General features: G+C 61.6%; 41 protein-coding genes and 1 pseudogene (2 of these 42 running past the window's edge). 20 read left to right on the top strand and 22 right to left on the bottom strand.

Annotated elements, in window-relative coordinates; genetic code table 11:
• The 9 genes from HKK57_RS15560 to HKK57_RS15520 all read left to right on the top strand — a co-directional run.
• A protein-coding gene (locus HKK57_RS15560) for a DeoR/GlpR family transcriptional regulator (RefSeq protein ID WP_029295172.1) crosses the window boundary here: on the top strand, positions 1–450 show its 3' portion. It extends 306 nt beyond the left edge of the window; 450 of the gene's 756 nt are visible here — the last part of the coding sequence; its start codon lies off the left edge, out of view; its stop codon occupies positions 448–450.
• 292 nt (positions 451–742) lie between these two features.
• Positions 743–2,281, top strand: coding sequence for a glycerol-3-phosphate dehydrogenase (gene glpD / locus HKK57_RS15555; RefSeq protein WP_070994779.1), 1,539 nt, complete (start codon positions 743–745; stop codon positions 2,279–2,281).
• Positions 2,282–2,598: 317 nt separating this feature from the next.
• Complete coding sequence (locus tag HKK57_RS15550) at positions 2,599–3,531, top strand: glutamate/aspartate ABC transporter substrate-binding protein (protein ID WP_169390387.1); 933 nt, start codon at positions 2,599–2,601, stop codon at positions 3,529–3,531.
• Positions 3,532–3,723: 192 nt separating this feature from the next.
• Positions 3,724–4,470, top strand: coding sequence for an amino acid ABC transporter permease (locus HKK57_RS15545; protein WP_029295164.1), 747 nt, complete (start codon positions 3,724–3,726; stop codon positions 4,468–4,470).
• Complete coding sequence (locus HKK57_RS15540) at positions 4,470–5,141, top strand: amino acid ABC transporter permease (RefSeq protein WP_029295163.1); 672 nt, start codon at positions 4,470–4,472, stop codon at positions 5,139–5,141. The genes HKK57_RS15545 and HKK57_RS15540 overlap by 1 nt, the downstream gene beginning before the upstream one ends.
• Positions 5,138–5,872 (top strand): amino acid ABC transporter ATP-binding protein, encoded by a 735-nt coding sequence (locus HKK57_RS15535; protein ID WP_029295161.1) that lies wholly within the window; start codon positions 5,138–5,140, stop codon positions 5,870–5,872. The genes HKK57_RS15540 and HKK57_RS15535 overlap by 4 nt, the downstream gene beginning before the upstream one ends.
• Before the next feature lie 162 nt (positions 5,873–6,034).
• Positions 6,035–7,936, top strand: a complete 1,902-nt coding sequence (locus HKK57_RS15530; RefSeq protein WP_104910836.1) for a sensor histidine kinase — start codon at positions 6,035–6,037, stop codon at positions 7,934–7,936.
• Entirely contained in the window at positions 7,933–9,273 is a 1,341-nt protein-coding gene (locus tag HKK57_RS15525) for a sigma-54-dependent transcriptional regulator (protein WP_169390386.1), read from the top strand. Before HKK57_RS15530 ends, HKK57_RS15525 begins: the two co-directional genes overlap by 4 nt.
• A gap of 10 nt (positions 9,274–9,283) precedes the next feature.
• Positions 9,284–9,622, top strand: a complete 339-nt coding sequence (locus HKK57_RS15520) for a GlpM family protein (RefSeq protein WP_029295158.1) — start codon at positions 9,284–9,286, stop codon at positions 9,620–9,622.
• A 119-nt stretch (positions 9,623–9,741) separates the two neighbouring features.
• Here the strand turns inward: HKK57_RS15520 and HKK57_RS15515 are convergent, their stop codons facing one another.
• From HKK57_RS15515 to HKK57_RS15490, 6 genes are all read right to left on the bottom strand, one after another.
• Positions 9,742–11,139: a sigma-54-dependent transcriptional regulator gene (locus HKK57_RS15515; protein ID WP_029295157.1), complete on the bottom strand. Its 1,398-nt coding sequence runs from the start codon at positions 11,137–11,139 to the stop codon at positions 9,742–9,744.
• Entirely contained in the window at positions 11,129–12,907 is a 1,779-nt protein-coding gene (locus tag HKK57_RS15510) for a sensor histidine kinase (protein ID WP_169390385.1), read from the bottom strand. The genes HKK57_RS15515 and HKK57_RS15510 overlap by 11 nt, the downstream gene beginning before the upstream one ends.
• The gene (locus HKK57_RS15505; RefSeq protein ID WP_133715293.1) at positions 12,904–14,031 is read right to left on the bottom strand and encodes a GNAT family N-acetyltransferase; all 1,128 of its coding nucleotides are present in this window, start codon (positions 14,029–14,031) and stop codon (positions 12,904–12,906) included. The genes HKK57_RS15510 and HKK57_RS15505 overlap by 4 nt, the downstream gene beginning before the upstream one ends.
• A gap of 190 nt (positions 14,032–14,221) precedes the next feature.
• A complete protein-coding gene (locus HKK57_RS15500; RefSeq protein WP_169390384.1) occupies positions 14,222–15,076 on the bottom strand; it encodes an alpha/beta hydrolase in 855 nt (284 codons plus the stop codon).
• Complete coding sequence (locus tag HKK57_RS15495; RefSeq protein WP_029295153.1) at positions 15,073–16,467, bottom strand: aspartate aminotransferase family protein; 1,395 nt, start codon at positions 16,465–16,467, stop codon at positions 15,073–15,075. Before HKK57_RS15495 ends, HKK57_RS15500 begins: the two co-directional genes overlap by 4 nt.
• The gene (locus HKK57_RS15490) at positions 16,460–17,158 is read right to left on the bottom strand and encodes an MtnX-like HAD-IB family phosphatase (protein WP_029295151.1); all 699 of its coding nucleotides are present in this window, start codon (positions 17,156–17,158) and stop codon (positions 16,460–16,462) included. The genes HKK57_RS15495 and HKK57_RS15490 overlap by 8 nt, the downstream gene beginning before the upstream one ends.
• Positions 17,159–17,388: 230 nt before the next feature.
• On the opposite strand from HKK57_RS15490, the gene HKK57_RS15485 reads away from it, so the two are divergent.
• The gene (locus HKK57_RS15485) at positions 17,389–18,153 is read left to right on the top strand and encodes a MipA/OmpV family protein (RefSeq protein ID WP_029295149.1); all 765 of its coding nucleotides are present in this window, start codon (positions 17,389–17,391) and stop codon (positions 18,151–18,153) included.
• Positions 18,154–18,324: 171 nt separating this feature from the next.
• On the opposite strand, the gene HKK57_RS15480 is transcribed toward HKK57_RS15485, so the two are convergent.
• The 5 genes from HKK57_RS15480 to HKK57_RS15460 form a co-directional block, all read right to left on the bottom strand.
• Entirely contained in the window at positions 18,325–18,738 is a 414-nt protein-coding gene (locus HKK57_RS15480) for an EamA family transporter (protein WP_029297410.1), read from the bottom strand.
• Positions 18,735–19,115: an EamA family transporter gene (locus tag HKK57_RS15475; RefSeq protein WP_065944150.1), complete on the bottom strand. Its 381-nt coding sequence runs from the start codon at positions 19,113–19,115 to the stop codon at positions 18,735–18,737. Before HKK57_RS15475 ends, HKK57_RS15480 begins: the two co-directional genes overlap by 4 nt.
• Positions 19,112–20,032: an arginase gene (locus HKK57_RS15470; protein ID WP_169390383.1), complete on the bottom strand. Its 921-nt coding sequence runs from the start codon at positions 20,030–20,032 to the stop codon at positions 19,112–19,114. The genes HKK57_RS15475 and HKK57_RS15470 overlap by 4 nt, the downstream gene beginning before the upstream one ends.
• Before the next feature lie 206 nt (positions 20,033–20,238).
• The gene (locus HKK57_RS15465) at positions 20,239–20,892 is read right to left on the bottom strand and encodes a DsbA family oxidoreductase (protein ID WP_169390382.1); all 654 of its coding nucleotides are present in this window, start codon (positions 20,890–20,892) and stop codon (positions 20,239–20,241) included.
• Positions 20,893–20,953: 61 nt separating this feature from the next.
• Positions 20,954–21,973, bottom strand: a complete 1,020-nt coding sequence (locus tag HKK57_RS15460) for an alpha/beta fold hydrolase (protein WP_029297417.1) — start codon at positions 21,971–21,973, stop codon at positions 20,954–20,956.
• Positions 21,974–22,155: 182 nt separating this feature from the next.
• On the opposite strand from HKK57_RS15460, the gene metR reads away from it, so the two are divergent.
• A complete protein-coding gene (gene metR / locus HKK57_RS15455; protein WP_032859924.1) occupies positions 22,156–23,073 on the top strand; it encodes a transcriptional regulator MetR in 918 nt (305 codons plus the stop codon).
• A 4-nt stretch (positions 23,074–23,077) separates the two neighbouring features.
• Here metR and HKK57_RS15450 read toward each other — a convergent pair whose 3' ends face one another.
• The 4 genes from HKK57_RS15450 to HKK57_RS15435 form a co-directional block, all read right to left on the bottom strand.
• Complete coding sequence (locus HKK57_RS15450) at positions 23,078–23,716, bottom strand: LysE family translocator (RefSeq protein WP_029297421.1); 639 nt, start codon at positions 23,714–23,716, stop codon at positions 23,078–23,080.
• Between the two features lie 25 nt (positions 23,717–23,741).
• Entirely contained in the window at positions 23,742–24,155 is a 414-nt protein-coding gene (locus HKK57_RS15445) for an NUDIX hydrolase (RefSeq protein WP_154906672.1), read from the bottom strand.
• A 78-nt stretch (positions 24,156–24,233) separates the two neighbouring features.
• Positions 24,234–25,565, bottom strand: coding sequence for an HD domain-containing phosphohydrolase (locus HKK57_RS15440; protein ID WP_029297425.1), 1,332 nt, complete (start codon positions 25,563–25,565; stop codon positions 24,234–24,236).
• Between the two features lie 150 nt (positions 25,566–25,715).
• Positions 25,716–25,988, bottom strand: coding sequence for a type B 50S ribosomal protein L31 (locus HKK57_RS15435; protein WP_029297428.1), 273 nt, complete (start codon positions 25,986–25,988; stop codon positions 25,716–25,718).
• Positions 25,989–26,255: 267 nt separating this feature from the next.
• Here HKK57_RS15435 and HKK57_RS15430 point away from each other — a divergent pair, with 267 nt between their 5' ends.
• From HKK57_RS15430 to HKK57_RS15420, 3 genes are all read left to right on the top strand, one after another.
• Complete coding sequence (locus HKK57_RS15430; RefSeq protein WP_029297430.1) at positions 26,256–27,875, top strand: FMN-binding glutamate synthase family protein; 1,620 nt, start codon at positions 26,256–26,258, stop codon at positions 27,873–27,875.
• 224 nt (positions 27,876–28,099) lie between these two features.
• Positions 28,100–29,233 (top strand): OpgC family protein, encoded by a 1,134-nt coding sequence (locus tag HKK57_RS15425; RefSeq protein ID WP_169390381.1) that lies wholly within the window; start codon positions 28,100–28,102, stop codon positions 29,231–29,233.
• A gap of 70 nt (positions 29,234–29,303) precedes the next feature.
• Positions 29,304–35,786: an NEL-type E3 ubiquitin ligase domain-containing protein gene (locus HKK57_RS15420; protein WP_169390380.1), complete on the top strand. Its 6,483-nt coding sequence runs from the start codon at positions 29,304–29,306 to the stop codon at positions 35,784–35,786.
• Between the two features lie 36 nt (positions 35,787–35,822).
• On the opposite strand, the gene HKK57_RS15415 is transcribed toward HKK57_RS15420, so the two are convergent.
• Entirely contained in the window at positions 35,823–37,241 is a 1,419-nt protein-coding gene (locus tag HKK57_RS15415) for an amino acid permease (RefSeq protein ID WP_029297436.1), read from the bottom strand.
• A 739-nt stretch (positions 37,242–37,980) separates the two neighbouring features.
• Here HKK57_RS15415 and HKK57_RS15410 point away from each other — a divergent pair.
• The 3 genes from HKK57_RS15410 to HKK57_RS15400 all read left to right on the top strand — a co-directional run bounded on the left by HKK57_RS15410 (position 37,981) and on the right by HKK57_RS15400 (position 47,593).
• Positions 37,981–38,439 (top strand): REP-associated tyrosine transposase, encoded by a 459-nt coding sequence (locus tag HKK57_RS15410; protein WP_169390379.1) that lies wholly within the window; start codon positions 37,981–37,983, stop codon positions 38,437–38,439.
• Between the two features lie 796 nt (positions 38,440–39,235).
• A complete protein-coding gene (locus HKK57_RS15405; RefSeq protein WP_169390378.1) occupies positions 39,236–42,394 on the top strand; it encodes a transglycosylase domain-containing protein in 3,159 nt (1,052 codons plus the stop codon).
• 108 nt (positions 42,395–42,502) lie between these two features.
• On the top strand, positions 42,503–47,593 hold the full coding sequence (locus tag HKK57_RS15400; RefSeq protein ID WP_169390377.1) for an NEL-type E3 ubiquitin ligase domain-containing protein: 5,091 nt from the start codon (positions 42,503–42,505) through the stop codon (positions 47,591–47,593).
• Positions 47,594–48,932: 1,339 nt separating this feature from the next.
• Here the strand turns inward: HKK57_RS15400 and HKK57_RS15395 are convergent.
• The 4 genes and pseudogenes from HKK57_RS15395 to HKK57_RS15380 all read right to left on the bottom strand — a co-directional run bounded on the left by HKK57_RS15395 (position 48,933) and on the right by HKK57_RS15380 (position 54,083).
• The gene (locus HKK57_RS15395) at positions 48,933–49,415 is read right to left on the bottom strand and encodes a CS1 type fimbrial major subunit (protein ID WP_029297441.1); all 483 of its coding nucleotides are present in this window, start codon (positions 49,413–49,415) and stop codon (positions 48,933–48,935) included.
• Positions 49,416–49,420: 5 nt separating this feature from the next.
• Positions 49,421–50,182, bottom strand: coding sequence for a molecular chaperone (locus HKK57_RS15390; protein ID WP_154906668.1), 762 nt, complete (start codon positions 50,180–50,182; stop codon positions 49,421–49,423).
• Between the two features lie 1,139 nt (positions 50,183–51,321).
• Positions 51,322–53,466: pseudogene (locus HKK57_RS15385) on the bottom strand (TcfC E-set like domain-containing protein); the annotation flags it as partial.
• A gap of 119 nt (positions 53,467–53,585) precedes the next feature.
• The gene (locus HKK57_RS15380; protein ID WP_169390375.1) at positions 53,586–54,083 is read right to left on the bottom strand and encodes a CS1 type fimbrial major subunit; all 498 of its coding nucleotides are present in this window, start codon (positions 54,081–54,083) and stop codon (positions 53,586–53,588) included.
• 497 nt (positions 54,084–54,580) lie between these two features.
• Between HKK57_RS15380 and HKK57_RS15375 the strand changes: the two genes are divergently transcribed.
• Positions 54,581–55,153, top strand: coding sequence for a PadR family transcriptional regulator (locus HKK57_RS15375; RefSeq protein WP_029297447.1), 573 nt, complete (start codon positions 54,581–54,583; stop codon positions 55,151–55,153).
• Positions 55,150–55,920, top strand: coding sequence for a siderophore-interacting protein (locus tag HKK57_RS15370; protein WP_169390374.1), 771 nt, complete (start codon positions 55,150–55,152; stop codon positions 55,918–55,920). The genes HKK57_RS15375 and HKK57_RS15370 overlap by 4 nt, the downstream gene beginning before the upstream one ends.
• Positions 55,921–55,955: 35 nt before the next feature.
• On the opposite strand, the gene HKK57_RS15365 is transcribed toward HKK57_RS15370, so the two are convergent.
• Positions 55,956–56,579, bottom strand: coding sequence for a Pr6Pr family membrane protein (locus HKK57_RS15365; RefSeq protein WP_169390373.1), 624 nt, complete (start codon positions 56,577–56,579; stop codon positions 55,956–55,958).
• Positions 56,576–56,809 (bottom strand): VF530 family DNA-binding protein, encoded by a 234-nt coding sequence (locus HKK57_RS15360; protein WP_029297450.1) that lies wholly within the window; start codon positions 56,807–56,809, stop codon positions 56,576–56,578. Before HKK57_RS15360 ends, HKK57_RS15365 begins: the two co-directional genes overlap by 4 nt.
• Positions 56,810–57,104: 295 nt before the next feature.
• Between HKK57_RS15360 and HKK57_RS15355 the strand changes: the two genes are divergently transcribed.
• Positions 57,105–57,671, top strand: the 5' portion of a protein-coding gene (locus HKK57_RS15355; RefSeq protein ID WP_169390372.1) for a TonB-dependent receptor. 1,452 nt of this gene lie beyond the right edge of the window; the window shows 567 of its 2,019 coding nt (coding positions 1–567); the start codon lies at positions 57,105–57,107; its stop codon lies beyond the right edge, outside the window.

Genomic DNA, 57,671 nt, shown 5'->3' with positions numbered 1-57,671 from the left:
ACCGAGTCCATCGCCCGGGCGCTGCTCAACCACAGCCACCTGAAGATCATCACCAACAACCTCAACGTCGCCATGATGCTCAGCGCCAAGGACGACTTCGACGTGCTCCTCACCGGCGGCAATGTGCGCCGTGACGGCGGCGTAGTGGGCCAGGCCAGCGTGGACTTTATCAACCAGTTCAAAGTCGACTTCGCCCTGGTGGGGATCAGCGGTATCGACGAGGACGGCAGCCTGCTGGACTTCGATTACCAGGAAGTGCGGGTTTCCCAGGCGATCATTGCCAATGCGCGCAAGGTGATCCTGGCGGCGGACTCCAGCAAATTCGGGCGCAACGCCATGATTCGCCTGGGCCCGATCAGCTTGATTGATTGCCTGGTTACCGATCAGCAGCCGGTGCCGGCGCTGGTGCAGTTGCTCAACCAGCATAAGATTCGCCTGGAAGTCGTATAAGCCTCCTACTGAATCTCTGGTGCCTGTACTGCCATTATCGCGGGCAAGCCCGCTCCCACATTGGAATGTGATCAACCTGTGGGAGCGGGCTTGCCCGCGATAGCGACCTATAAGGCCACAACTCTCTTGGGCCAACACCAGGCTCAATGTTCACAATTTTTCCTTTTCCGGCCCTTCGATGAGTTTTTTCAATCGAAGGCGACTGGCTGCGCCCGCGTTTATGAGCTACCATTTTCGCAAATGAACATTAATGTTCGAATTCAAATATAAATAAAGATCGCGAGGCCAGCCGATGACCCCCTCCACCTTGCCTGCTCCACCCCTTGCCGAAGTCTATGATGTTGCCGTTATCGGTGGCGGGATCAATGGCGTGGGCATCGCGGCAGATGCAGCCGGTCGCGGCCTGTCGGTATTCCTTTGCGAAAAGGACGACCTGGCCAGCCACACCTCCTCCGCCAGCAGCAAGCTGATCCACGGCGGCCTGCGCTACCTTGAACATTACGAATTCCGCCTGGTGCGCGAAGCCCTGGCCGAACGCGAAGTGCTGCTGGCCAAGGCCCCGCACATCGTCAAGCAGATGCGCTTTGTGCTGCCCCATCGTCCACATCTGCGCCCGGCGTGGATGATCCGCGCTGGCCTGTTTCTGTATGACCACCTCGGCAAGCGCGAAAAACTCGCTGGCTCCAAAAGCCTGAAGTTCGGTGCCGACAGCCCGCTGAAAAGCGAAATCACCAAGGGTTTCGAATACTCCGACTGCTGGGTCGATGACGCACGCCTGGTGGTGCTCAACGCCATGGCCGCCCGGGAAAAAGGGGCACACATCCACACCCAGACCCGTTGCGTCAGCGCCCGTCGCAGCAAGGGCCTGTGGCACCTGCACCTGGAGCGCGCCGATGGCAGCCTGTTCTCGATCCGCGCCAAGGCGCTGGTGAACGCGGCCGGCCCGTGGGTTGCCAAGTTCATCAAGGATGACCTGAAGCTGGATTCGCCCTACGGCATCCGCCTGATCCAGGGCAGCCACCTGATCGTGCCGAAACTGTACGAAGGTGCCCACGCGCACATCCTGCAGAACGAAGACGGGCGCATCGTCTTCACCATTCCGTACCTCAATCACCTGACCATCATCGGTACCACCGACCGTGAGTACACCGGCGATCCAGCGAAAGTGGCGATTACCGAAGGTGAAACGGACTACATGCTCAAGGTGGTCAACGCCCACTTCAAGCAGCAGTTGAGCCGCGACGATATCGTGCACACCTACTCCGGCGTGCGTCCGTTGTGCAACGACGAGTCGGACAACCCGTCGGCCATTACCCGCGACTACACCCTGGCGTTGTCGGGCACAGGTGAAGAAGCGCCGATCCTGTCGGTGTTCGGCGGCAAGCTGACCACCTACCGTAAGCTTGCGGAGTCGGCACTGGCGCAACTGGCCCCCTACTTCCCCCATATCAAGCCAAGCTGGACCGCCAAGGCCAGCCTGCCCGGCGGCGAAGAAATGACCACGCCAGAAGCCCTGGCCACGGACATTCGCAGCAAGTACGAATGGATCCCCAGCGAAATCGCCCGCCGTTGGTCGACCACCTATGGCAGTCGCACCTGGCGCCTGCTCGAAGGCGTGCAATCCTTGGCCGACCTCGGCGAGCATCTGGGTGGCGGGCTGTACACCCGGGAAGTGGACTACCTGTGCGCCGAGGAATGGGCGACCCAGGCCTACGACATTCTATGGCGCCGCACCAAGCTCGGGCTGTTCACCACCCCCGAGGAGCAGGAAAACCTGCAGCGTTACCTGATCAAGCTGGAGCAGAACCGCAGCAAGATCGAAGCAGCATGACTACCCAGCCCCTGCACCGAAAGGTCCAGGGGCTTTTTTTGGCTTGCGCCTCAAGCCGGCCCCTACAAATTCGGTTTTCCGAACGCGTTACTGCCGGCGATTCGGTTTGCCGGACTTAAACACCGGATAAACATCGTCACATAAAGTTAATCACTATATAAATCATATAGTTATATCTTTATTAACAGTCTGGCACGACTCATGCTCTACACTTGGGACGTGTTTGCCTGAGATGCTTCAGGAGCCGTCACAGGCATTCGCTGTATCGAAAGAGCCGTCCAGGCTTCATAAAAAAAACAAATGTCGAGGAAGTATTGATGCGTATCGTTCCCCATATTTTGGGCGCAGCCATCGCTGCCGCTCTGATTAGCACTCCAGTCTTCGCCGCCGAACTGACCGGCACGCTGAAGAAAATCAAAGAGTCGGGCACCATCACACTGGGCCACCGCGACGCCTCCATCCCGTTCTCCTACATCGCGGACGGCTCTGGCAAGCCAGTGGGCTACTCCCACGACATTCAACTGGCCATCGTGAAAGCTGTCGAGAAAGACCTCGGCATGAAGGAAGGCGAGCTGAAGGTCAAATACAACCTGGTCACCTCCCAAACCCGCATCCCGCTGGTGCAGAACGGCACCGTAGACGTTGAGTGTGGCTCCACCACCAACAACGTCGAGCGTCAGCAACAAGTCGACTTCTCCGTTGGCATCTTCGAAATTGGTACCCGTCTGCTGTCCAAAAAGGACTCGACCTACAAGGATTTCGCTGACCTCAAGGGCAAGAACGTCGTAACCACCGCCGGTACCACCTCCGAGCGCATCCTCAAGTCCATGAACGCTGACAAGCAGATGGGCATGAACGTCATCTCCGCCAAGGACCACGGTGAATCCTTCCAGATGCTGGAAAGCGGCCGTGCCGTTGCCTTCATGATGGACGACGCACTGCTGGCCGGTGAAATGGCCAAGGCCAAGAAGCCAAATGACTGGGCTGTAACGGGCACTGCTCAGTCGTACGAAATCTACGGCTGCATGGTTCGCAAAGGCGATGCGCCGTTCAAGAAAGCGGTTGACGATGCAATCGTTGCTACCTTTAAGTCGGGCGAAATCAACAAGATCTATGACACCTGGTTCCAAAAGCCGATCGCACCAAAAGGCCTGAACCTGATGTTCCCGATGAGCGACGAACTCAAGGCCCTGATCGCGAACCCGACCGATAAGGCGGCCGACGACAAAACGGCTGAAAAAAAGTCCTGATTCCGAACTAACCTTATCCCCTGAGGGAGCCAACCCTCCCTCAGGTGTCTGTTACTACCTGCTGGCATTATTTGGAACACTCGACCTGGCGGTTTCCGAGCCGATCTTGTGTGCCTGACGTTCACCGTCAGGCGGGAATGGATTTTCCCCAAGCGGGTGCTTGTACATCGATCGATTTCGGGGGAGACCCTAATGAATTACAACTGGGACTGGGGCGTATTCTTCAAGTCCACCGGCGTGGGCAGCGAGACCTATCTCGACTGGTTCATCTCCGGTTTGGGCTGGACCATCGCCATCGCCATCGTGGCCTGGATCGTTGCCTTGCTGCTGGGCTCGGTACTGGGCGTAATGCGCACGATGCCTAATCGGCTCGTGGCCGGCATCGCCACCTGCTACGTGGAACTCTTTCGTAACGTGCCACTGCTGGTACAGCTGTTCATCTGGTACTTCCTGGTACCCGACCTGCTACCGCAGAACCTGCAGGACTGGTACAAACAAGACTTGAACCCGACCACCTCGGCCTACCTGAGCGTTGTCGTGTGCCTGGGCCTGTTCACCGCCGCCCGCGTATGTGAACAAGTGCGTACCGGTATCCAGGCCCTGCCCCACGGTCAGGAAGCCGCCGCGCGCGCCATGGGTTTCAGCCTGTCGCAGATCTACTGGAACGTGCTGTTGCCCCAGGCCTACCGGATCATCATTCCGCCGCTCACCTCGGAATTCCTCAACGTCTTCAAGAACTCCTCCGTGGCGTCCTTGATCGGCCTGATGGAGTTGCTGGCGCAAACCAAGCAGACCGCCGAGTTCTCGGCCAACCTGTTTGAAGCCTTCACCCTGGCCACGCTGATCTACTTCACCCTGAACATGAGCCTGATGTTGCTGATGCGCGTGGTCGAGAAGAAAGTCGCAGTGCCCGGCCTGATTTCCGTGGGGGGTAAATAATGGAATTCGATTTCAGCGGCATTATCCCGGCCTTCCCTGGCCTGTGGAACGGCATGGTCATGACCTTGAAGCTGATGGTCATGGGTGTGGTCGGCGGCATCGTCCTCGGGACCATCCTGGCGTTGATGCGCCTGTCCTCCAGCAAACTGCTGTCCCGCGTGGCCGGCGCCTACGTGAACTACTTCCGCTCGATCCCGCTGCTGCTGGTGATCACCTGGTTCTACCTGGCGGTGCCGTTCGTGTTGCGCTGGATCACCGGCGAAGACACGCCAATCGGCGCGTTCACCTCCTGCGTCGTGGCATTCATGATGTTCGAGGCCGCGTACTTCTGCGAAATCGTGCGGGCCGGCGTGCAGTCGATCCCCAAGGGCCAGATGGCTGCAGCACAAGCGATGGGCATGACCTACGGCCAGACCATGCGCCTGATCATCCTGCCCCAGGCGTTCCGCAAGATGACCCCGCTGCTGTTGCAGCAGAGCATCATCCTGTTTCAGGACACCTCGCTGGTCTACACCGTGGGCCTGGTGGACTTCCTCAACTCCGCTCGCTCCAACGGCGACATTATCGGCCGCTCCAATGAGTTCCTGATCTTTGCCGGTGTCGTCTACTTCATCATCAGCTTTGCCGCCTCGCTGCTGGTCAAGCGTCTGCAAAAAAGGTTTGCCGTATGATCTCTATCAAGAACATCAACAAGTGGTATGGCGACTTCCAGGTGCTGACCGATTGCAGCACTGATGTCAAAAAAGGCGAAGTGATCGTGGTGTGCGGGCCGTCCGGCTCGGGCAAATCCACCCTGATCAAGTGCGTCAACGCCCTGGAACCGTTCCAGAAAGGTGACGTCGTGGTCGACGGCACCTCGATTGCCGACCCGAAGACCAACCTGCCGAAACTGCGCTCGCGCGTGGGCATGGTGTTCCAGCACTTCGAACTGTTCCCGCACATGACCATCACCGAAAACCTGACGGTCGCGCAGATCAAGGTGCTGGGCCGCAGCAAGGAAGAAGCCACCAAGAAAGGCCTGCAATTGCTGGAGCGCGTGGGTCTGTCGGCGCACAAGGACAAGCACCCGGGCCAACTGTCCGGCGGCCAGCAGCAGCGCGTGGCGATTGCCCGTGCACTGGCCATGGACCCGATCGTCATGTTGTTCGACGAACCGACTTCGGCCCTGGACCCGGAGATGGTCAACGAAGTACTGGACGTGATGGTGCAACTGGCCCAGGAAGGCATGACCATGATGTGCGTGACCCACGAAATGGGCTTCGCCCGTAAAGTGGCCGACCGTGTGATCTTCATGGACGCCGGCAAGATCATCGAGGACTGCCCTAAAGAAGAGTTCTTCGGCGATATCAGCGCCCGCTCCGAACGTGCGCAGCACTTCCTCGAGAAAATCCTGCAGCACTAAGCACGACACAGCGTCCACTGTAGAACCCGGGCCCTGTGGGAGCGGGCTTGCCCGCGATTACGGTGTATCAGTCAACCTATCTGTGGCTGACCTACCGTCATCGCGGGCAAGCCCGCTCCCACACCGGTCCAGGCAAGCGCTGGTTGACCCAAGGCATCTGTGATGAAATGCGACCCCACCCTCTATCGCGCCGCACCGCCATCACTTGCCGTGAAGCCCCGTCTGATCCGCCAATTGTTCCTGCCGCCTCTGATCATCCTGTTGATGATCGGCCTGGGTTTTATCGGCTTCTGGACCAGCGAGTACTACGGCATCCGGACCCTGGGCGAGAACGGTGAGCGCCAGTTGGAGCTGCATGCGCGCACGGTCGAAAGTGAGATCAGCAAATACACCTACCTGCCCAGCCTGCTGGAGCTGGAGTCCAGCGTCTCCAAGCTGCTGGCCGAGCCAAGCCCGGAACATCGGCAAACCGTCAACGAATACCTCGAAGGCCTGAACCGGCGCAGCCGCAGCCGGGCGATTTATGTGATGGACACCACCGGCCGCGTGATGGCCACCAGTAACTGGCGCGATATCGACAGTTACCTGGGTGAAGACCTGTCGTTCCGCGCCTATTTCCAGAATGCCGTGCGTGGCCAGCCCGGCCGTTTCTATGGCATCGGCAGCACCAATGGCGAACCCGGCTACTACCTGGCCCATGGCCTGGAAGAACGCGGCAAGATCATTGGCGTCGCGGTGGTCAAGGTGCGCCTCGAAGCGTTGGAAGAACGCTGGCAGCGCGCGCGCCTGGAAGCCTTCGTCAGCGATGAGAACGGCATCATCATCCTCTCCAGCGACCCGGCGCGCCGGCTCAAGGCCGTGCGCCCGCTGAGCGACGAGACCAAGGAGCGCCTGGCCCGCAGCCTGCAGTATTACTGGGCGACCCTCAACGAACTGCAACCCCTGGCCCGCGAGCACCTCGACGCCGGCACCGAGAAGCTGACCTTCCCCGCCAACAGTGAAGTGGTGGCCGACGACCAGGAAGTCACCTACCTGGCCCAGACCCGGCCACTGAACGACACGCCGTGGAATTTCACCCTGCTCACCCCGCTCAACGACCTGCGCCAGGCCGCGATCAACCAGGGCATCCTCGTGGCGGTGGCCTTTGCCCTGGTGGCGTTCCTGCTGATTGCCTGGAATGAGCGGCGCAAGGTGATCGCCACACGCCTGGCCGCCCGCGAGGCCCTGCAGGAAGCCAACAACCAACTGGAGCGGCGGATTGCCGAGCGTACCGCCGACCTGCGCGCCAGCAACGAACGGCTCAAGGCGCAGATCCGCGAACGACGTCAGGCCGAAGAGACCCTGCGCCGGGCCCAGGACGAATTGGTCCAGGCCGGAAAACTGGCGGCCATCGGCCAGATGTCGACCAGCATCGCCCATGAACTGAACCAGCCCCTGGCAGCCTTGCGCACCTTGTCCGGCAACACCGTGCGCTTCCTGGAGCGCGGTGCCCTGGATACCGCCAGCACCAACCTCAAGACCATCAATGAACTGATCGACCGCATGGGCCGCATCACCGCCAGCCTGCGCTCGTTTGCCCGGCGTGGTGACGACCAGGGTGAAGCCAGCCTGGCCAAGGCCGTGGACGCGGCGTTCCAGGTCCTGGGCAGCCGCCTCGACAACCTGCCGCTGACCGTACACCGCGGTTTCAGCCAGGCCATGTTGCAAATCGACCAGACGCGCCTGGAGCAGATCCTGGTCAACCTGATCGGCAACGCCCTGGACGCGATGCACGCCCAACCCGCCCCCGAGCTGTGGCTGGAAAGTGATATCCATGAAGGCAAATACCGCCTGCGGGTGCGGGACAACGGGCATGGCATCGACCCAGAGACCCGCAAGCACCTGTTCGAACCCTTTTTCACCACCAAACCCGGCGAGCAAGGTTTAGGCCTGGGCCTGACCCTGTCGGCCAGCCTCGCGGCGGCCACCGGCGGCAACCTGGCCGTCGAGCACCCGGCCGATGGTGGTACGGCCTTTGTCCTGAGCCTGCCCCTGGCAGGCCATCAACCCGGCGAGTCGATATGAACAGCCAACCCAATACCGAACTGACCGTGCTGATCGTCGAAGACGATCCCCATGTGTTGCTCGGCTGCCAGCAAGCCCTGGCCCTGGAAGATATTCCCAGCGTCGGCGTGGCCAGTGCCGAAGAGGCCCTCAAGCGCGTCGACGAGAACTTCGCCGGCATTGTGATCAGCGATATCCGCCTGCCCGGCATCGACGGCCTGGAGCTGTTGACCCGCCTCAAGGCCCTGGATAAAAGCCTGCCGGTGGTGCTGATCACCGGCCACGGCGACATCTCCATGGCCGTGGGCGCGATGCGCAACGGCGCCTATGACTTCATGGAAAAACCTTTTTCCCCGGAACGCCTGGTGGACGTGGTGCGCCGCGCCCTCGAACAGCGCGGCCTGGCCCGGGAAGTCTGGGCGTTGCGCCGGCAGCTGGCTGAGCGTGACTCCCTGGAAGGCCGGATCATCGGGCGCTCGCCGGCAATGCAGAACCTGCGGGAATTGATCGCCAATGTCGCCGACACCTCAGCCAACGTGCTGATCGAAGGCGAGACCGGCACCGGCAAGGAACTGGTCGCCCGCTGCCTGCACGACTTCAGCCGCCGCCACGCCCACCAATTCGTGGCCCTGAACTGCGGTGGCCTGCCGGAAAACCTGTTTGAAAGCGAGATTTTCGGCCACGAAGCCAACGCCTTCACCGGCGCGGGCAAGCGGCGGATCGGCAAGATCGAACATGCTCACGAAGGCACGCTGTTCCTCGACGAAGTGGAAAGCATGCCGATGAACCTGCAGATCAAACTGCTGCGGGTCTTGCAGGAGCGCACCCTGGAACGCCTGGGCTCGAACCAGAGCGTGGCGGTGGATTGCCGGGTGATCGCCGCGACCAAGTCCGACCTTGACGAATTGAGCCGCGCCAACCAGTTCCGCAGCGACTTGTACTACCGCCTGAACGTAGTGACCCTGGAACTGCCGCCCCTGCGCGAGCGTCGCGAAGATATCCTGCAACTGTTCGAACACTTCCTGCAGCAGTCATCCCTGCGCTTCGACCGCATCGCCCCGGAGCTGGACAACCAGACCCTGTCCAGCCTGATGAGCCACGACTGGCCCGGCAACGTGCGTGAACTGCGCAACGTCGCCGAACGCTTTGCCCTGGGCCTGCCGGCCTTCAAGAAGAGCGGCAACAGCCCCGACAACCATGGCCTGGCCTTTACCGAGGCGGTGGAAGCCTTTGAGCGCAACCTGCTCAGCGACGCCCTGCAGCGCAGCGGCGGCAACCTGACCCAGGCCAGCCTGGAGCTGGGCATGGCCAAGACCACCCTGTTCGACAAGGTCAAGAAATACGGCCTGAACCACTAAGGAGTACTGCGTGGATTTAGTTTTCAAGGCCGCCCTCGGTGCGGCGGTGGTATTGCTCCTGGCAGTGCTGGCCAAGACCAGGAACTACTACATCGCCGGCCTGGTGCCGCTGTTTCCGACCTTTGCCCTGATCGCCCACTACATCGTCGGCAAGGGCCGCTCGGTGGACGACTTGAAAACCACGATTGTGTTCGGCATGTGGTCGATCATTCCGTACTTTGTGTACTTGGCGACCTTGTATGTGATGGTCGACCGCATGCGCCTGGAGGCCTCGCTGGCAGTCGCCGCAGTAGCCTGGCTGATGGCCGCGACGGTACTGGTCAGCGTGTGGGTACGCATCCACGCCTGATTCACCTCAATCACATGTGGGAGCGGGCTTGCTCGCGAAAGCGGTGTATCAGTCGACATCTAAATTGACTGATCCACCGCTTTCGCGAGCAAGCCCGCTCCCACATTTTGATCAGTGTTTCAGCGCACGATCTTGTCGATCTGGATCCCGAGCTTTTTCAAGCGGTACCAGAAGCTGCGCTCGGAAATCCCGATCCTTGACGCCGCAGCCGCCTGCACGCCATTGCTCTCCTGCAACGCCGCCAGGATGTACGCCTTCTCTACTTCTGCCAGCGCGGCATCCAGGTCCCGAGGCACGCCCGGGCCTTCGCTGAGAATCGTCGTCACGTCACCCGCCGTCGGCTGGGACGCGAACAGATAGGCCGGCAAGTCGATATCCTCAATCACCGGGCTCGCCGCGACGATGGTCGCGCGTTCCACGCAGTTTTGCAGCTCGCGGATATTGCCCGGCCAGCTGTAGGCCGCCATGGCCTGCAAGGCATCTGCGCTGAAGCCGGTGATGCGTTTACCGGCATTGGCGCTCAGGCTGCGGGCAAAGTGGCGGGCCAGCGGGGCGATGTCTTCGACACGTTCGCGCAGGGCGGGCAGCGGGATTGGGAATACGTTGAGACGGTAGTAGAGGTCCTCGCGAAACTCCTTGTTCGCCACGGCTTCCAGCAGGTTCTTGTTGGTGGCGGCGATCACCCGCACATCCACCTTGCGCTCGCGGGGGTCGCCCACCGGTTCGATCACCCGCTCCTGCAAGGCGCGCAGGATCTTGGCCTGCAACGCCAGGGGCATATCGCCCACCTCGTCGAGAAACAGCGTGCCCTTGTCGGCCTGCATGAAACGCCCGACCCGATCGGCCACAGCGCCGGTAAAGGCGCCCTTGCGATGGCCGAACATTTCGCTTTCCAGCAAGCCTTCGGGGATCGCAGCGCAATTGACCGCGACGAAGGGTTTATCGGCGCGGTTGCCATGCTTGTGAATGGCGCGGGCGACCATTTCCTTGCCGGTGCCGCTTTCGCCGGTCAACAGGATGGTGGCGTTGCTTTCGCGCACCGAATCCACCGCTTGCAGCACACGGCGGAACGCCGGGCTGTCGCCCACCAGGCTGTCGAACTGCGCATGCTCGTCGAGCTCGGCGCGCAGCCGTGCGTTGTCGCGCATGATGTCGCGAAACTGCAAGGCCTTGGCCACGGTGATGTCCAGCTCGTCGATATCGAAGGGCTTGGCAATGTAGTCGTAGGCGCCGTTGCGCATCGACTGCACGGCATTTTTCACAGTGCTGTAGGCCGTCATCACGATCACCGGCAACTGTGGGTAGCGCACCTTGATCTCGGCCAGCAGCTGCGGGCCGTCCATGCCGGGCATGCGCCAGTCGCTGATCACCAGGTCGATATCTTCCTGCTCCAGCACCTTGAGGGCATGCAGGCCATTGCCGGCGATAAACACCTGGATATCGTTCTGGCTCAGGGCCGAGGCCAGCAAATCGCAGAGCTTGGGCTCGTCGTCGACCACCAATATGTTATGCGTCATGACTGTCCTCGTCGTCGCCGTCATCTTCACCGTTGGCCGGAATGTACAGGCTGAAGGTTGCGCCGGCATCCTTCTCGCTGGTGCATTCGATGCGGCCATCGTGACTTTCCATGATCGAATAGACTTTCGCCAGGCCAAGGCCAGTGCCCGAAGCCTTGGTGGTAACGAAGGGGGTAAAGATCCGCTCGATCATCTCTGCCGGGATGCCCTGCCCGCTGTCGCTGACGCTGATCACTGTGGACTGGTCCGCGCGGCTGATGCTTAACGTCAGGCGCCCGCCCTGGGGCATGGCATCGATGGCGTTGAGAATCAGGTTCAGGCACGCCTGCTTGAATTGCTTGGCGTCCACATAGAGGGTCGCGCCAGGCGCCTGGTCGTCGAGATGGGCGTCGATGGCGTGGCTCGCCAGCTCCGGCGCGCAGAACCCCAGGATGTCTTCCACCAGTGGCCGCGCCAGCTGCTGGCTGCGCAGGGGCTCGCTGGGTTTGGCGAAATCGAGAAAGTCGGTGATCAGGTCATTGATCCGGCTGACTTCGCTGACCACATATTCCAGGTGGCGCTTGTCGGTCTCCGGCAGGTCCGTGCGGCGGTGCAGCAGTTGGGTCGCGGTCTTGATGATGCCCAATGGGTTGCGGATTTCGTGGGCCAGGCCCATCGCCACTTCGCCCAGGGCATGCAGGCGGTCTCGCCGACGCAATTGGGCCTCGAGGTGATGCAATTCGCCCAGGCGCTCGGTCATGTGGTTGACGGTGCTGCTCAGTTGCGCCAACTCGTCGCCGCCGGTGACGGCCACGCGGTGCTGGTAATTGCCGCTGATCACCGCACTCACGCCTTGGGACAACTCACGCAGCGGCCGCGTCAGGTGCCGGGAGACCAGCACGCCGGCGCCCAGGGACAAGGCGGAACTGAGCAGGAAGATCAGCACGAACAGATTGCTCTGGTTCACCAGCCCCACCAGGCTGGTGTGGCGCAGCAGGCCGCTGAAGATCACACCCTGCAACTCGCCGGTGTCATTGAAGATCGGCCAGTACAGGCCACTGTAGTTGCTGGTGAATTGCTCGCTAGGCTGCTTGGTGCTGCGCAGCAGGGTTTCCACGGATTTCGGCACGCGGGTCGGGTGATCTTCAAAACGCTGGGTCGAGAAGATCTCCGAGAAGCCGTCGGTGTTGGCCAGGTACAGGCGCAAGTCCAGGGAGTGGACCTCGGCGACACTGGTCAGGAAGCTGCTGTCCAGGTAGGTGCCCACCAACAGTTCGTAATCGACACCGTCCTGAGTGGTTTCGAACGAGGAAATCACCGCCCCGGTGGCCACGCCGCCAACCTGCACGGTTTGCAATACGGCGTTGGGAGCGAGGCTGATTTGTTTCACCACATCATCGCCCACGGTGCTGAACATCACTTTGCCGTCGCTGCTGCGAATCAGCGTTACCACGTCAATATCAGTGGCGCTGGCAATGTCCGCGATCAAACGGTCATGCCGCATCGCTTCATGGGTGGAGGGCGGACGCACATAACGCAGGAAGATCTGCGCCACGCGGGCGTTGTCGTGCAGGATGTCGCTGACTTCGTCCTTGACGATCCGGGTCGACTCTTGCAGCCAGATGCGCACGTTACTGTCGAAAATCTGCGACAGGGTGGTGGCCGCCAACTCCGCGGCGATCATCGTCGGGATCACCGTCACCAGCCAGAACGCCAACACCAGCTTGCGCTGCAGGCTCCAGCGGGAAATGGCGAACGGGCGGGCTTTCTGGCGGGTTTTGGCAATCATCGGGTTTCGCTTATTGCAGCAGCCATGGCAGGGTCGGATCGGTCCGGGCGAATAAACACTTTTAGCACTTTGAGCAGGGTGTCGAGCAAGCGGTTGCGGTGCTGGAAAAACAGGGTATTGCCGGCGAACCCGCAGCCCAGGCGTAGCTTACTGGCATACCCCGCCTGCCCGCACTCATACAACGCAATATTGTGCTCGATGCAGTAGTCGACGTTGGTCAGCCAACTGCGAAAGTACAGGTTATGTTCGCGGCTGTGGGCCAGGTCATGGGCAAAGAACTTGTCGATCAGCCGATGCTGGTCGAGCAGCACCAGGTTGAACGCCACCAACTGCCCATCCACCCAGTAAAGTACACAGCGCGCCCGTTGTTCAAGCTGGGCGAGCACCTGGCTGAAATAACCGGCGGGCAGGCGTTCGAATTGCAGGTCGGCGCGGGCCAGGGTCGCTTCGTAGAGACGCATGATATCTGGCAATACGTCATCGACATTGTCCCGCCACTCCACCTGTGGCCCCGGCGCGCGTAGCTTGCGCCGCAAGTCCTTGCGCGTGGATTTGCCCAGGGAGCCCAGGTAGGCATCCACCGAGCCGTAGGGCAGCGGCAGCAGCCCGGTCGGCAGGCTCGGCATGCTGTGCAGGCCGGCGGCCTTGCAGCTGTCGGCCCAGTCCTGATCCTGGGTCGGAGCATCCTTGACCGCCAGCAAACCGATGCCGAATGCATCGGCATCCCGCCGTGCGGCGGCCAGCAGTTGTTGCAACAAGGCACCACGGCGCGCCGCCGGCACATGGCTGGCGACACCGGCATGGCATTGCTCGGCCACCGGCGAACCGATGGCGTACAGGCCCAGGCACAATGCGCCCGGCCACCAGCGTTCCAGGCGTTGGGTGAAGCGTTTGCCAATACCCGAGACGGTGGTGTCGAGGCGGTAATGGGTGATGAACGCCGGGGCCACCGCCAGCAGCCGCCCCTCCTCATAAAGGGCCAGGTAGCGCCATTGGAAGTCGTCGATAGCGGCGTTTTCCACGGCGACGTAGTAGTCCCAATCCTCCAGGGCCTGGGGAAAGCAGTCGTTCCAGGCACTGCGGTCGATGGCTTGGATACTCGGGAAGGTTTGCGCGGTTATCACATCTGATCCCTGTCAATACTGTGGCAAGCGGACAACCCGGCGCCTACAGGGAGAACCTTGTAGGCGCTGGCTTGCCAGCGAAAAAAGCGCAGTTGTGGCGAGCGGGCTTGCCACGGGGGGCGTCAGTTTCTGAAAGTTGTGTAGATACCTATGACCATCGCGGGCAAGCCCGCTCCTACAGGTGGCGGTGTCAGGCCCGGCGATATTCGTCCACAGGGGTGGTGTGCTGCTCAATGAAGTCGGCACTCAACTCGATCACCCGCCGGTATTGCAGGTCGACGGTGATCATGTGGTAACAGTTGTCCAACAGGATCTTGGTCACCGGGCCGCCGAGGTGGCGTTCCACGTAGTCGGCGTTCCAGCGGCTGGTGATGTCGTCCTCGATGGAGTGCAGGACCAGCGCCGGGGTCTTGATCGACGGCATGCGTTTCTTCACCACGGCGTTCATCCAGTGCAACTCGCGCACGGTGACGCCTTCCATGGTCAACAGCCCGGCTTCACTGCTCTCGCCCTCTTTCATCTGCCGCTCGACGATCGCCCGCAAGCGTTCGTTCTTGATGCCGTAGGGCGGCTTCTCGGTAAAGCGGAACAGGCGCACGCCGAAGGGAATGCGGATCAGCAACGGCGTGATGAACGCCATTTTGTTGATGCTCCAACCGTCGTACTTGAGAGTCGTGGAATACATCAGCAACCCCGCGACCTGGCCCGGATATTCCGAAGCCAGGTACATCGACATCACCGCGCCCATGGACAAGCCACCGACGAACACCTGTGCATGACGCTGCTGCACCCCGACAAAGGTCTTGCGCACGCCCTCGTACCAGTCGCGCCAGCCGGTGGCCTGCAGGTCCTCGTTGCCCCCGCAGTGCCCGGCCAGGGTTGGCACGTACACCGTGCAATTACCCGCCTTGACCAGGCCCTGGGCAACCCGACGCAATTCGGTCGGGGTGCCGGTCAGGCCGTGGATCAACAGGACCCCGACCGGACCGTTGCCGAGAACGAAGCCGGCGTTGCCTTCGCCGAGATCGATATCGGCCAGACTCACCGCTTCATCGCTCGGGTCAGCAGTTGCTCCAGCAGCTTCAAGCCCAGGTCGATTTCCGGGTAGCTGATTTCCAGGGACGGCGCCAGGGTGATCACGTTCTTGTAGTAACCGCCCACATCGAGGATCAGCCCGAGTTTCTGGCCGTCTACCAGCATGTCGCCTTTCATGCCTTCCTCAACCATGTAGTCCAGGGTCGCCTTGTCCGGGGTGAAACCATCGGGGCCGCAGATTTCGCAGCGCAGGGCCAGGCCCAGGCCATCCACATCGCCGATGATCGGGAAGCGCTTTTGCAGGTCCTGCAGGCCTTCAAGGAAGTATTTGCCCTTGGCCATGACCATCGCGCCGTAGTCGACTTCGCTGGTCATCTTGAACATTTCCAGGCCCACCGCCGTGCCCAGCGGGTTGGAGGCGAAGGTGGAGTGGGTGGAACCCGGCGGGAACAGTTTCGGGTTGATCAGCTCTTCCTTGGCCCAGATGCCGCCCAATGGGTTGAGGCCGTTGGTCAGGGCTTTACCGAACACGATCACGTCCGGTTGCACATCGAAGTGCTCGATCGACCACAACTTGCCGGTGCGCCAGAAGCCCATCTGGATTTCGTCGACCACCATCAGGATGCCGTGCTGGTCGAGCACTTGCTTGAGCTCGCTGTAGAAGTTCATCGGCGGGATCACGTAGCCGCCGGTGCCCTGGATCGGCTCGACGTAAAACGCGGCGTATTCGCTCTGGCCGACTTTCGGGTCCCAGACACCGTTGTATTCGGTCTCGAACAGGCGCGCGAATTGCTGCACGCAGTGGCTACCGTATTCTTCCTTGGTCATGCCCTTTGGCCCACGGAAGTGGTACGGGAACGGGATGAAGTTGGCGCGCTCGCCAAAGTGGCCGTAGCGGCGACGGTAGCGGTAGCTGGAGGTGATGGACGACGCGCCGAGGGTACGCCCGTGGTAGCCGCCTTCGAAGGCGAACATCAGGCTCTTGCCGTTGCAGGCGTTACGCACCACCTTCAGGGAGTCCTCGATGGACTGCGAACCGCCGACGTTGAAATGCACGCGGCCATCGAGGCCGAATTTTTTCTTGGCATCCACCGCGATCATTTCCGACAGCTCGATCTTGCCCTTGTGCAGGTACTGGCTGGCGATTTGCGGCAGGGTATCGATCTGCTGTTTCAGCGCATTGTTCAGGCGCGGGTTGGCGTAGCCGAAGTTGACCGCCGAGTACCACATTTGCAGGTCGAGATAGGCCTGGTCTTCGGTGTCCCAGACGTAGGAGCCTTCGCAGCGGCTGAAGATACGCGGTGGGTCGATGTAGTGGACGGTGTCGCCGTAGGAGCAGTATTTGGCTTCTTTATCCAGCAGAACCTGGTCTTCGGCGGTAGCGATACGGATATCAGACATGATGAAAGAGTTCCTGAGTGTCAGAAGTAAAGTGAGTGGCGTTGGCGGCCATGCCCTGGGGCAGTCGGGCCAGTAATGCAGGCAGTTCGGCAAAGCTGTCGAAGCGCAGATGGGGGATGGCGTGGGCCTGGCAGTACTGCGCCAGGCTGCCTTTGGCGAAGACGAAATCGGCGGTAGTCGATACGCACATATCGGACTTGCCGTCGCCGATCACCAACACCCGCTTGTTGCGCGGGGTGGACTTGCATTTGCAGTTGCCCGAGGCCGCGCGGCAGGCGTCGCTGGCATGGGGGAAGTCGATGCGCCAGCTGTTCTGGTCGACCTGGCGCAGGCGGTTGGCGATGATCGGCAGCAAGGTCACGTAGTTGCGCGAGAGGATCCGCGCGATGCCCTGCTCGATGCCGTCACTGACCACCTCAAGGGAGGCACCGAGGCCAAGGACATGGTCGACGAAGTCCGGGAAATCCGGATCGATCTCGACCGTGTCGAAGTACGCCAGCAGCTCGGCTGGTGTCGCCTTGATCAGCGCCAGTTGGCGGCTCAGGCATTCGCGCGAACCGATATGGCCGTCCAGCCATTGCTGCTCGATGGTTTCCCATTCTCTGCCTGCGAAGCGTTGGAGAACGTTGTCGATGACATCGGTGGGTGTGATGGTCCCATCGAAGTCACACACGATATGCCAGTCATTCATCTGCGTTTACCTTGGATGCTAGCGCGCTGATGCGCCGTTGACAGGGATAGAGCAGGGACTGTGCCAAGTGGGCAAAACCCAGCAGGGCCGGGGTTCGCGGGCATGCGCGGGTGATAAAGGACGCGGCCAAGCTACAAATTTTGTAGGTCGCTACAAACAACATGAGTGCTTGCACAAGCCCCCGCGCCTGCGCGTTCATGCGCGCATGTTTTGCAAGAGGAGCAAGCACTATGTTCAGGGTGACTTCGCTGGTGTGCGCCGGCGTCCTGGGGCTATGGATGGACTCGGCAGCGGCGGCCGGCATCAGCGGCGAGGTGGGCCTGGGCCTGAGCTATCAGCCACGGGAACCCAGCGCCAGCCGCTATCAGACGGTACCGGTGCCGTACTTCGACCTCGACTGGGGAGATGTCAGCCTCGATACCGATGACGGCCTGACCTGGAGCGCGTTCAACAGCAATGGCTTGAGTGCCGGGCCGTACCTCAACTACCTGCCGGGACGCACGGCCAACGGGCCGCTACAGGGCCTGCGAGACGTGTCGGACATGGCTGAGGTCGGTGGGTTTATCCAGTACGCACCGGCCGACTTCTGGCGGGTCTATGCGCAGCTGGGGCGCAGTGTTGGCGGCGCTCATGACCAGAGCGGGATATTGGGCAAGCTCGGCGGCGAACTGGGTTACCCACTGGGCGGCGGGGTCATTGGCAGTACGGGGCTGGTGGCGCACTTTGCCGACGATAACCAGACCCAGACGTTTTTCGGAGTCGATGAGCATGAGGCGCAAGCCTCGGGAATTCGCCCGTACAACGCCAGCGGCGGGTTCCAGAACCTGACATTGACCCAGAGCCTGCAGATCCCGCTGGCGCCCAAGTGGTCGCTGCTGGCCAGTGCCAGTTGGGTCCACCTGACAGGTTCGGCGGCCGACAGCAGCATCGTGCGCCAGACCGGCGAGGTGAACCAGGGGCAGGTGCAGACGGCGATCAGCTACACCTTCGATTGATTGTCCAAAGCCCAAGCCCCATTCGACCGCGTCCATCCTGTGGGAATACGGTCAAAAATGTGGGAGCGGGCTTGCTCGCGAAGGCGGTGTGTCAGACTGGAATTACTTAACTGACCCACCGCCTTCGCGAGCAAGCCCGCTCCCACATTTATCCAGCACTCCAGTCTGGGGTTAGTTTTCTTCGCCCTCGGCCAGCAGCGCGATCCCGCCAATGATCACCACCACGCCCACCCAGTGCAGGAAGCTGATGTGCTCGCCCAGGCCCAGCCATGAGCCGAGCAACACCACCACAAACACCAGCGAACTCAGGGGGAAAGCCAGGGACAGGCTGCTGCGCCGCAGGATCAGCATCCACACAAAAAACGCGCCGATATAACAGGCAATGGCCGCCAGGATCCCCGGGTTGACCGCTACCGCCGCCAACCATTGCCAGTTGAAATCCATCTGCCCCAGCTGATCGCCGGCCACCTTGGTAAACAACTGGCCGCCGCTTTCGGTCAAGATCAACAACGCCCACAACACCAGCGTCCCCAGGCGACCGTGCAGCCAGCCAACCGGACGGATAGCGATATTTTCCGAATTCATGCTTGAGTCCCCGCAACAGCAACCAGCATCACGCCGGCCGTAATCACCAGGGTACCCAGCCAGCGACGGCGGCTGACGGTTTCCCCCAGTACGACTTTGCCCACCAGCACCACCAGGCAATACGCCAGCGCCGCCAGCGGAAACAACAGGCTCAGCGGCGCACGGGACAAGGCCTCCAGCCACACGAAAAATTCAATCACATAGGCGCCGATGCCCGCCCACAGCAACGGTGCATTGAGCACCTGGCCCCAAAATGCACTCAGGCGAAAACCGCCATTGATTTCGGGCAAGCGGTCCACGCCCAGCTTGAAACACAACTGGCCAATCACATCGAGCACGATGGAAAAGACCAATAACACCACCACGGTCAGGGTCACGGAAACAGCTCCTCGAACAGGTTGATCAACGCCTCGTTGGTCGCCGCGTTGCGCAGCAAATCGTCCGCGCTCCAGCGCTCGGCCGGCGGTTGGTCGGACTTGGCTTCCCAGCGTTTGAACGCGTTGCTGAACGCCGGCTGGGCAAACTCGCCACACACATCGATACCGATGATCCGCTTGCTCGCCGCCAACGCCCGCAGGGCTTGCAGCAGATGCGTCAGGCGCATGCCGCCCTGGTCCCAGTTGGTGGCGGCGTCTTCGCTGGCCAGCACGTCTTTGTCCAGGGTGATCCACACGGCATCGGTGGGCAGGCTGGCGATCATTTGCTCAAGGAATGTGCCCCAGTCGAGCTCAGCCAGGTTGCGCCAGTGCAGGTGGTTTTCCTGTTGTGCGTGGCCGGCGCCATCCCCTACCCGCCCCCAGACTTTCGACGGCGCGTGCTGCCAGGGAAATAACTGCAAGTGCCCGCGCTTGAGGGCGCCCAGGTTGCCGCCGCGCAGTTGCGGGTTATGCAGGTCATCGCTGCACGGGCCGAGGGTGACGATACGTTTGATCGCCGGCATCTTCAGTGCCTGGTTGACCCACGAACCGCAGTGCCGGCGCGGCGCCAGGCGCACCCAGTCGGGGTGGTTGTCGAAGTGGATCAGGCTGATGGGCTCCTGCACCTCGGCGAGAAAAGCCGGGGTCAGGTGGTGATAGTCGCCAGAACCGACAAAGAAGATTTCGGGTCGTGCCGTGGTCGGCCGGGGCCGTTGGGCCAGGCGCTGGGCAAAGCGCTTCCAGGTTTTTTCGGTGGACCACAGGCGCAGTTTCGGGCCCAAGTCGAGCAGGTCCAGGCGCGTGGCGTGACCGCTGGCCAGACGCCGGGCAATGGGTGCCTGGGCTGTGAGGCTGTGGTCTAGATCGAGGATATTCAAGGTAATGTTTCACCCCTTGGCAGCGCCCAACCGCACGCCGGCTGGGCTTTAAGGGGGTAATGCAAGGGATGGGCCAGGGGGGGACAACAATGATCCAATGTGGGAGCGGGCTTGCTCGCGAAAGCGGTGGGTCAGTTAAGAGATACTTAGCTGATATACCGCTTTCGCGAGCAAGCCCGCTCCCACATTTTGCTTTGCGCTCGGCTTTAGGCCTTGGACTCCTGGATGATCTGGCGGATCGCGCCGACGAACGCCTCAGCCGGCTGCCCGCCGCTGACCGCGTACTGGTCGTTGAACACAATGGTCGGCACCGAGGTCACGCCACGGGAGACCCACAGTTGTTCCTGCTCGCGCACTTGTGCGGAGTACTCGTCCGAGGCCAAGATCTCGGCTGCGCGCTTGAGGTCCAGCCCGACGCTTTCGGCAATGATCGCCAAGGTAGCGTGGTCGGAAGGATCCTGGCCATCGCTGAAATAGGCTTTGAACAGCGCTTCCTTGAGGTTGTACTGCAAGCCCTCGAGCCCGGCCCAGTGCAGCAGGCGATGGGCGTCGAAGGTGTTGTAGATACGGCTCTGGCCATCGATACGAAACGCAAAGCCCAGCGCGGCGCCCATGTCGCGGATGCGGGCGCGGGTGGCCTGGGACTCTTCGGCGGTGGAGCCGTATTTTTCAGTGATGTGCTCAACGATGTTCTGCCCTTCGGCGGGCATGTTCGGGTTCAGTTCGAAGGGCTGGAAGTGGATCTCGGCCTGCACTTCGGCGCCCAGTTGGTCCAGGGCTTCGGTCAGGCCGCGCAGGCCGATGATGCACCAGGGGCAGGACACGTCGCTGACAAAATCGATTTTCAGGGAAGTACTCATTCAGGCAACCTCGCAGGCATTACACGCCATAAATGTCGCACCATACACCCCTAGGCGCTGCTCATAAAACCTTGGCCGGCAGCGCGCGATCAACCTGCGCCCAATGCGCCGCCTCTTCGCGGTGGGCTTGCAGGTAGGGCAACACCGCCGCCAGCAACGGCGCCTTGAATGCCTCCTGGAAACGATGAGCCAAGCCCGGGATCAGCCGCAACTGGCTGCCCTGGATATGCGCCGCCAGGTGCACGCCATGCATGACCGGCAGCAACGGGTCGGCCGTGCCGTGGACCACCAGTGTCGGCACGCGCAATTGATTGAGCAATGGCACCCGGCTCGGTTCGGCAAGGATTGCCATGATCTGGCGCTTCACACCCTCGGGGTTGAATGCCCGGTCGTAGGACTGCGCCGCCTGCTGCAGCAAGGCCTGGCGATCATCCTTGACCTCAGGGCTGCCCAGGGCCGCGAGCAAATCGGCTTGCTGCTCCAGGGCCACTTCGCGGTTGGGTGCGCTGCGCCGTGACAACAGTTGCACCAGCGCAGCATTCGGCGCGGGCAGGCCTTCGGCGCCGGAGCTGGTCATGATCAGGGTCAGGCTTTCCACGCGCTGCGGGGCCATGGCCGCCAAGTGCTGGGCGATCATCCCGCCCATGCTCGCACCCAGCACATGGAACTGGCGCACCTGCAGCGCATCCATCAGCCCCAGCGCGTCGTCGGCCATGTCAGTCAAGGTGTAGGGCGCAGCCACCGGCAGCCCCAGTTTGTAGCGCAGCACTTCAAAGGTCAGGTTGGCGCTGGCGGGCGCCTGGCGCCAGGTGGACAGGCCAACATCACGGTTGTCGTAGCGGATCACCCGAAAACCCTGTTGGCACAGGGCGACCACCACTTCGTCCGGCCAGTGGATCAACTGCCCGCCCAGACCCATCACCAGCAACAAGGCCGGATCGGAGGCACGACCAATGCTCTGGTACGCCAGGCTCACCTGGTCCAGGTCGACCCGCTCAGTCGGGACATTGACATCACATCGAGAAGCCGCAAAAGACGGCAGGCCGAACAGTAAGGCGGCCAGTAAAAACAACACGCGCATGAAAAACACCGAAACGCAGAACCCCAGTAGAGCGCGAGTCTGATGAAGTTTGTTCAAGCGCGCTGCCACAGTTACGTGACAGTTTGATGAAGAGCGCCCAGCGGTCATGGTCGACAGATTTGGCAACATGAGACAAACTCACGCCATTGGAACTTGTCACAAATTATCTTCATGGAGAGTCCGTGCTCGAAATCCGTCATCTCAAGACCCTGCACGCCTTGCGCGAAGCCGACAGCCTGGTGGAAGCCGCCGAACGCCTGCACCTGACCCAATCGGCATTGTCCCACCAGTTCAAGGAGCTGGAGGAACGCATGGGCATGCCGCTGTTTGTGCGCAAGACCAAGCCCGTGCGCTTCACCAGCGCGGGCTTGCGCCTGCTGCAACTGGCGGATGCCACCTTGCCGCTGCTGCGCGGGGCCGAACGGGATATTGCGCGCTTGGCCGGTGGCACTGCCGGGCGCCTGCACATGGCGATCGAGTGCCACAGCTGCTTCCAGTGGCTGATGCCGACCATCGACCAGTTCCGCGATGCCTGGCCGGAAGTAGAACTGGACCTGGCCTCCGGCTTTGCCTTTGCTCCACTGCCGGCCCTGGCCCGTGGCGACCTGGACCTGGTGGTGACCTCCGACCCACTGGAGCTGGCGGGCATCACCTATGTGCCGCTGTTCACCTACGAAGCGATGCTCGCGGTGGCCAACCAGCACGCGCTGGCGAACAAGCCGTACATCGTGCCCGAAGATTTGCTCAGCGAAACCCTGATCACCTACCCGGTGGAACGCGACCGCCTGGATATCTTCACCCGGTTCCTGGAACCGGCCGATGTCGAGCCTGCACAAGTCCGCACTTCGGAGCTGACGGTGATGATGATGCAGTTGGTGGCCAGCGGTCGCGGCGTGTGCGGCATGCCCCATTGGGCGCTGCATGAGTACAGCTCGCGGGGTTATGTGAAGGCCAAGCGGCTGGGGGAGAAAGGTTTGTTCGCCACGCTGTACGCCGGGATCCGTGCGGATATGCTGGATGCGCCGTACATGCGCGACTTTTTGCTGACCGCCAAGGACACGTCGTTTTCAACCCTCGATGGGGTCAGCGCGGTCCGTTGATTGTTCACGCGCTGCGCCGTTGCTCGAGCATCAGGCGCACCGCCAGGGCTGCCAGCACGAACCCCATGAAATAACGCTGGACCGCCAGCCACGTGGGGTTGTGGATAAACCACGCGGCGATGCTGGCAGCGCACAGCGAGATCAGCAGGTTGACCACAAAGCTGACGCTGATCTGGGTAAAGCCCAGCATCAGGCTCTGGGTGAAGATCGAGCCGTGCTCCGGGGTGATGAACTGCGGGAATACCGACAGGTAGAACACGGCGATTTTCGGGTTCAGTGCGCTGGTCAGAAAGCCCATGGTCACCAGCTTGCGTGGCGAATCAGCAGGCAACTGCTGGGCTTGGAACGGTGAGCGGGCACCCGGTTTCACCGCTTGCCAGGCCAGCCACAGCAGGTAGAGCGCACCGGCCCATTTCAGTACTTCATAAGCCAGCGGCACAGTGAGGAACACCGCCGTCAAACCGGCGGCAGCGGCGAACAGGTGCACGAAAAAACCCGCGACCACCCCCAGCAACGACGTCACCCCGGCCTTGCGGCCCTGGCAGATCGAGCGGGAAATCAGGTAGATCATGTTCGGCCCGGGGGTCAGCACCAGCAGAAGCGAGGCGGCGGCAAAAATCAGCAAGTCATTGAGGGGGATCACGGCTCAGTCCTTTGTGCCCGACAGCTCAGGCAATAGTGGTCAGCGATGCGCGATAGAAAGGCAGGATCAGGTCACGTGTCAAGGGCGCCAACTGCAGGCCACCGTCGCCGGCCGGGTCGATCCAGCGCACTTCTTCGATCTCGGCGGCGGGTGTCACCAGTACGTCGATACGCACTTCAAACAACTCGGCCTCCACGGTAAACCCCGGCTCATTGGCCGCCGGTGCCGAAAAATGCCCAAGGTACTGCGCCGCTGCCGGGTCGATCTGCAGGCCGAGCTCTTCGTGCAGCTCACGCGCCAAGGCCTGCGCCGGTTGCTCGCCGGCATCGATCTTGCCGCCCGGTTGCATAAAGGCCTGGGTGCCACGCTTGCGCACCAGCAGGGTCTGGCCGTCGCTGCCGATCAACAGGGCGGCGGCAATACGGATGGTCTTGGACATGAAATAAACGCCTTGGAATAAAGGCGCGAAGGATCACATGACTGTGCTCCGTGCTGCAATGCCACAGCCACAGCTGGCTTACTCTTCGGGGTCCTTGATGAACACGCTGTACTTGGCACCTTCCATGGCTTCAAACGCGATCAGCTTGTCTACCAGCGGCAGGTTCAGCACCTTGCCGGCATTGAGCAGCAGCATGCCGTTGTCGGCATTGAGGTTGCGCGCCAGGACCATGCCTTCGGCCAACTCGCGAGTGCCCAGCACCCTGACCGTCGGGTCGCCCAGGGTCACGTCGCTGAGGAAGGCCGCGCAGGCCTGGACGAAGTCTTCCACCATGTCCGGGTCATACAGGCGCCCGGCGTATTTGCGGATATACAGCAGCGCCTCGTCGCTGTTCATCTGCCGCTCAAGAATCAAGCCGCGCTGCAGTTCGATAAAATCCACCGCCAACTTCAGCAAGCGCGAGCCAAAAGGAATGGCCTCGCCCTTGAGGTGATCAGGGAAACCACTGCCGTCCCAGCGCTCCTGGTGATGGCGGATCAGCCGCGCGGCGTCCTTCATCGGTTCCAGGGTCATCAACAACGATTCGCTCTGTGTGGCGTACTCGCGAAAACGCGCGCGGTCGGTGCTGTGCAGCAAGTCCGAGGGCGCGACCATCATGCTGTCGCTCCAGCTCAGCTTGCCGATGTTGTACAGCGCTGCCGCCATGGTCAGGTCGCGGCTGCTGGCGTCGTCCAGGCCATGGAGCACGCACCAGGTGCGCACCAGCTCGATGATCTGGCGGTTGGTCTGCTTACTGCGCGGCAGGCGCAGGTTGGCCAGCAGCGAGAACACCTCGGTGCCGGTGGCGTAGCTGTGCTTGAGTTCTTCGTAGGCCAGGTCGAGCATATCGGCGGTCTGCTGCAATTCACTGGTGCGCGAGACCACGCGCTTTTCCAGGGATGCATTGAGCTGCTTGAGCTCCTCGTTCTGCTGACGGATCAGTTGTTCCAGGCGCAGGCGCTCACGCTCGGAATGCTGGTGGGCCAAGGACTGACGCAGCGCCAGCAGCAACTCTTCGTCCTTCCAGGGTTTGCTCAGGTAGCGGTAGATCTGCCCTTCGTTGATGGCCTTGATGATCAGGGTCAGGTCGGTTTCGCCGGTCAACAGCAGGCGCACGGTATGGGGGTAGTCGTGATGGATCTGTGCCAGCAACGTGGCCCCATCCATATCCGGCAGGCGTGCAGCACTCATCACCAGGTCCACAGGCTGGCGCGCCAGCGTGGCTAACGCTTCGACCGCCGTGGTGGCGCTGCACAGTTCAAAGGGTTCCAGGCGCAGTAACTGCGCAAGGCGGTCATGCACGTCCGGGTGAGTGTCGATCAACAGCACCACGGGACGATCGGTTTCAGAAAAGGTAACTGACTCTCCCACGGGACACCTCGGATCTAGTCGCGTCGGTGTGCGCTTCCTACGGTCAAGGTAACAGCCTCCTGGCTATTACCTAGCAGTTTAGTCAGTTTTTTAGCCGGTAGTGGCCTAATGATGCTATTTACCACTACCGCGCCTGAAGCCTCGAACCGGTCAGGCCTCGGCGGCTTTGCTGGAGGAACCAAAGGAGGCAAAGCGCTTGTTGAAGCCGGCAATCCGCCCTTCGACCTGGGTCTTGCGCTGTTGCCCGGTGTAGATCGGGTGGGAAGCGCTGGACACGTCGAGAGCCATGTAAGGATAAGTATTGCCATCGCTGTGTTGGTGGGTGCGATCCGTGTCGACCGTGGAGCCGATCAGGAAGAACACGTCGGCGGCAGTGTCATGGAACAGTACGGTGCGATAGGCGGGATGGATACCAGCTTTCATAGGGCCTCCGGGGGCATCTGGGCAAGATTAATACGTTATACAGTAACACAAATAATGCACCCAAACGAGAACGTATTGCAATACCGATAGAAGCCCAGGTTCTATGCGGTTGCCCTGGCAACGAACTCGCCCGTAAGCTGGTACTCCGTGAAAGCACAGGCATCCATAGCCTGGAGATCCTTGTAGGAACTGGCTTGCTATCGAAAACGCCGTCGCCGGCAAGCCGATTCCTGCAGGTCATAAAGAGTCCGAACCCAAGGAAACCGTATGAGCCTGTCGTTGCTTAGCCGTTATGCATTCTTTGCCGTGTGTGTCATTTTCACCCTCGCCAGCCTGCCCTTTATCCAACACGAATGGCTGTGGCCGTTTACCCTGGTCACCGGTGTACTCAGCCTGATCGGCGTGTTCGACCTACTGCAAAGCCCGCACGCCGTGCGCCGCAACTACCCGATCCTGGGCAATATCCGCTACCTGGTGGAAGGCATCCGCCCGGAAATCCGCCAATACCTGCTCGAATCCGACAGCGACGCCCTGCCCTTCTCCCGATCCCAGCGCTCGCTGGTGTATTCGCGGGCCAAAAACGAAACCGCTGACAAACCCTTCGGCACCCTGATCGATGTGTACCAGTCCGGTTTCGAGTTTATCGGCCACTCCATGCGCCCGGCGCCGTTGAGCGATCCCAGCGCGTTCCGCGTGATCGTCGGCGGCCCGCAATGCACACAGCCGTATTCGGCGTCGGTGTTCAATATCTCGGCAATGAGCTTTGGCTCCCTCAGTGCCAACGCCATTCGCGCCCTCAACCAAGGGGCCAAACTCGGCAACTTCGCCCACGACACCGGCGAAGGCAGCATCAGCCCCTATCACCGCGAACACGGCGGCGACCTGACTTGGGAGCTGGGCAGCGGCTATTTTGGCTGCCGCACCAGCGACGGCCGCTTCGACCCGGAGCGCTTCGCCGTGCAGGCGCAAAACCCGCAAGTGCGGATGATCGAAATCAAGATGAGCCAGGGCGCCAAGCCCGGCCACGGCGGGATCCTGCCCAAGCACAAGGTGACCAAGGAAATCGCCGAGACCCGCGGCATCCTGATGGGCGAAGACTGCATCTCGCCCTCACGCCACAGCGCGTTTTCCACGCCGATCGAGCTGATGCAGTTCATCGCTCAATTACGTGAACTGTCCGGCGGCAAACCGGTGGGTTTCAAATTCTGCCTGGGCCACCCGTGGGAATTCATGGGGATTGCCAAGGCCATGCTGGAAACCGGGATCCTGCCGGACTTTATCGTGGTCGACGGCAAGGAAGGCGGCACCGGCGCCGCCCCCGTGGAGTTCACCGACCATATCGGCGTGCCCCTGCGCGAAGGCCTGCTGTTTGTGCACAACACCCTGGTAGGCCTGAACCTGCGGGACAAGATCAAGCTCGGCGCCAGCGGCAAGATCGTCAGTGCCTTCGACATTGCCAGCGTCCTGGCCATCGGTGCCGACTGGGCCAACTCGGCCCGGGGCTTTATGTTCGCCATTGGTTGCATCCAGTCGCAAAGCTGCCACACCAACAAATGCCCCACCGGCGTCGCCACGCAAGACCCGCTGCGCCAGCGGGCACTGGTGGTCCCGGACAAGGCCCAGCGCGTATTCAACTTCCACCGCAACACCCTCAAGGCCCTGGCCGAAATGCTCGCGGCAGCAGGGCTGGATCATCCGTCGCAACTGTCGGCCAAGCACCTGGTGCGGCGCATGTCGGCCACCGAGATCAAGTTGTTTTCACAGTTGCACGTGTTCCTCAAGCCCGGTGAATTGCTCACTGGCGAGGTGAACGGCGAGTTCTATTCGCGGATGTGGCAGATGGCGCGGGCAGACAGTTTTGAGCCCCATGAGGTGGAAGCCGCGTAAACAGCCAGCCACGACAACCCTGCGCAGGTCAAGGCACTGCGCAAGGGATACTGGCCGGCAGTCATGACACGCGGGTGATCCTCGATGCCTAGCGGGCGCGCATGAGACATTCAGTAATACCCAACCTTTGCAATTGCTTACAAATACCGCCAACCTGCGCCCGCCCGACGCACGGCAGGACCATTCGCGTCACTATTCAACCCATTGTTCAAGAGCCCGCAGCCATGCTTAAAGGACGCGACCCGCGCATCGATTTTTTTCGGGGCCTGGCGTTGATCTTCATTTTCTGGGATCACGTCCCCCAAAACCCACTGGGCCAGATCACCCTACGCAACTTCGGTTTCAGCGATGCCGCCGAGGTCTTTGTGTTTCTCGCCGGCTACGCCTGCGTGCTGGCCTACGGCAAAATCCTGCAGGGCGAAGGTTATTGGATGGCCAGCCTGAAAATCCTGCGCCGCGCCTGGGTGCTGTACGTGGTGCATATCTTTTTGCTGGCGATGCTGATGGGCATCGTGTTCTTCGCCAACAGCAAGGTAGAAACCCGCGACCTGGTCCAGGAAATGGGCCTGACGCACTTCATCACCAACCCCCAACAAGCCCTCACCGATGAGTTGTTGTTGCGCTTCAAGCCCAACCTGATGGACCCGTTGCCGCTGTACATCGTGTTGTTGCTGGGCCTGCCGCTGGTGCTGCCGCTGTTGCTGCGCAAGCCGTTGGCAGTGGTGGCTGCGTCGATGACGGTGTACCTGTTGGCACCACGCCTGGGCTGGAACCTGGCGGCGATTGCCGACGGCGTCTGGTATTTCAACCCGGTGACCTGGCAGTTTCTGTTTATTCTCGGCGGCGCGGCGGCGGTGCATGCCAGCCAACCGCGCGCACCCGATACGCGGCCGCTGCACCGGCAACCAGTGTTTATCGCCGCGGCCACCTACACCCTGCTGGCCGCGGTGATCACCCTGTCCTGGCGCTGGCCCGAGATCCACGATGCGGTGATGCCCGCCGTCATCAGCGACCTGTTGTACCCCATCAGCAAGACCGATCTGTCGCCGGCGCGCCTGTTGCACTTCCTTGCCCTGGCCTATGTCACCGCCAAGCTGCTGCCGGGTCGGGCGTGGACGCAAAACTGGTTGGCCCGGCAAAGCTGTCGCATGGGCCGCTATTCACTGGAAGTGTTTTGCCTGGGGGTGTTGCTCGCGCCGTTGGCGGACATGCTCAACGCCCAGGTCAACGACGCCTGGCCGATGCAGATTTTCAGTGCCCTGCTGGGCCTGATGCTGATGGCGGCGCTGGCGGCCTGGCTGGAGTTCAACAAGCACCTGGATGCGTCGCGACAACACCAGTGGGTGGCGGGTAGATAGTTAGCCCCAGGTGACGCACCGGCGATGATTACATCGGCCTTCCACTTAATTTGTGAAAGGCCAGTCCCTTATGCCGACCTCTGAGTTACTCCACGGTTTATCCGGCAACCTGCAATCGAGCACCTCCTGGGAACAACAGGAGGCCATTGAGCAGATCCGGCAAAACCTCACGCAAGCCTTGAGCGGCCTCACGCCCGATGAACAAAAGCGCTATGTGCAACTGCAGCGCGAGTCCCTGACGGCCCTGTCTGCAGTCGAAACCGAAAAGGACCGCCTGGTCCAGGCCTTCAAGACCGAAGGCCTGGCCCAACTGCGCAGCCGGATTGGCGGGCGCGATCCCGAAGCCTTCCGTTTCGATACCACCTACCGGGAAAAAATCGAAAAGCCTTTCCCCTGGGAGCCGAAACGCGACGAACGCACTCGCTTTCGCCGCCGCTCCTACGCAGAAGACTGGGACTACATCGACCACGTTAAAAGCATGACGTTATGGGAGGCGGCCTGCCTCAACTTTGGCTTTACCTACGGCAGGATTACCGAGTCTGGCTACAGCCTGGTCCAAGCCAGCAAGGTGATTGGCCCTGGCGATGACCGCAGCCTCTCGGCGCAGGAGTTTATCGACGTGGCACGCGAACTGGATCTGGGTGGCCAGCTGAAAAACCGGATCCACGCCACCTTGGGCGATAACGGCCTGCTTCGTCGCCTGATGGGCACTTCGGCGCGCACGCTCCTGCAGTTCGACGTGCTGGACGCCTGGCGCAACCGGGCCCAAAGCGGTCTTACCCGTGAAATGTACGACAAGCTCAATGCGGCGATTGAGAACACCGGTGCTCAACCGGAGATTGACACACTAGGCCTGACCTCAGGCGTAACCTTGGTGGTGGCCGTTCCCTTCGTCCCCTGGGAAAACATCATTCCAGTGCCCCTGCTGCTGATTCGTGTCGCAGCCCTGGGTGTGTTGTCGTACTTTCCATTCCGCCCAGGGGGCGCGCTGCGCTATCACCCCGACGCACGCGCCGCCGAACAGGCGTTCCGCCAGCAACTGCACGATAGCCATCAACAACATGATCTGGGCTGGTTTTCCCGGCAGTTACCCCTGGTAGGCATGTCCGTCTTCAACAAACTGTTGAGCCATAAGACGCGTCCGCAAAACCTGGGTTGGCTGGAGGGGGCCCTGTATGACGGGTTTCACAAAGCCTTCCCGCGCAGAACCCTTGACGACATCCGCTTCACCGCCGACCCCAAGTCAGGGCCACCAGTAAGCCTGGTGCAGGCCCTGACTTACCGACAGATCCAACGCTGCAAGACTGACCTGGATACACTTGCCGTTGATCGCGCCGAGGCCGACTGGGAAGCCCTCAAGAATGCGGCGCAGGAGATCACGGGCGAAGTTCTCGGTTTGCTCCTGATGCCTATGCCCGGTGGCCTCACCGGCATGATGCGCATCACCCAACTGCTGATGCTCGGGAGCCTGACCTACAGCGTGATCCAAGGCCTGGATCAAGCGGTGAAAGGCGAAGCCTTAGCGTTTGCCAGCAGCCTGACAGATGTGGCCGACCTGATCGTCAGCGGCCGGCTGACCGCAACCGCCGGCCGCTTGCAGCGCCGGCGTATGCAAAAACTGATGCAGAACATCGGCAACCCGCGCAAAACCAGCAACCAGCGCCTGTGGAAACCAGACGCACAGCCCTATGCCCATGACCGCCAGGCGCTGCTCGACGGCCGCAGGCCCGATGCACTGGGGATCTACTACGTCGATGGCGAGCAATACGTCAAGCTGAACCAGAATGAGCAATTTCTGGTGGCCAAGGTCAAGCACGACGACCAGCAGATGCGCTACGTGCTCAAGCACCAACGCAACGAGGGCTACGCACCGCCGATTTTTTTTAATCCAGCAAAACAGGCGTGGGAGGTCGACCTGCACAACGCCCACGCGCTCTCGGACATCGAGTTGCTGCAACGCATGCTGCCCAACGGCGCCTCCGTGGCACCGGCGACAGATCTGCAAACCATGCTGCGCAGCACCGCCACCACCCGTACTGCGCTGGACAAGGTCTGGCGCTCGGAGCCGGCGCCGTTGAACCTGACCGAAGGGGTACGGCGCGTGCAGGCTGATCAATTGATCCAACTGCTGATCAACCGTTTCAACGAGCCCGGCTACCTCCCCCCCTACGGCGACAGCGCGGTGTTTTGCCTGCTGACACAACTGCCGCAGTGGCCCGCCAACGCCACCTTGAGCATCCGCGACCCCCAGCACACAGTGATCGAGAGCTTCAGCAAAACCGAGGTCGTGCCCCTCGACGCACACACCATCAACATTGTCCGCGGCGATGATGGCCGCTATAGCGCCCTGGGCGCTGCGCACCCGCCATCCAATACCAACGAGCCGCTGTTGAGCCTGATCATCGTGCTGCAACCTGGCACCTCGCGCCTGGGCATCGAAGGCCACGCCGCTCAGACTACCGCGCAACGCATCACGCGGCTGCGCCAGCAGGTCACGACCCTGGTCCGCGACGAGCGGCTGAGTGTGTTCAGCGCGCTGGTGAATTACGCCGGTTACGAAAAAAGCGAGCTGCTTGCCCCGGCGAATGTACGCCGTTTTCTTCCCTTTCAAGCTCCGCCGCCTTTGGTGACCGTCACCCCCTTACTGAAAAAGCTGCGTGACCTCAACCGCCCCTTGTCACCGGCCAATCTGGAACGCCTGTTGCAGGAGCACCCTCTGACGCCACGCCAGCAACAGGCTTACTTGCAGCATGGTTCGCTGCCGGCTGCCTTTCATGAGCGGTTGGACAACCACCGTACCGCGCTGCGCATCGATGCGGCCATCGACGGCTTGTACCACCCCCGCGCCTACAGTAACGATATTGACCAATGGGCCAGGGAGTTCGCCTCGGCGCTGGTGCGCAACACCCTCAAGCGCCCGTTCGTCATCACCGAAGTGGTCACCGGCGATACCGCCAAACCTTACGTTTCAAGCGGGCCACAGGATCCCACCGTGGAGTTGCGCCATTACGGCAACGGGGTCTATGAGGCATACGACATGCTTAACGGCGGTACGATTCCAGTGCCCGCCACCGTAGACAGTTTCTACCTGGCCATCGGTTCGGTGTTGCAGCCCCACGAACGTCTGTTGCTGGGCATGACCAGCGCCACCGACACCCTGGGCCTGCGCACCAAACTGGGCAATTACATGAGCAGCCAACGCAGCCCGGCGGGGTATGTCAGCCTGGCCAACGGTTCGCTGATGCAATACGAACAGACCCTGAAGCTGCCCACCGACCTGGCGCCGAACGCCCAGGGTATTTTTCAATGGGATGCTCAACACTTCCTGCCGCTCTACGGCTCGCTGTACCGGGTCAGTTTTGACAAGAGCCTGTACAAATGGCGCCTGGTCCACCCCGAGAAAATCGGGGTCGAAACCCCCGTGCTGTCTCACAACGGCCAAGGTGCCTGGCGCCTGGCCAGCGAGAACCCGATGATCTGGAGCGACCACGAGTTGCTCTACCGCCTGGGCAATCACCCGTACGCCTTCACCCAGGCCGAGTCGGTCAATATCCTGGCCCTCACCGACACCCCGCCCAGGCTCCTGCGCCACATCCACCATGCAGGGCTTACCGCTCCCCCATTGCTGGCCGATACCTGCAAGCGCCTGAAGATCGAACAGGAAATCCTGCAGTTCATCGAAGCACTGGGCAACACCCCTACCTCGCGTATCGCCCGCCCGGACTTGCAACTGCTGGTGCTCTCCAGCCTGCCAAGCTGGCCCGACAGTCACGCCATTCGTGTAATCGACAGCGACAACCGGGTCATCCAGCAATACCCAGATCGCAACCCGCCAAACGACAAGGCATTGCTGGTCAAAAAGAGTGACTATGAAAACGCCAGGCTGCTGGACAACGTCATCGCCAACGATGAGTTGACCCAGGCCTTGCTCGGTGAACTGCCAGAATCCAGCAATGACCGCTTGTTCAAGCTGGTGAAACAGATCGTCGAGTTCACCGAAAAGGAAAAATCGCAGTTACTCGACTCGATCTACCAACGTAGCGAAAACGATGGGCCTGAATCGGTCCGGCAATTCAAAGTCCACCATCCACACTTGCCTACCAGTAGTGTCCAGGCGATCCTCGGACAAGCCACCCCCCGGGAACTCAAGCAACTGCAACAAAAGAAAGCCCCCGGTCTGCGCCTTGCCGAGCAGGCGCGCCTGTCGGCCGATGAGGTGCGCCTGAACCGGGCCTATGAAGGTCTGTATAGCGAAGCGTGCAGCAACGCCGACAGCGACCGGATCACCGCACATTTGCTCAAGGATCTGCCCACCTGGCCGGCGGAACTGCGCATCGACATCCACCAGGCAAACCTGCAGGGGCACCTGCTGCAAAGCGCAGGTCCGCGCACCGCCAGCCAACATCGACAGATCGCCCGGACCCAAGGTGGTTATCAGGCTTACGACGCAGCGGGCAAGCCTGTGGGGCAACCGTCGAACCGCTTGCTGGAGGTGATTGTGTCGACGTTGTCCGAGAGTGAAAAAGTCGCGTTGGAGGTGACCGACGACGCGGGCATTGCCGCGCTGCGCCAACAGATTCTCACCCTGGCGCTCAACCAACGGGTAGCGATCAAAAGCCTGCTGGACCTCAAACACCTGCAACCCTGGATGGTACCGCCGATGGGGGGTGAGCGCACACTCCTGGTGTACCCGTTCTGGAGCCGGTTCTGGCCGTTCAGCGGTAATCGATCGCCCGACCTGGTCACCAAGGTCCAGGAACTTTACCCCCGGATGGACAGCGATCAAGCCCGGCAACTGATCCAATCGCTGAACCTGAGCGAGCCGGCGGCGCTGATTGAAATCGAACGGCGGCGTACCGAATACCAAGCGATGGAAACGGCACTGTCACGCTGGGCCGATACACCCGCGAGCGAGGACGAACACCTGCGCGACCCAGTAGGTATGAGCCTGGGCAACCGCCGCTACATTGCCCAGCAGTTGTGTTCAGCGTGGCGCCGGGAAAGTCGTTCGCTCTATCTGGCGGGGATATTGGACGCCCAATTCGTCGAGCTGCAATTGGACGACGGCAACCTGCCCCCCGCCGATTTCATCAGCGGCACCCAGGGGTTTGCGCACATCGACTTCCTGAAAATCGCGGGTAATCACTTGCCTCAAACGGCCAGTGACTTCCTCAGCAAGTTCGCCGGGTTGCGAGGGCTGCATCTGGATTGCATGTTGACCGAGTTACCCAGCGCCATCACTGACATGACTCAGCTCACACACTTGAGCCTCAGTGGCAACGACATCCGACTCACCGAGGCTTCGGCCCAGCGCCTGGCCTCCATGGTCAACCTGCGCGAGTTGAATATGGACAACAACCCCCATCTTGGCGTGACCCCGGATGTGAGCGCCATGAGCCAGCTGCACCGTCTGCAGTTGGTGAATACCGGATTGACCCAATGGCCCATCGGAGCGGAGACGCTCGCCCGCCTGGAGGAACTGCACCTGCAGGAGAACGCCATCAGCGAGATCCCTGAAGCGGTATTCACCCAGGAACGCATCGGCTTGCCCCGCCGCAATATCCTGCTGCACGACAACCCCCTCTCGCCGGCCACCCTGGAGCGTATCGAAGAGTACCGACGCAACACGGGCGTGCGGCTGGGCGGTGTGCTTGGCTCCAGGCATCAACCGCCAGCGACGGACGGCGTGTCCCAATGGTTGAGCGGTGTACCCGCTGCCGATGTTCCGGCCCGCAGGGCGTTATGGGAGCAACTCAAGGCCCATGAAGGCGCCAGCCCCGACGATGCCTTCCGGGTGCTCACGGACCTGACTCAAACCTATGCGTACATCGCAGCGGGCGCGTCGCGCAACGCGCTGACCCAAAGGGTGTGGACCTTGCTGCAGGCCATGGGGGAGTCCACCGAATTGCGCAACAACGTGTACCTCAACACCTATGGTTCAGGTGACTGTGGCGACAGTGTGTTGTTGGCCTTTACCAACATGGAGCTTCAACACCAGATCCACCTGGCCAAGTTGCAAAGCCGCAGCTATGCCAGTGACCGCGCACTGATGGACTTGTCCGCCGGGCGGTTCTACCTCAACCAACTGGACCATATCAGCGACAAGTTTATTCACGATCGGGAAGTGGCCGGCCTGGAAGTCGACCCGGCCGAGGTCACCATTTTCATGCGTGCCGAATTGGCCAAGGAGTTCAAACTGCCTTTCTATCCACTGGAACTGCTGTACACCGTCGAAGACTACGTGACGAATGAAGTCATCAGTGGCGCACGGGAAAAACTGCGCAGGCTCGGCCAGAGCCCTGCCATGCAGGAATGGTTGCTGATGGAAGGATTCTGGATCGAATACCTGGCCAGGAGCCACCCGGAGCCTTTTGCTTCCGTCAAGGACACCATCCGCTACAAAGTCGGCCTGCTGGAGCAGGAAGTACAGGACAAGTACTCGGACGAGTACCTGGAGCGCCGTCAGTCACTGGTCGACCTGGAGCAGGCAGAGCAGAACCGCCTGGTGCGACAACTGACGGTCGCCACCCAGGCGGCATTGCAACGCACGTAAGACATGCCCCGGCGCGTAGGGCCGGGGCATGTTGCGTCAAACCGAGCGAGGCGAGCCCTGGCTGACCTGGGTCGGTTGCAGTTTGAACGTGTAGAACAACACGGTCAGCAACACCAGGAAGGCCGGGCCGACATACAACGCAATGCGGGTATCGGGGAAGTACGCCATCAGGCCCACCACCAACACCAGGAAGGCCAGCGCCAGGTACGAACTGACCGGGTACAACCACATGCGGTACTTCAACGCCTTGTTCTCGGCGGGGCTCAGGCTCTTACGGAACTTGAGCTGCGCAAGGAGGATCATCACCCAGGTCCAGATCGCGCCGAAGGTGGCGATGGACGTCACCCACACGAACACTTTTTCAGGCACCAGGTAGTTGAGCAGTACGCCCAGCAGCAAGGCGAAGATCGACAGCAGCAGCGCACGACGCGGTACGCCATTGCTGGAGGTGGTGCCGAATGTCGCTGGGGCCTGGCCGTTCTGCGCCAGGCTGTAGAGCATGCGCCCGGTGCTGAAGATCCCACCGTTGCAGGACGACAGCGCCGCGGTAATCACCACGAAGTTGATGATACCGGCCGCCGTCTTGATGCCCAGACGCTCAAAGGTCATGACAAACGGGCTGCCCTGGGTACCGATTTCGTTCCACGGGTAGATCGACAGAATCACGAACAACGCACCGACGTAGAACAGCAGAATCCGCCAGAACACCGAGCCGATGGCGTTCGGGATAGTCTTCTGCGGGTTCTTCGCTTCGCCGGCGGTCAGGCCGATCATCTCCACGCCGAGGTAGGCGAACATCACCATCTGCAACGACATCAACACGCCCTGCACACCATTGGGCAGGAAGCCGCCGTGGGCCCACAGGTTGGAAATGCCCAGCGCCACACCGTCGTTGCCGAAGCCAAAGGCGATGATACCGACGCCGCCGATGACCATGGCAATGATGGTGACGATCTTGATCAGGGCGAACCAGAACTCGAACTCACCGAACGCCTTCACGGCGATCAGGTTGATCGTGCCCATGCTCACCAGGGCCGCCAGGGCCCAGATCCAGCGGGGCGTATCGGGGAACCAGACGCCCATGTACACGGCGACGGCGGTGATTTCGGCCACACAGGTCACCAGCCACAGGAACCAATAGTTCCAGCCAGTGAGAAAGCCCGCCAACGGGCCGAGGTAATCCTGGGCATAACGGCTGAACGAACCGGCGACGGGGTTATGCACCGCCATTTCGCCGAGGGCACGCATGATCACCAGGATCGCCAGGCCGCCGATGATGTACGACAGCATGATTGCCGGGCCGGCCATTTCGATGGCCTTGGCCGAACCCAGGAACAGACCGACACCGATACAGGCGCCAAGCGCCATCAGGCGAATATGCCGTTCGCCCAGTTCACGTTTGAGCGGGCCGCCGGAAGCGGTCTCGCCGTGGGGCAGGTGATTGCCAACGGGCATAGGGGTACAACCTCATCTTGTTATTGGATAGGAACCACCCAGTGTCCATCCTCACGGCGGGTCGCCATAAGGATGTCGTACCAGGCTCGCCTTTTGGACAAGCCCGTCTGGCCCGGTTAAACCGGCCAGCTTGGCGGCGGTGCAGTATAAAAAGCCGCAAGTAGGGCTTTTCACTCAATAAGCAGCAAAGTTCAGCGATAAGTCCCGGAAAACCCCGGCTCGACAGAGGAGCATTACCTGAGACCTGTAGGAATCGCCTTCAATAAACGCCGGCGAGTATTGCACAGGGCGGGTGCGCCGTCATGCCCCTACCTTCGGCGGATATACCTGCCTTAAAGGCTCTAAACCAGCCATTCCAGGCCAGCGCCCATCATGGCGAACGGGCTATCCGCCCAGTGACTCCAGGGGCATTGAGCAAGCAGGCTTTGGGGCGGCTTCGCCACCCAACGGGGGACAAGCCCCCTCTCCACATTTACCGCGCCAGCCTGCCTTCTGTGCCGGAGCGCCCGTTGTGGCGAGCGGGCTTGCCCCGCGCTGGGCTGCGCAGCAGCCCCAACACCAGCACCTCGGTTACCCCAGACACACCGAGCAATAAGGTTCTGGCGTCGCCCGCGCCCCCTACAGCGCTCCGGCCATAGGGCATCCCCCCATCACAGATACATCCGCACACCGATTTCAGGATCTCGTTCCAACACCAAGTACTAGGGTCAATAAACCTTCCACCTCAAGGAGCAAAGGATTGCCCCAGAAACCCAACTCCCATTTGTTACGCCTGGGCCGCTATTGCGAGCCAGGGCGGGCCTATCTCATCACCACCGTGGTCCACCAACGCTATCCACTATTCAGCAACTTGCGCCTGGGTAGGTTATTGGTTGCAGAACTCAAGCACACCCATGACCTGGGCCTGGTCAACTCGCAGGCATGGGTCATCATGCCGGATCACCTGCATTGGTTATTTGAGCTAGGCGACGCTCCCTTGTCCCAGGTCATCGGCAGGACCAAGTCCCGCAGCACATTGACCATCAACCGCGCACGGGGCATCAGGGAACGCTTCTGGCAAAGTGGCTACCATGACCGCGCAGTCCGCGCCGAAGAAGACATTCGCCGAATTGCCCGCTACATCGTCGCCAACCCCCTGCGTGCCGGCTTGGTCGACCACATCGGTGACTACCCCCTCTGGGACGCCACCTGGCTTTAGCCCACTTACTGTGGCAACCGGGCTCGTCGTGGCAAGCGGGCTTGTTGTGGCGAGCGGGCTTGCCCCGCGCTGGGCTGCGCAGCAGCCCCAACAAACCCACCCCAGTTACCCCAGACACACCGAGCAAGCAGGCTTTGGGGCGGCTTCGCCACCCAACGGGGGACAAGCCCCCTCTCCACATTTACCGCGCCAGCCCCCCGACTGCGGCCAGAGCGCCCGTTGTGGCAAGCAGGCTTGTTGTGGCGAGCGGGCTTGCCCCGCGCTGGGCTGCGCAGCAGCCCCAACAAACCCACCCCAGTTTCTCCAGGCACACCGAGCAAGCAGGTTTTGGGGCGGCTTCGCCACCCAACGGGGGACAAGCCCCCTCTCCACATTTACCGCGCCAGCCCCCCGACTGCGGCCAGAGCGCCCGTCGTGGCAAGCGGGCTTGTTGTGGCGAGCGGGCTTGCCCCGCGCTGGGCTGCGCAGCAGCCCCAACAAACCCACCCCAGTTTCTCCAGACACACCGAGCAAGCAGGTTTTGGGGCGGCTTCGCCACCCAACGGGGGACAAGCCCCCTCTCCACATTTACCGCGCCAGCCTGCCTTCTGTGCCGGAGCGCCCGTTGTGGCGAGCGGGCTTGCCCCGCGCTGGGCTGCGCAGCAGCCCCAACAAACCCACCCCAGTTTCTCCAGACACACCGCACAAGGTTCTGGGGCGGCGCCCTCCACGACCACATACAAATTCTGCCTACCCGCCAACCAGCGTCTAAGCTTCAGGCAAGTCCGATCAATCTGCGTGAATGGATCAATCGACTATGGGCGCGTTATGGCAAACCGGTTCGACCACCGCTGCGCAACCCACCGACAGTCCGGACGATCAGTCATTGCCACAAATTCCCCGTAGACGCAGGCGCGGATGGCGCTGGTTCTGGCTTTTGCTGGTGGTGGGGCTGGTCGCTCTGGCGTATGCCGCCTCGCGGGAGGTGCGCAGTTCCAAATGGCAGGCCCGGGAGTTCAGCCGTGTCGCGGCCACGCTGGTGTACACCGTGCAACCGGGGCCCAGCGACGCCATTGTGTACCCAGGAGACGGCCCCTTCGACAAACGCCTGGGCTACAGCGCACTGGGTGATTTCCTGCCGCGCCTGCGGCAGCGCAATTACCTGATTCAGAGCCAGGCCCACTTTTCCCAGGACTTGCTGGACTACACCCGCCATGGCCTGTTCGTACCCTATGCCGAAAAGATTCAGGCCGGCTTGTCGATCAGCGACTGCCGTGCGCAACCGCTGTACCAGTTCAACTATCCACAACAGTTCTATCCAAGCTTCAGCGCCATTCCCCCGGTGATCGTCAGCAGTCTTCTGTTTATTGAAAACCGCGACCTGCTGGACCCCGCCCAACCCCAGGCCAACCCCGCCGTGGACTGGCCGCGTTTTGCCAAGGCCGCGTGGTCGCAGCTGGCCAAGCTGCTGCACCTTCCCGGCCAGACCGCAGGTGGCAGTACCCTGGCCACGCAATTGGAAAAGTATCGTCACTCCCCCGATGGGCTGACCCTCTCCGGCGGCGAGAAGATCCGCCAGATGATTTCCGCCAGCGTGCGCACCTACCAGGGCGGTCCACAAACCCTGGCCGCGCGGCAAAATATCGTGCGCGATTACCTCAACAGCGTGCCGCTGTCCGCCGTTCCCGGGCATGGTGAAGTGCATGGCATCGCCGAAGGCCTGCGGGTCTGGTACGGCGCCGACTTCAACCAGACCAACGCCCTGCTGGCGGGCAACGATGCAAAAACCCTGGCACAAAAAGGCTTGGCCCTGCGCGAGGTGTTGTCGCTGATGATCGCCCAGCGCCGCCCGTCCCATTACCTGTCCAAAGGCCGCGATGAGCTGGCCAGCCTTACCGACAGTCACCTGCGCCTGCTGGGGCAAAGTGGCGAGATCGAACCGACACTGATCAACGCCGCCCTGGCGAGCAAGGTGACTTACCGCGACTGGCAGCAACAGCCGACAATCCAAACCATCGAAACCAACAAAGGTATCAGCGTGGTGCGCAGCCGCCTGGCCGCCCTGCTCAACCGTCCGCTGTACGATCTGGATAGGCTGGACCTGGCCGCCACCAGCACCCTGCAAAGCGAGCTGCAAACCCAGGCCACCGACTACCTCAAGCGCCTGGCAGACCCGGCGTTTGCCGCGCAATTGGGGCTGCTCGGTCCGCGCCTGTTGACGCCCACCAGCACCGCCCAGGTGCGCTATAGCTTCAACCTCTACGAGATGACCGCCGACGGCGCGCGGGTGCGGGTGCAGACCGACAGCACCGACCAACCCTTCGATATCAACGAGGGCAGCAAGCTGGAACTGGGCTCTACCGCCAAGCTGCGGGTGCTGACCACCTACCTGCAGATGATCAGCGAATTGCATGAGCGCTATGCCGGCCAACCACCCGCCGCGCTGAAAAAAATCGAGGTCAACGACCAGGATCGCCTGACCCGCTGGGCCGTGGATTACCTGATACAGCACAACGACCACAGCCTGGCGAACATGCTTGATGCGGCCCTCGACCGGCAATACTCGGCCAGCCCCGGCGAAGCTTTTTTTACTGGGGGCGGCTTGCATCGCTTCCATAACTTTCGCAATGAAGACAACGGCCGCAACCCGACCCTGCGCGATGCCCTGCGCGAGTCGATCAACCTGCCGTTCATCCGCCTGATGCGTGACCTGGTGCGCTACAGCACCTACCAGGGGCCCAACAACAGCGCCGAGTTGCTCAAGGACGACAGCGACCCGCGTCGTCAGGAATACCTGGCTCGTTTTGCCGACCGCGAGGGCACCACGTTCCTGCTGCGCTTCTGGAAAAAGTACCGCAACAAAGACACCCAGGCCCGTCTCGACACCTTTCTCGACAGCATGCACCCCACCGCCATGCGCCTGGCCGCCGTGCATCGCTACCTGTTGCCGCAGGCCAGTCAGCAGAGTTTCAACAGCTTCGTCCGGGCCCACCTGCCGGCGACCAAAAGCGCCGAAAAACTCACCGATGCGCGCCTCGACACGCTCTATATCAACTACGGCCCCGGGGCCTATGACCTGCCCGACCAGGGCTATATCGCCAAGGTCCACCCGCTGGACCTATGGCTGTTGGGCTACCTGCTCAACCACCCCGACGCGACGTTCTCCCAGGCCGTCGCCGCCAGCGAACATGAGCGCCAGGAAGTCTACAGCTGGCTGTTCAAGAGCCGGCACAAGAGCGCCCGCGACAGTCGGATCCGCACCATGCTGGAGATTGAAGCGTTCCTGGACATTCACCAGCGCTGGCAGCAGGTCGGCTACCCCTTCGACCACCTAGTGCCGTCCCTGGCCACCGCCATCGGCAGTTCAGGGGACCGTCCGGCAGCGCTGGCGGAGCTGGTGGGCACCATCCTCAACGATGGCGTGCGCCAGCCGCCGCTGCGCATCGACAGCCTGCACTTTGCCGCCGCCACGCCCTACGACACCCGCGTGGTCAACGACCCGGACCGCGGCAAACGGGTGATGCCCAGTGCGGTGGCCACGGCCCTGCGCGCCGCGCTGTCGCAAGTGGTGGACGCCGGCACAGCCAAACGCGTGGCGGGTAGTTTCAAACTCGCCGATGGCACGCCCCTGACCATGGGCGGCAAGACCGGCACCGGCGACAACCGTATCGAGGCCGTGGGTGCCGGCGGCCGTATTCTCAGTTCCAAGTCGATCAACCGTACTGCGACTTTCGTGTTCTATATCGGCGACCAGCACTTCGGCACGCTAACGGCCTTTGTCCCCGGCAGTTCAGCGCAAAACTTCACCTTCACCTCTGCGCTACCGGTCCAGGTGCTCAAGGGGATGGCACCGATCCTCAGCCCTTACCTGCAACCGGGCGCACACACGTTGTGCCAGGCCCCGGCATCCACTTCGGTTGAATACACGCAGGCTCCGCAACCGGGTGTTAGTTATCTCAGTCATGCATTTGAATAATGAACTTTTGCCGCACTTGAACCGCGAATCATCCCCAGGATTTTGAACTTTTGTTCTGAACTTCAGCAGATACGCTAATGCTTAAAACCATCTAGCGAGCGTTACTGCATGCCCGAACTGCCCACTCCTGCCCAATCGCCTACGACACTCTATAAAGGGCCCCACTATGAACGGCTAACACAGCTCATCCCCGACTGGCTTACCACCGCCACCTTGGCCAGGGTCAGCCCATTGGGCAGCGCCGAGCTGTCCCGACCGGCCTGGTACGCCAGCGCCTCGCCCAGCCAACATCAAGTGCTGCAGCGCACCAATGCCGAAGGCTGGCGCGCGCAAAACGCGGTGGATCGCCAACTGCGCGAAGTGCAAGACGTGTATGCGTTTGCCGAGCCGTTGTTGAAGCAGGCCATCTACGACAAATACCACCTGAACGTCGACGTCAAAAGTACGTTCCTCAACCTGTATATCCCCAAAAAATTGCCCTGGTACGCACTCACTATTGTCCCTGGCGTGACCAGCCGCAAAGTGTCACTGCTGGATGCGGCGCTGCATAATTTTGCCGCGAGCGAAACCTTTGAAGACGACTCCTGCTACATCTCTCAACCCGACTACCGGGGCCACTTCACCCTCAAACCCCTGCACCCCAAAATGTCCATCCAGCAGTTCAAGGCGCTGTGCCGAGAACTGGACCTTGGCGCCCGCTATCAGCAGCATTTGCAAGACCACCTGCTGCCCAGCGATCCCGCCGCCCGCGCCGCACTCAAGCACAGCATCATCACCAGCCAAAAAGCCGCCCTCAAAGCCGCCGCGCAACTGGCGGCGCTGAAAACCAATGACCAACAGGTTCCAGACCTGGGGCGGGCGGCCTACGGGGTATTGATGCGCGCATTGCGCGATGAGCGCGGGGTGTTGCAGTTCTACCAATTGCACATTCTGGATGCGCCACTGACCGGGATCCTGCTGATTGCCGCAGACCTGGACCGGGTATCCAGCGTGTCAAAACTGATCGCCTATATCCCCCATGATCCCGAAAGCCCGGTCAAGGAATACGACTCCAGCCTGGCCTTCATGCGCGACCTGACGCGCAAACTGCAAGCCAACGCGCCGATCCCCTCACGGGGGCAGCAGACTTACCAGCAGTTCTTCAGCCAGTTTGTCGACCATGGGCTGCGCGGGCATTTCTTTGCCGGGCTGGATCAGCGTTTGTGCCGGGTGCAGTGGCATGAAGCATCGCCCCTGGACCCGCGCCCGCAATGGCGCGAAACGCCGCTGGACAATCCCCGCCTGCAGTTTTCGGCGGTGCGTATCGACGGTGATCTGTGGGAGCACCTCTATCAGCAAGCCCTGAACAAGATTCTCAATGATGGGCGCACGATTGCCGTCGCCACCACCGACGCCGACAGCCACCAGCGCTGGGCCTGGTGGGACAACCTGACAAAAATCGTCGCGGATATTTTCAACATCGCCCTGCTGGTCATCACACCCTTCGTGCCGTTCCTCGGTGAGTTGATGCTGGCCTATACCGCCTATCAACTGAGCAGCGATGCCATCGAAGGCCTGGTAGACCTGGCTGAAGGGCAATTTCGCGAAGCGGCCGACCACCTTGTCAGCGTGGCCACCGATGTCGTGCAACTGGCCACCTTCGCCGCCGGCGCAGGCCTTGGCAGTGCCTTCAAGCGCTCGTCGTTTGTCGACGGCTTGCATCCGATCAACGTCGACGGGCAACCCCGCCTATGGAACCCGGACCTGACGCCTTACGCACGCAACGACCTGCAACTGCACAGCGACGCACAGCCCGATGCCCTGGGCCTGCATGCCCAGGGCGACACCATCATCCTGCGCCTGGAGGGCCGGCACTATGTGGTCGAACACGACCCCACCGCCGACACGTATCGGATCAAGCACCCGAGCCGGCCGCACGCCTATGCACCGAAACTCGACCACAACGACCATGGCGCCTGGCTGCATGAGGCAGAAGACCCGCATAGCTGGGACCGTGAGACCTTGCGCGCTCGCCTGGGCCCCTTGGCGCAGGGCCTCACGCCCGCAGAGCTGGAGCAGGCCTGTGAAACCAGCGGCACCCACGACGGCGCCTTGCGCATGATGTACGCCCACCGCGAACCGCCGCCGCCCCTGCTGGCCGACAGCCTCAAGCGCCGCCGCCTGCACCGGCAAGTCGAGCAGGCACCGCAGCAGATGCGCACCGGTGCCATGCCTGATCTGCCGACCAATTGGTCAGTGCAAACCATCAGCGAGCTGGCCGGCTGGCCCTCAGACAAAGCCATCGATGTGTTTATCAATAACGATTTGAGCGGCTATGCCATGCGCTACGGAGCCACCGACGCCACACACGCCAACACCCTGAAAATCAGCCATCACGATGTCCGGGCCGGCAAGTTGCCCGAGCACGTCGTGGCGTTTCTCAGCGAGGCAGAACTCAAGGCGCTACTGCCCTCGCCGGTGCCCGACACGCGATCCGGGCAGATCGAGGCCTTGCGCGGGCAACTGGCCGAGCGCCTGGTGCCGCAGAAGACCACGATTTTCAACCACCTCTATAGCACCCGCGAAGTGCTCGACACGCCCCACGGCCAACTGATTCAACAGCAATTCCCGCACCTGCCCAGCGATCTGGTGAGCCTGTTGCTGCTGCGCACCTCGCCCGGGGAGCTGGAGGTGATGAGCAGCGAGCAGCGCATCCCCCTGCGCCTGAAAAACCTCGCCCGGGAACTGGCCAACGAAGTACGCGCCAGCCACGCCAGCGAAGGCCTGTACGACGACGCCTTACTGACGCCGGATACCGAGCGCATGGCCTTGAATATCGTGCGCTTGAACAGCGACTCGCTGGGCGACCTGAATATCGCCATCCATAGGCAATCGGCCGATGGCCCCTTGCGTTGTCAGGTCGGCCCGACTGACGCCGGCACGCAGAAAATCCTGTTGTACCAAAGCCAGGGACGCTACCAGATCCACGGTGCACCGGACGTGGCGCAGTACAGTTTCTACGAAGCCCTGTTGCGTGTGCTCCCCGCTGACGCGCTCGGCTACCGGCCAGGCCAGGGCGAGCTATTCAGGGCCTGGCTCAAGGAGCAACTTGAACCCCTGGCCGCACGCCGTACGGTATTGGAAGCACCCAGCCGACGCCGGGCCGACGAGGGCGTCACTCAACGCCTGCTGCAAAAGCCCGGCTTCGAAGCCTTCCGCCGCTTGTTTCGCCGCCGGCCGGTGCAAACGCCGACGTTCAGAGAAACCCTGAGCACACTGTGCCCCTCGCTCAACGAAGAGGAGATCGCGCAGGTCGCGCCCTTTCTCCAAACCCCAGCGGGTAAGCAATTGCTGGTCAAGCTGCAAGCCGACCACCTGCTGCTGCTCGAAGACCTGCACTACATTCGCAAACGCCGAACCCTCGGCCCGGCAGGCAGCGTGCTCGCGGAAAACGAACTGTTGATGCGCAAGATGATCCTCAAGGAGTTGCGCACCTGCTGGGAGGATGGCGCCTACCAGAGCATGTTGCCAACGCAACCCCGCGCGCGCGGCACCCTGCTGGACTTGAGTGAGCTGGTACTGGGGCACTACATACACCACATGGAACCATTGCGGGCCGACTTCAGCCATGTCACCCGCCTGAACCTGAGTGGTACGCGCCTGCAGGATCAGGAAATGGGCTTTCTGCACAACTTCCCCAGCGCGCGTGTCGTGGACCTGTCCCACAACGAACTGACCGGCCTGCCCCCTCAACTGACCGACCTGAAGCACCTGAGCGCGCTGAACCTGGGCCATAACCCGATCAGGTGGGTGCGCTATGACTACGAGGTGCTCAAACGGCTGTGGCAGTTGCGCTCCTTGAACCTGGAGGGGCACAACCAGCTGAAAGTGCCACCGGACATCAGCCTGATGCCTGAACTGCGTCGACTGGCCCTGCGCCGAACCGGTATCACCCAATGGCCAGTCGGCCTGGACAGCCCCCGACTGGCGATCCCCGAACTGGACCTGACCCACACTGAGGTCAGCAGCGTGCCGCAATTCGCCGAAGACTCGGTGGGTGCGCGCATCGTCGCCGGCAGTTGGCTGGACCGTGGCAAGCTCGAACCCGAGGATGAAAACCGTTTTGTCAGCTACCGCCGGGCGTTTGGTTTCGACCCCTATCGCACGGCGCCACGCAGCAGTGCGAGCGAGCGGCAGTATTGGCTATCCGGCCTGGACGGCAACGAGCGCGACGTGGCCATCAAGGTCTGGGACGACGTTGAAAAAGAGCATGGCTCCCAGGGAGTTTTCGACCTCCTCAAACTGTTGCGCCCACCAGTGGAATTCCAGACCGAGATAGATGCGCAATTGTTTCGCGAAGGCCGGGAAGACCTGGCCATACGGGTCTGGCAGTTGCTGTTTGCGATGGATGAGAACCCGCAGTTTCGCGAGCGGATGTTCAGCCTGGCCGCGACACCGGTCAATTGCGCGGATGCCGGCGCGCATGTATTCAATCGCATGGGCGTCGAGACTATGCTCGAACACATTCTCAAGGATAACTCCCCGCAGGCACTGCTCCAACGCGAGAGCCGCCTGGTGAACCTGGCCAGGCAATCCTGGCGCCTGGACCAGGTCAACCGACTGGCGCGCGAAGAAGTCCTGCACCGCGTCACCCCGGTCAGCGAAGGCGGCCTGGGGCAAACCTTTGGCAGCGGTGAAGGCCAGGTGGATGACGTGCAGGTCTACCTCGCCTACCAGACCGGACTCAAGACACGCCTGCACCTGCCGTGGGTGTCCGAACACATGGTCTACCGCAACACCGCCAGGGTGACCCAGGCCCATCTCGACAAAGCCGCACGTGCGATTCGCCAGTTGCAGCAAGGTGACGGGCTGGTCAACGGGGTACTGGAGCAACCGTTCTGGAACGACTACCTGCACGACGCCCATCTCCAAGCCTTCAACACCCAGGACGAACTGCGGGAAAAGGCCGGCAGCCAACTGCAGGACCTGCTGGAACTGCACCAACAATGGTCCGCAGGCCAACTGACGGCCGAGGCCAAGACACACGTGCGCGAGCAACTGGTGGCCCTGGCCGACGAACTGGTTATCCCACACAGCGTGGTACTTACCGAACAACCATTGCCAGACAGCACCGTGCTGGGTTTTTACGAGCGCATCCAAAATGACTACAACGAACTTGCCCGCCGCCTGACCCGCCAGGCTTTAATCCAGTTTACTTAGCACTGAGCGGACAATCAGCGCGTGTCCTGGCCTGCCGGCCTGTTGTGGCGAGCGGGCTTCCTGTGGCGAGCGGGCTTGCCCCGCGCTGGGTGGCGAAGCCGCCCCACTCCAACCGCCGTAGATATTTCAGGCACACCGCGCCAGCAGGGTTTGGGGCGGCTTCGCCACCCAGCGCGGGGCAAGCCCGCTCGCCACAGGGACGGGGGCAGCAGGTCAGGACTTTTTGGAGACTTCGCAGCCGGAGGCAGCAGCACCACAGGACTTTTGTAGCCCGCAGGCTTCTTGTGGCGAGCGGGCTTGCCCCGCGCGGGGCTGCGCAGCAGCCCCACTCCAACCGCCGTAGATACTTCAGGCACACCGCGCCAGCAGGGTTTGGGGCGGCTTCGCCACCCAGCGCGGGGCAAGCCCGCTCGCCACAGGGATGGGGGGCAGCAGGTCAGGATTTTTTGGAGACTTCGCAGCCGGAGGCAGCAGCACCACAGGACTTTTGTAGCCCGCAGGCTTCTTGTGGCGAGCGGGCTTGCCCCGCGCTGGGCTGCGCAGCAGCCCCACTCCAAACACCGTAGATATTTCAGGCACACCGCGCCAGCAGGGTTTGGGGCGGCTTCGCCACCCAGCGCGGGGCAAGCCCGCTCGCCACAGGGACGGGGGCAGCAGGTCAGGATTTTTTGGAGACTTCGCAGCCGGAGGCAGCAGCACCACAGGACTTTTGTAGCCCGCAGACTTCTTGTGGCGAGCAGGCTTGCCCCGCGCTGGGCTGCGCAGCAGCCCCACTCCAACCGCCGTAGATATTTCAGGCACACCGCGCCAGCAGGGTTTTGGGCGGCTTCGCCACCCAGCGCGGGGCAAGCCCGCTCGCCACAGGGATGGGGGGCAGCAGGTCAGGATTTTTTGGAGACTTCGCAGCCGGAGGCAGCAGCACCACAGGACTTTTGTGGCCCGCAGACTTCTTGTGGCGAGCGGGCTTGCCCCGCGCTGGGCTGCGCAGCAGCCCCACTCCAACCGCCGTAGATATTTCAGGCACACCGCGCCAGCAGGCTTTGGGGCGGCTTCGCCACCCAGCGCGGGGCAAGCCCGCTCGCCACAGGGATGGGGGGGCAGCAGGTCAGGATTTTTTGGAGACTTCGCAGCCGGAGGCAGCAGCACTACAGAACTTTTGTGGCCCGCAGACTTCCTGTGGCGAGCGGGCTTGCCCCGCGCTGGGCTGCGCAGCAGCCCCACTCCAACCGCCGTAGATATTTCAGGCACACCGCGCCAGCAGGCTTTGGGGCGGCTTCGCCACCCAGCGCGGGGCAAGCCCGCTCGCCACACGTCGCTTTATTTAAGCCCGCGGCCACATTCAGGGTGCCAGGAAGTCGAACACCAGGTGCACTGTGCCGTAGTACTCGCCGCCGCGATATCCGTCATCGGGTTTTATCGCGGCGATGTCCAGTTCGGCGCGGCGGCCGGCGCGGGCGTCGTTGGCGTTGACCACTTCTATCGGGTCCAGGGTCAGGGCTACCCGGTTGAATTGCACCTGCAGGTCGATGCGGTTACGCCCGTTGTACAGGTACGGCTCGACCCCCAGGCGGGCCGCGACCCCGCCGTTGAGGTTTTTCACGTCGAAGTTCTTGCGCAGCCTGCCCAGTTGCTCGGTCACCAGGTTCCAGGCCAATAGTTGGTCCTGGCCCATCCAGTCCGACTCGGACGGCAGTACATAGGCCTCATGCACCGGGATGGTCACCGAAACATCGAATGAGTGGCGCTCCTGGATTGCCGCGGTGTGGGTTGCTGCCAGCATGCAAGCCGCCAGTACACCGAGTCTTGTCAGTTGCTTGGACATCATCATCACCCGTTACTTTTCTCGACCTTCATCGGTTTTTTATCCAACCCTTCCACCAACACAAAGCTGTAGCGCCGGCCCGGTTTTTTCTCGAACTTCAATTGCCGCTCCGGCAGGATGTGGTGCTTGGTGGTAGGCACGCAGTCGGTGGCGTCGGTCACCGAGCAATCATGAAACTCATCGAGCACCACGGTGCTGTTGCCGGCGTTGCGCAGTTGGTATTGATCGGTGGTGTCGCTGATCTGCGTATCAAACCGCGTGTCTTTGGGGCGCACGAAAAACACCGTGCCGTAGCCGGCCATCACGTTGATCCCGGCAGCGAGGTGGTCCTTGTAGTCGGCGCGATCTTCTTCGGTGATGCCGAAGTTGTCGTCTTTTTCCGGAACCACGGGGATAAAGCGCACGCGGAAATAGCGCTCCTTGTCGCGCGGGCCCATGTACAACAGGCGCGTGCCCTGGCGGCCGTTTACCGGGACGATCAGGCGCGACGGGCTGGCCATCAGGCCGTCGCGGCTGGTGGTGGCGCCCTTGTCGTCGGTCATCGAAGCCACCGGTACTTCGCGGGTGGTGCCGTCGGCGTTGTAGATGATTTCCAGCACATTGACCTTGATGAACGCGGTGCTGGTGCCACCATTGAATACACGCTTGAGGTAGGAGCTGCGATCGCCTTCGAGGTAGTCATACACCACCCCCACATTGATCAGCGGCCCGGCCTGGGCGGTGAGGGAAATCAGGCACAACCCGATCCATAACGCTGCTTGTTTCATGTTTACTACGCCTCATTGATTGAATGCGGCGGGCCAGGCCCGCCGGTGGTGCGGCGAGACTAAATCTCGGAATCCCAGATCACGGTCGCCACGCCCGAGTAAGTGCTGCCCGGCTGGTTGAGCATGCCGGCCATGTCGTCCCGCAGGACTTCAAAATGCAGGGTGCCGGGACGGTCGTTGACGTAGAACAACGGCTGGAACAGGTCGGTGCCGTCACCGTCCAGGCGCAAGGGGCGTTTTTGCACGGCCTGGTTGCCACGCCCATCGATGCCGCTGGGCAGTGTCACGGCGATCTGCAACGGCACTTCATCGCCATTGGCGTTGCGCAGGCCGCAGGTGTTGCCCATCACGATCGAGCACTCCAGCTGCATTTTGAAACGCGAACTGGCGGCGATGCGGAAGGTCTGGTCGCGGTACAGCCGGGTCGGCGCACGCCCACGGTTGAGCCAGGCTTGCCAGCCGCCCTCGGGGATCAGCTCGATACGGTTGCCGCCAGGGGGGATATCAACCTTGAGGTCGTGTTCCACGCTCAGGATGAAGTTGAAGGTGAGCGCATTTTTATTGGTGACCAAAACGTCGCCAAAGTCGTAATCGCCACCCGGGCCCATGGTGTAGGTGATGCTGCCGTGGTACTGGCCACCCGACATGGTCAATGGGTTTGGCGTCCTGAGTTCATAGGCGTATTCCAGAGTGGCGATCCGCATATAGCTCAGGTCATGGGAAGGTTGACGAGCGCAAGCGCCCACCCCTTCAGGTGTCAGCCAGAACCAGGACGCGGCAGAAACCCCGGCAGCAAGATGGCCGGTCCGTCGACAGCCGCCTGGTGGATTAAGCCATTGGCCCTGCCAACTGAATCCAGGTTTGGCCCAGGTCGATACGCCTGGCGGCCGGGGTATGTACCACGTCGAACCGATGCTCGCGATGCGTAGTTGCACGGTCTCGGTTTCCCCGGTGGCAGTGTGGGTCACTTGCAGGTCACGCCAGTCCGAAGGCACCTTGACCATGAAGCCTTTACGCTCATCCTCGTGGTTGGCCAGGATGGGTTGGTTGGAGTCCGCCCTGAGGTCGTTGTCCCTGAGGCTGAAAATCCCCAACGCCCGGCACTGGGTGGGAATATGCGCCGCACAAATCGAGCTGATCGGCGTGGTGTTTTCGAAGTCGAAGTTCACCGTGCTGCTCTTGTAGGCGGCCACCGGCACAAAGTTGCGCCCGGGCCGCAGGATGGCGCCGCCACCGCTGAAGTCGTCGGCACGCAAGGTGATCTCATCGAGGTCAGTCTCGACGTCGACGATCATGCCCGCGCCATTGGTCTGGTACTGGCTGGTCATCAGCATCTGGTCGCCACCGGCAACGAAGGTGCTGTGCAGGTTCAGGCCACCGCTGAGGTTGCCGTTGAACGAGCTGCGTTGGACGAAGCCATCACCGCTGACGACATCACTGTCAAAGCTGGCCATGCCCGACAGGCCGACGCCGTAGGTGTCGGTGATCGCCGTGGCCGAGACGCTTTGCAGCAGGTGCTCGGTGAGGTCCTGGCGGTAGGTGACCGAGGCATTGTTATCGCGGCCACCGTCGCGGTCGGTACGGGTACCGATGCTGCCGGAAATCTGCCGGCCATCGCCGCCCAAGGCCAGGCTCACGGAGAGGTCCACGCCACGATTGCGCTGATCGCCGGTGCCAGAAGTGCCCGGTCGATCGAACACCGAGAACCGCCAGTTGGCGTCGCTGCCCCACAAGGTATCGCGCCGGCTCCAGCCCAGGTCCAGCCCGGTGCCTTCGACGTTGCCCTCGCTGTGGGACAGGCGCAGGTTCCAGGAATTTCTTGCGTCGACCCGGTGGTTGACCGAGAGCGCCGAGTTGCTGGCCTGGCCGACAAAGGTATTGCGCCGCAGACGCGTGCCGTCCGGCAGGGTTTCATAGGTGTCACGGGTGTCGAGCCAACTGCGGTTATGGCTGAACACCAGGTTGGTGGCCCCAAAGGTATAGAGCCCCTGCAAGTCCATGCCAGTGCCGTGTTCACGGGTCTGGTAGAGGTTGGCGAAAAGGCTGGTGTTGTTGGCCACCGTCCAGTCTGCCGAGCCGCCGTATTGCAGTTGGTCGCGCACTTCGCGCGCTGACAGGCCGAGGATCACCCGTGGGTGTACCAGGTAGTTGAGCGAGGCGCCGGCAGTAACCGCGCCGGACGCCTGTTCGTCCCAATTGCTGAACAACTTGGTTTCGCGCCCGGCAAACACGTTGTAGCGCCAGCGGTCTTCCGCGTTGCGCCAGTTGCTGGGTTTGTAGACCAACTCCTGGGTGGTGCTGACGGTCAGGCCATCTTCCACCAGGCGCACTTCGACTTCGTAGATGCCGCCGGGCAACGGTCGCGTGTCCAGGGTCTGCAAGCCTGCCGCCACCGCCTGGGTGTTGACTAGCAGGCCATTGCGGTAAATCTCCACGGCGGCCTGGCGATTGGCGGTGACGTAGATCGGATAGACACTGGCCTTGGTGTTGTTGATCGCCAGGCTGTCGGAGCTGCCGTACATGACACCCAGCGCCGTATCGGGGCTGGCGCCAAAGCTGCGCAACTGACGGGTCAGGCCATCGGAGTTGGGTGTGAAATGGCCCAGGCGCAAAAAGCGACCTTCCAGTTCACGTTGGGTGTAGAGCTCGTGAATCGCGTGGCGCAGTTGTTCTTCATCGCCACTCTGGCGCGCCAGTTGCAAATTGAACACTTGGGTCCAGTTGCCCAGGCTGGCACTGGCCTGCAGACCATAACGCCCGCCCAGGTCTTCATCCTCGCCGCCGTTGAGGTTGAGCTGGTTGTTGATAATCAAGCCACGGCTGCCGCCTTCGGGCTGTGCGTGATAGCGCGGAGCGTCGCCGGCGTGTTCGACGTTCTGGGTGATGATCGACAGCAGCGAGCTTTCAAGGTTGTAGTGGGTGGACACCAGTTGCTGTGGGCAAGACTGGGTGCACGCGCCAAGAGCAACGCCGCTGGCCAGCACCGCTTGCCAGATGTCGCGGGTGGCCGCCGGGACTTTGCTGTCGCCGGTGTCGGTGAATTCCAGCAACGTCACACGTTCGTCCTGCGACAGGACAATCAGCGCCTCCCCCAGGGGTTGCTGGTCCAGTTCAACCTGTACCGCCAGCGGCACATCGAAGAAATGATCGCTGAACCCGGCAGGCAAACCCTGGGCCTGGGTCAACAGACTGGCGGGCGTGACGATACCTGGCGTGGGCGCGGCCAAGGCACTCGTACAAATCACTAGCGCAAGCGCAACCGCGATGAGCGTCATCGGGAACATGAAAGGAATACTCTGAGGGCCAAGAGACAAAACAAAAAACCAGGCCGGCCTACGGGGAGAATCAGCCGGCCCGAACGCCAATGCCCGCGGGCGTAAAAGCCCGGCGGGCACCTACACCATCAAGGTGTCGTTGGCAGCACCGCGTCGAACACCAACGGCACAGTGGTGGTGTAGGCACCGCGCTGGGTTGCCGAAGGCTTGGCTGCCACGATGCGCAGTTCAGCAGCGACGCCTGGGGTGGAGTCCGCTTCGGTGACGACTTCTTTAGGGGTGCCGGTCATCTCTACACCGTTAAAGCTGGTGGTCAGCGCAATGTTCTGTGCAACGTTGCCGTTGAACAGCACGGCCGGGCCGCCTTCGATGTAGGCGTGGACCGAGCCGTTGGTGTTTTTCACGTCGTAGACGGCGGTCAACGGCGCCAGCTCACCGCTGACAATGTTGTAGCTCATGGTTTCATCGCGGCCGAAGTTAGGGTCACGTGGCTGCGCGTGGAACACGGTTGTCGGGATATTCGCCTTGATGTTGACGGTGTGGTTGGCTTCACCGGCGGCGAATGCCATCGACGAATTCAGCGCCAGAAGGGCCAGAGGGGCAGCAATTGCGAACTTCTTGAACATGGTGATTTCCTGTTTTCCGGACAAGTTAGTGACCCACTGAAAGTTGAGAATCAGATCCAACAAACAATGAGAGTCGTCGCGATGAAACTTAAGTGATTGCAACGCGAAGCAGATGATCCACTAACTTTAAAAACAGATATGCAAGGCAGTTCCCACACTGCCGTAGCCAATAGATACAGGTCGATGCGGAAAAATATGGCACTTTGCCAAAACTTTAATTTTTTCCGTAGGATAAGGACTACATGAATGGTTACAGCAAACGAACAATGAAAAGTCCGTAAGAACAGTACCACAAAACTAACTAAGCAGAGGTGCAACGCCACCCACTAAAGTTTGAGCTTTGACTCTAATACTAGTTATGAAGCGCAACTTATGGGGAATAAATTAACTTGGCGCACGGCTCGCCCGCCCACGGATGACCGTTGGTCACCTGCCTCTGGCTGGAATCTAAGATATATCTTACGTTATGTCTAAACCACACAGCAGAGAGCATGACAATGAGAGACCCTCATTCCCACCGTGAACCCGGTGACGACCGCGACGGCTTCGAAAAACGCCCAGGCCGCGAACGCGGTGGTCGAGGCCCACGGGTCTTCGCACCCGGCGACCTGAAGCTGTTGCTACCGGCGTTGATCGCCGAACAGCCGTGCCATGGCTACGACCTGATCCGTCAGATCGAAGGCCTGTTCGATGGCGCCTACAGCCCCAGCCCTGGGGTGATCTACCCCACCCTGACCTTCCTTGAAGAAAGCGAACTGATCACCGGCGACGCCCAGGGTGGAAAAAAACGCTACACAATCACCGACGCCGGACGTCTGTTCTTAAGTGAGCAAGCCATTGCGCTGGACGGTGTGCGCATGCGCATTGATGTCAGCAAACGCTCATTGCGCGGCCACGACCGACCGCCGCAAATCCACGAGGCAGTGCACAACCTGCGCCATGCCTTGCAGTTGCACCACGGGCGCTGGAGCCCGGAAGAAATCACCCGCGTCGCGGCGCTGCTCAACAGCACCGCCCAAGCCATTGTGGACGGCCCGGCCGTCCCACCTGTACAGGGGAAAACCCTATGAGTACGCCTGTCATTCACCGTGTGAGCCACGAGATCAAACGCCGGCGCCTGGAGGTGCTGCGCGTGGTCGACATCACCCCGCGCATGCGTCGTATCACCCTGGGTGGCGAGCAGTTGGCGGGGTTCGTCAGCCTGGGTAGCGATGACCATATCAAGCTGCTGTTCGCACAGAACGCTGCCGAGCAGGCGGCACTGGAAAGCCCGACATTCAGTGTCAAGGGCGAGGGGCCACAACCGGCGATGCGCGACTACACCCCGCGTCGGATCGACCTGAGCCGCGGCGAGTTGGATATCGACTTTGTGCTGCACGGTGACGGCCCAGCTTGCACCTGGGCCGAACAGGCCAAGCCCGGCCAGCACCTGCACATTGCCGGCCCCCGCGGGTCGATGATCGTGCCGGACATCTTCGACAGCTACCTGCTGGTGGGCGACGAAACCGCCATCCCGGCCATTGCCCGCCGCCTGGAAGAACTGCCGGCAGGGCGCAAGGCGCTGGTGGTGATCGAGATTGCCGATGAGCATGAAAAGCAGGCACTCGACAGCGCAGCCGATGTGCAGGTGAACTGGGTGGTGCGTGGCCAGGATGAGTTGCTCGGCACCGTACGCGACCTGCAAGTACCAGAAGGCTCGTTGTATGCCTGGGTCGCCACCGAGACCAAGCTGTCGCGCCAGGTACGCCGGGTGCTGCTCGACGAGCACAAGCTCAACGATGAGTTCGTCAAGGCCGTGGGTTACTGGCGTGCCGACGGCAGCAGCGAAGAGAAGTAACCCTTGTGGGAGCTGGCTTGCCTGCTCCCACAGTTTTACGCTGCCGGCTTCAGGATCTTGTCCAGACCCACTAGCGCCAATGCCACCAACACAAACCCCAACAGGATGCCCCCGGCATTCATGAACACCTGTGGATAACCCAGCGTCCCTACATCAATGAACGGGTACTGGTATTGCCCCAGGGCGTGCCCGCGCAGCAGTACATAAGCGAAGTACACCAACGGGTAAATCACCCAGTACCCGACGTGCCTGAGCCGCAGCGCGCCCTTGGGCACACAGAACCACCAGTAGCCCAGGAACAGCAACGGCATCACATCGTGCAGCAATTCGTCGGCGATAAACTGCCAGCCCTCGGGGCTCCACAAATGCCGCAACAGCAAGCTATACGCCAGGCCCACCACGACAATGCTCACCGCAATACCGCTGCTGACCGCCGGGCGCAGGAAAAATCGGCGTGCGGCCGAAGAGCGATTCACCAGTGCATAACTCAACACCACAGCGGCCAGGGTGTTGGTCAGCACGGTAAAAAAGCTGAAGAAGTTCACCAGGCCGCCCAACAGGCTGGCATCGGCCATCCAGCGCGAATAGCCAATCAGGTACAGCTGGATCGTCAGGCCCGCCCAACCGGCCAGCGCTGCCCCTGCCACATATGCCCTCATTCCTGGGGGCGTTTGGTGCGCATCAACTTGACGTACAACCCTTCGACCTTTTCCCGCGCCCATGGCGTCTTGCGCAAGAACGTCAGGCTCGACTTGATGCTCGGGTCGTTCTTGAAGCAGCGGATGTCGATGCGCTCGGCAAGGCCTTGCCATTCGTAGTGCGCCACCAGCGCGGTGAGCACCTGTTCGAGGGTAACGCCGTGCAGTGGGTTGTTGTTCGGTGCGGTCATGCCGGGCCTTTGCCAAGTAAATGAAGAAGAAGCCGCGCACCTTAGCCGAGGTGCCAGGCCGGTGGAAGCACGACCTTGATTGTAGCCCCACCCCCGCCCCCCTGTAGAAGCGAGCTTGCTCGCGAAAATCGTCAACGCTGAAGCGGGGCATCAGGTTTAACGCGGCGTCCTGAAGTTTTTCGCGAGCAAGCTCGCTCCTACAAGGCTTGTGAAAAGTTCCACTCCACGGCCAGAAAAGAGATGTTATATTGTAACTATAAGTATCCAACTCTCTGCTCGACCAAGGAACCTCCCGATGTCCCTCTCCCCTCTCTGGCGCCTGACCCCGCTGGCGGCTGCCCTGTTGATCGGCTCCCAGGCCCACGCCCTGGAACTGCAACCCCAAGTCATCACCGGCAACCCCCTGGGCAGCCAGCAACTGGCCTCGCCCACGACGGTGCTGGAAGGCGATGACCTGACCCTGCAACAAAAAGGCAGCCTGGGCGAAACCCTGAACAAGCAGCCAGGGGTGTCGTCGTCGTACTTCGGCCCTGGCGCCAGCCGCCCGATCATCCGTGGCCAGGATGGCGACCGCATCCGCATCCTGCGCAATGGCGTCGGCGCGCTGGATGCCTCGTCGCTGTCCTATGACCATGCGGTGCCGCTGGACCCGGTCAACGTCGAGCGCATCGAGATCGTGCGCGGCCCGGCTGCCCTGCTCTACGGCGGCAGCGCCATTGGCGGCGTGGTCAACACCTTCGACAATCGCATCCCCACCGAAGCCATCGAAGGCATCCACGGTGCCGGTGAACTGCGCTACGGCGGCGCCGACACCACCCGCAGCAGCGCCGGCAAACTGGAAGCCGGCAACGGCACCTTCGCC

This window comes from Pseudomonas sp. ADAK21 (assembly GCF_012935735.1).
Taxonomy (GTDB): Bacteria; Pseudomonadota; Gammaproteobacteria; order Pseudomonadales; family Pseudomonadaceae; genus Aquipseudomonas; species Aquipseudomonas proteolytica.
This window is presented reverse-complemented; position numbering and strand designations above follow the sequence as displayed.

What these genes read in the sequence shown, in the direction of transcription:
- HKK57_RS15380 (WP_169390375.1), bottom strand. Translation starts at nt 54,083, where the DNA reads ATGTTCAAGAAGTTCGCAATTGCTGCCCCTCTGGCCCTTCTGGCGCTG.
- HKK57_RS15445 (WP_154906672.1), bottom strand. Translation starts at nt 24,155, where the DNA reads ATGTCCAAGACCATCCGTATTGCCGCCGCCCTGTTGATCGGCAGCGAC.
- HKK57_RS15495 (WP_029295153.1), bottom strand. Translation starts at nt 16,467, where the DNA reads ATGTCTGATATCCGTATCGCTACCGCCGAAGACCAGGTTCTGCTGGAT.
- HKK57_RS15540 (WP_029295163.1), top strand. Translation starts at nt 4,470, where the DNA reads ATGGAATTCGATTTCAGCGGCATTATCCCGGCCTTCCCTGGCCTGTGG.
- HKK57_RS15550 (WP_169390387.1), top strand. Translation starts at nt 2,599, where the DNA reads ATGCGTATCGTTCCCCATATTTTGGGCGCAGCCATCGCTGCCGCTCTG.
- HKK57_RS15415 (WP_029297436.1), bottom strand. Translation starts at nt 37,241, where the DNA reads ATGCCCGTTGGCAATCACCTGCCCCACGGCGAGACCGCTTCCGGCGGC.
- HKK57_RS15515 (WP_029295157.1), bottom strand. Translation starts at nt 11,139, where the DNA reads ATGACGCATAACATATTGGTGGTCGACGACGAGCCCAAGCTCTGCGAT.
- HKK57_RS15435 (WP_029297428.1), bottom strand. Translation starts at nt 25,988, where the DNA reads ATGAAAGCTGGTATCCATCCCGCCTATCGCACCGTACTGTTCCATGAC.
- HKK57_RS15485 (WP_029295149.1), top strand. Translation starts at nt 17,389, where the DNA reads ATGTTCAGGGTGACTTCGCTGGTGTGCGCCGGCGTCCTGGGGCTATGG.
- HKK57_RS15530 (WP_104910836.1), top strand. Translation starts at nt 6,035, where the DNA reads ATGAAATGCGACCCCACCCTCTATCGCGCCGCACCGCCATCACTTGCC.
- HKK57_RS15390 (WP_154906668.1), bottom strand. Translation starts at nt 50,182, where the DNA reads ATGAAACAAGCAGCGTTATGGATCGGGTTGTGCCTGATTTCCCTCACC.
- HKK57_RS15395 (WP_029297441.1), bottom strand. Translation starts at nt 49,415, where the DNA reads ATGTCCAAGCAACTGACAAGACTCGGTGTACTGGCGGCTTGCATGCTG.
- glpD (WP_070994779.1), top strand. Translation starts at nt 743, where the DNA reads ATGACCCCCTCCACCTTGCCTGCTCCACCCCTTGCCGAAGTCTATGAT.
- HKK57_RS15460 (WP_029297417.1), bottom strand. Translation starts at nt 21,973, where the DNA reads ATGCGCGTGTTGTTTTTACTGGCCGCCTTACTGTTCGGCCTGCCGTCT.
- HKK57_RS15400 (WP_169390377.1), top strand. Translation starts at nt 42,503, where the DNA reads ATGCCCGAACTGCCCACTCCTGCCCAATCGCCTACGACACTCTATAAA.
- HKK57_RS15375 (WP_029297447.1), top strand. Translation starts at nt 54,581, where the DNA reads ATGAGAGACCCTCATTCCCACCGTGAACCCGGTGACGACCGCGACGGC.
- HKK57_RS15430 (WP_029297430.1), top strand. Translation starts at nt 26,256, where the DNA reads ATGAGCCTGTCGTTGCTTAGCCGTTATGCATTCTTTGCCGTGTGTGTC.
- HKK57_RS15405 (WP_169390378.1), top strand. Translation starts at nt 39,236, where the DNA reads ATGGGCGCGTTATGGCAAACCGGTTCGACCACCGCTGCGCAACCCACC.
- HKK57_RS15365 (WP_169390373.1), bottom strand. Translation starts at nt 56,579, where the DNA reads ATGAGGGCATATGTGGCAGGGGCAGCGCTGGCCGGTTGGGCGGGCCTG.
- HKK57_RS15465 (WP_169390382.1), bottom strand. Translation starts at nt 20,892, where the DNA reads ATGAGTACTTCCCTGAAAATCGATTTTGTCAGCGACGTGTCCTGCCCC.
- HKK57_RS15480 (WP_029297410.1), bottom strand. Translation starts at nt 18,738, where the DNA reads ATGAATTCGGAAAATATCGCTATCCGTCCGGTTGGCTGGCTGCACGGT.
- HKK57_RS15360 (WP_029297450.1), bottom strand. Translation starts at nt 56,809, where the DNA reads ATGACCGCACCGAACAACAACCCACTGCACGGCGTTACCCTCGAACAG.
- HKK57_RS15425 (WP_169390381.1), top strand. Translation starts at nt 28,100, where the DNA reads ATGCTTAAAGGACGCGACCCGCGCATCGATTTTTTTCGGGGCCTGGCG.
- HKK57_RS15420 (WP_169390380.1), top strand. Translation starts at nt 29,304, where the DNA reads ATGCCGACCTCTGAGTTACTCCACGGTTTATCCGGCAACCTGCAATCG.
- HKK57_RS15535 (WP_029295161.1), top strand. Translation starts at nt 5,138, where the DNA reads ATGATCTCTATCAAGAACATCAACAAGTGGTATGGCGACTTCCAGGTG.
- HKK57_RS15545 (WP_029295164.1), top strand. Translation starts at nt 3,724, where the DNA reads ATGAATTACAACTGGGACTGGGGCGTATTCTTCAAGTCCACCGGCGTG.
- HKK57_RS15525 (WP_169390386.1), top strand. Translation starts at nt 7,933, where the DNA reads ATGAACAGCCAACCCAATACCGAACTGACCGTGCTGATCGTCGAAGAC.
- HKK57_RS15370 (WP_169390374.1), top strand. Translation starts at nt 55,150, where the DNA reads ATGAGTACGCCTGTCATTCACCGTGTGAGCCACGAGATCAAACGCCGG.
- HKK57_RS15490 (WP_029295151.1), bottom strand. Translation starts at nt 17,158, where the DNA reads ATGAATGACTGGCATATCGTGTGTGACTTCGATGGGACCATCACACCC.
- HKK57_RS15510 (WP_169390385.1), bottom strand. Translation starts at nt 12,907, where the DNA reads ATGATTGCCAAAACCCGCCAGAAAGCCCGCCCGTTCGCCATTTCCCGC.